Origin of the sequence: Oceanobacillus jeddahensis (genome assembly GCF_000750635.1) — a bacterium.
GTDB classification, from domain to species: domain Bacteria; phylum Bacillota; class Bacilli; order Bacillales; family Amphibacillaceae; genus Oceanobacillus; species Oceanobacillus jeddahense.
The window spans coordinates 1-57,671 of record NZ_CCDM010000004.1; the positions used below are offsets into that span (position 1 = coordinate 1).

General features: G+C 37.9%; 55 protein-coding genes and 1 other RNA gene (1 of these 56 running past the window's edge). 17 read left to right on the top strand and 39 right to left on the bottom strand.

Features of this window, described 5'->3' with window-relative positions:
* Window positions 1-1,117 precede the first annotated feature (1,117 nt).
* The 3 genes from ssrS to BN986_RS16685 all read right to left on the bottom strand — a co-directional run bounded on the left by ssrS (window position 1,118) and on the right by BN986_RS16685 (window position 3,036).
* Window positions 1,118-1,305: non-coding RNA, 6S RNA (ssrS, locus tag BN986_RS26320), on the bottom strand.
* A gap of 150 nt (window positions 1,306-1,455) precedes the next feature.
* Window positions 1,456-2,073 (bottom strand): 3'-5' exonuclease, encoded by a 618-nt coding sequence (locus BN986_RS16680; RefSeq protein ID WP_040982277.1) that lies wholly within the window; start codon window positions 2,071-2,073, stop codon window positions 1,456-1,458.
* A 6-nt stretch (window positions 2,074-2,079) separates the two neighbouring features.
* The gene (locus BN986_RS16685) at window positions 2,080-3,036 is read right to left on the bottom strand and encodes an MBL fold metallo-hydrolase (RefSeq protein ID WP_040982279.1); all 957 of its coding nucleotides are present in this window, start codon (window positions 3,034-3,036) and stop codon (window positions 2,080-2,082) included.
* 228 nt (window positions 3,037-3,264) lie between these two features.
* On the opposite strand from BN986_RS16685, the gene BN986_RS16690 reads away from it, so the two are divergent.
* A complete protein-coding gene (locus tag BN986_RS16690; protein ID WP_244445027.1) occupies window positions 3,265-3,489 on the top strand; it encodes a hypothetical protein in 225 nt (74 codons plus the stop codon).
* 292 nt (window positions 3,490-3,781) lie between these two features.
* Here BN986_RS16690 and BN986_RS16695 read toward each other — a convergent pair whose 3' ends face one another.
* The gene (locus BN986_RS16695; RefSeq protein WP_040982281.1) at window positions 3,782-5,029 is read right to left on the bottom strand and encodes a glutamate-5-semialdehyde dehydrogenase; all 1,248 of its coding nucleotides are present in this window, start codon (window positions 5,027-5,029) and stop codon (window positions 3,782-3,784) included.
* Window positions 5,026-6,144, bottom strand: a complete 1,119-nt coding sequence (proB, locus tag BN986_RS16700; protein WP_040982284.1) for a glutamate 5-kinase — start codon at window positions 6,142-6,144, stop codon at window positions 5,026-5,028. Before proB ends, BN986_RS16695 begins: the two co-directional genes overlap by 4 nt.
* A gap of 506 nt (window positions 6,145-6,650) precedes the next feature.
* Here proB and BN986_RS16705 point away from each other — a divergent pair.
* From BN986_RS16705 to cydS, 4 genes are all read left to right on the top strand, one after another.
* Window positions 6,651-7,415: an NRDE family protein gene (locus tag BN986_RS16705; RefSeq protein ID WP_040982286.1), complete on the top strand. Its 765-nt coding sequence runs from the start codon at window positions 6,651-6,653 to the stop codon at window positions 7,413-7,415.
* 61 nt (window positions 7,416-7,476) lie between these two features.
* The gene (locus BN986_RS16710; RefSeq protein WP_040982288.1) at window positions 7,477-8,820 is read left to right on the top strand and encodes a cytochrome ubiquinol oxidase subunit I; all 1,344 of its coding nucleotides are present in this window, start codon (window positions 7,477-7,479) and stop codon (window positions 8,818-8,820) included.
* A complete protein-coding gene (locus BN986_RS16715; protein WP_040982290.1) occupies window positions 8,817-9,830 on the top strand; it encodes a cytochrome d ubiquinol oxidase subunit II in 1,014 nt (337 codons plus the stop codon). The genes BN986_RS16710 and BN986_RS16715 overlap by 4 nt, the downstream gene beginning before the upstream one ends.
* A gap of 4 nt (window positions 9,831-9,834) precedes the next feature.
* Complete coding sequence (cydS, locus tag BN986_RS28115) at window positions 9,835-9,927, top strand: cytochrome bd oxidase small subunit CydS family protein (RefSeq protein WP_379555921.1); 93 nt, start codon at window positions 9,835-9,837, stop codon at window positions 9,925-9,927.
* Between the two features lie 136 nt (window positions 9,928-10,063).
* Here cydS and cydC read toward each other — a convergent pair whose 3' ends face one another.
* The gene (gene cydC / locus BN986_RS16720) at window positions 10,064-11,779 is read right to left on the bottom strand and encodes a thiol reductant ABC exporter subunit CydC (protein WP_040982291.1); all 1,716 of its coding nucleotides are present in this window, start codon (window positions 11,777-11,779) and stop codon (window positions 10,064-10,066) included.
* Window positions 11,776-13,500 (bottom strand): thiol reductant ABC exporter subunit CydD, encoded by a 1,725-nt coding sequence (gene cydD / locus BN986_RS16725; RefSeq protein ID WP_040982905.1) that lies wholly within the window; start codon window positions 13,498-13,500, stop codon window positions 11,776-11,778. Before cydD ends, cydC begins: the two co-directional genes overlap by 4 nt.
* Before the next feature lie 231 nt (window positions 13,501-13,731).
* On the opposite strand from cydD, the gene BN986_RS16730 reads away from it, so the two are divergent.
* The gene (locus BN986_RS16730) at window positions 13,732-14,001 is read left to right on the top strand and encodes a hypothetical protein (protein WP_040982294.1); all 270 of its coding nucleotides are present in this window, start codon (window positions 13,732-13,734) and stop codon (window positions 13,999-14,001) included.
* 47 nt (window positions 14,002-14,048) lie between these two features.
* Here BN986_RS16730 and BN986_RS16735 read toward each other — a convergent pair whose 3' ends face one another.
* Window positions 14,049-14,714, bottom strand: coding sequence for an endonuclease III domain-containing protein (locus BN986_RS16735; RefSeq protein ID WP_040982295.1), 666 nt, complete (start codon window positions 14,712-14,714; stop codon window positions 14,049-14,051).
* 271 nt (window positions 14,715-14,985) lie between these two features.
* On the opposite strand from BN986_RS16735, the gene BN986_RS16740 reads away from it, so the two are divergent.
* Window positions 14,986-16,023, top strand: a complete 1,038-nt coding sequence (locus tag BN986_RS16740) for a C45 family autoproteolytic acyltransferase/hydrolase (RefSeq protein ID WP_040982297.1) — start codon at window positions 14,986-14,988, stop codon at window positions 16,021-16,023.
* Between the two features lie 464 nt (window positions 16,024-16,487).
* Window positions 16,488-17,318, top strand: coding sequence for a pyridoxine/pyridoxal/pyridoxamine kinase (gene pdxK / locus BN986_RS16745; RefSeq protein ID WP_040982299.1), 831 nt, complete (start codon window positions 16,488-16,490; stop codon window positions 17,316-17,318).
* A gap of 171 nt (window positions 17,319-17,489) precedes the next feature.
* Here the strand turns inward: pdxK and BN986_RS16750 are convergent, their stop codons facing one another.
* From BN986_RS16750 to BN986_RS27910, 7 genes are all read right to left on the bottom strand, one after another.
* Window positions 17,490-18,887, bottom strand: coding sequence for an MDR family MFS transporter (locus tag BN986_RS16750; RefSeq protein WP_040982301.1), 1,398 nt, complete (start codon window positions 18,885-18,887; stop codon window positions 17,490-17,492).
* Window positions 18,888-19,057: 170 nt separating this feature from the next.
* The gene (locus tag BN986_RS16755) at window positions 19,058-19,603 is read right to left on the bottom strand and encodes an NADPH-dependent FMN reductase (protein WP_040982303.1); all 546 of its coding nucleotides are present in this window, start codon (window positions 19,601-19,603) and stop codon (window positions 19,058-19,060) included.
* Between the two features lie 258 nt (window positions 19,604-19,861).
* Window positions 19,862-20,257, bottom strand: a complete 396-nt coding sequence (locus BN986_RS26325; RefSeq protein WP_074435707.1) for a spore coat protein — start codon at window positions 20,255-20,257, stop codon at window positions 19,862-19,864.
* A 96-nt stretch (window positions 20,258-20,353) separates the two neighbouring features.
* Window positions 20,354-20,815, bottom strand: a complete 462-nt coding sequence (locus BN986_RS16760) for a GNAT family N-acetyltransferase (protein WP_244445028.1) — start codon at window positions 20,813-20,815, stop codon at window positions 20,354-20,356.
* 274 nt (window positions 20,816-21,089) lie between these two features.
* Window positions 21,090-21,758, bottom strand: coding sequence for an SIMPL domain-containing protein (locus BN986_RS16765; protein ID WP_040982306.1), 669 nt, complete (start codon window positions 21,756-21,758; stop codon window positions 21,090-21,092).
* A gap of 51 nt (window positions 21,759-21,809) precedes the next feature.
* A complete protein-coding gene (locus BN986_RS16770; RefSeq protein ID WP_040982309.1) occupies window positions 21,810-22,379 on the bottom strand; it encodes an SLOG family protein in 570 nt (189 codons plus the stop codon).
* Window positions 22,380-22,649: 270 nt separating this feature from the next.
* Window positions 22,650-22,979 (bottom strand): CotD family spore coat protein, encoded by a 330-nt coding sequence (locus tag BN986_RS27910; RefSeq protein WP_040982311.1) that lies wholly within the window; start codon window positions 22,977-22,979, stop codon window positions 22,650-22,652.
* A gap of 557 nt (window positions 22,980-23,536) precedes the next feature.
* On the opposite strand from BN986_RS27910, the gene BN986_RS16780 reads away from it, so the two are divergent.
* Window positions 23,537-23,737 carry a cold-shock protein gene (locus BN986_RS16780; protein ID WP_040982314.1) on the top strand — a complete coding sequence of 67 codons (201 nt, stop codon included), beginning with the start codon at window positions 23,537-23,539 and terminating at the stop codon, window positions 23,735-23,737.
* 104 nt (window positions 23,738-23,841) lie between these two features.
* On the opposite strand, the gene BN986_RS16785 is transcribed toward BN986_RS16780, so the two are convergent.
* Window positions 23,842-24,318, bottom strand: coding sequence for an SRPBCC family protein (locus BN986_RS16785; RefSeq protein WP_040982316.1), 477 nt, complete (start codon window positions 24,316-24,318; stop codon window positions 23,842-23,844).
* Between the two features lie 152 nt (window positions 24,319-24,470).
* The gene (locus BN986_RS16790) at window positions 24,471-25,394 is read right to left on the bottom strand and encodes a manganese-dependent inorganic pyrophosphatase (protein ID WP_040982318.1); all 924 of its coding nucleotides are present in this window, start codon (window positions 25,392-25,394) and stop codon (window positions 24,471-24,473) included.
* Window positions 25,395-26,300: 906 nt separating this feature from the next.
* On the opposite strand from BN986_RS16790, the gene BN986_RS16795 reads away from it, so the two are divergent.
* Genes BN986_RS16795 through BN986_RS27915 form a run of 3 tightly spaced genes read left to right on the top strand, consistent with a single transcriptional unit; the run spans window position 26,301 to window position 28,039 of the window.
* Window positions 26,301-26,768, top strand: a complete 468-nt coding sequence (locus BN986_RS16795) for a DinB family protein (RefSeq protein ID WP_052400847.1) — start codon at window positions 26,301-26,303, stop codon at window positions 26,766-26,768.
* The gene (locus BN986_RS16800; protein ID WP_040982322.1) at window positions 26,765-27,889 is read left to right on the top strand and encodes an NAD(P)/FAD-dependent oxidoreductase; all 1,125 of its coding nucleotides are present in this window, start codon (window positions 26,765-26,767) and stop codon (window positions 27,887-27,889) included. The genes BN986_RS16795 and BN986_RS16800 overlap by 4 nt, the downstream gene beginning before the upstream one ends.
* An 18-nt stretch (window positions 27,890-27,907) precedes the next feature.
* Window positions 27,908-28,039, top strand: coding sequence for a hypothetical protein (locus BN986_RS27915; RefSeq protein WP_262362482.1), 132 nt, complete (start codon window positions 27,908-27,910; stop codon window positions 28,037-28,039).
* Window positions 28,040-28,096: 57 nt separating this feature from the next.
* Here the strand turns inward: BN986_RS27915 and BN986_RS16805 are convergent, their stop codons facing one another.
* Window positions 28,097-28,741, bottom strand: coding sequence for a YczE/YyaS/YitT family protein (locus tag BN986_RS16805; RefSeq protein ID WP_040982324.1), 645 nt, complete (start codon window positions 28,739-28,741; stop codon window positions 28,097-28,099).
* A 264-nt stretch (window positions 28,742-29,005) separates the two neighbouring features.
* Between BN986_RS16805 and BN986_RS16810 the strand changes: the two genes are divergently transcribed.
* Complete coding sequence (locus BN986_RS16810) at window positions 29,006-29,335, top strand: hypothetical protein (RefSeq protein WP_040982326.1); 330 nt, start codon at window positions 29,006-29,008, stop codon at window positions 29,333-29,335.
* Window positions 29,336-29,568: 233 nt separating this feature from the next.
* Here the strand turns inward: BN986_RS16810 and BN986_RS16815 are convergent, their stop codons facing one another.
* The 11 genes from BN986_RS16815 to BN986_RS16865 all read right to left on the bottom strand — a co-directional run bounded on the left by BN986_RS16815 (window position 29,569) and on the right by BN986_RS16865 (window position 42,939).
* Window positions 29,569-30,315, bottom strand: a complete 747-nt coding sequence (locus BN986_RS16815; RefSeq protein ID WP_052400848.1) for a sulfite exporter TauE/SafE family protein — start codon at window positions 30,313-30,315, stop codon at window positions 29,569-29,571.
* Window positions 30,316-30,442: 127 nt separating this feature from the next.
* On the bottom strand, window positions 30,443-31,588 hold the full coding sequence (solA, locus tag BN986_RS16820; protein ID WP_040982328.1) for an N-methyl-L-tryptophan oxidase: 1,146 nt from the start codon (window positions 31,586-31,588) through the stop codon (window positions 30,443-30,445).
* A gap of 18 nt (window positions 31,589-31,606) precedes the next feature.
* Complete coding sequence (locus BN986_RS16825; protein ID WP_040982330.1) at window positions 31,607-32,080, bottom strand: acyl-CoA thioesterase; 474 nt, start codon at window positions 32,078-32,080, stop codon at window positions 31,607-31,609.
* Window positions 32,081-32,111: 31 nt separating this feature from the next.
* The gene (locus BN986_RS16830; RefSeq protein ID WP_040982332.1) at window positions 32,112-33,848 is read right to left on the bottom strand and encodes a class I adenylate-forming enzyme family protein; all 1,737 of its coding nucleotides are present in this window, start codon (window positions 33,846-33,848) and stop codon (window positions 32,112-32,114) included.
* An 885-nt stretch (window positions 33,849-34,733) separates the two neighbouring features.
* A complete protein-coding gene (locus BN986_RS16835) occupies window positions 34,734-35,585 on the bottom strand; it encodes a metallophosphoesterase (protein ID WP_040982334.1) in 852 nt (283 codons plus the stop codon).
* 115 nt (window positions 35,586-35,700) lie between these two features.
* Window positions 35,701-36,474, bottom strand: a complete 774-nt coding sequence (locus BN986_RS16840) for an esterase family protein (protein ID WP_244445029.1) — start codon at window positions 36,472-36,474, stop codon at window positions 35,701-35,703.
* Window positions 36,434-37,627, bottom strand: coding sequence for an ATP-grasp domain-containing protein (locus tag BN986_RS16845; RefSeq protein WP_040982338.1), 1,194 nt, complete (start codon window positions 37,625-37,627; stop codon window positions 36,434-36,436). Before BN986_RS16845 ends, BN986_RS16840 begins: the two co-directional genes overlap by 41 nt.
* A 300-nt stretch (window positions 37,628-37,927) precedes the next feature.
* Window positions 37,928-38,758: an alpha/beta hydrolase gene (locus BN986_RS16850; RefSeq protein WP_040982340.1), complete on the bottom strand. Its 831-nt coding sequence runs from the start codon at window positions 38,756-38,758 to the stop codon at window positions 37,928-37,930.
* Window positions 38,759-38,841: 83 nt separating this feature from the next.
* A complete protein-coding gene (locus BN986_RS16855; protein WP_052400849.1) occupies window positions 38,842-40,128 on the bottom strand; it encodes a globin-coupled sensor protein in 1,287 nt (428 codons plus the stop codon).
* 511 nt (window positions 40,129-40,639) lie between these two features.
* The gene (locus BN986_RS16860; RefSeq protein ID WP_052400920.1) at window positions 40,640-41,416 is read right to left on the bottom strand and encodes a mechanosensitive ion channel family protein; all 777 of its coding nucleotides are present in this window, start codon (window positions 41,414-41,416) and stop codon (window positions 40,640-40,642) included.
* 473 nt (window positions 41,417-41,889) lie between these two features.
* Window positions 41,890-42,939 carry a 2,3-butanediol dehydrogenase gene (locus tag BN986_RS16865; protein ID WP_040982344.1) on the bottom strand — a complete coding sequence of 350 codons (1,050 nt, stop codon included), beginning with the start codon at window positions 42,937-42,939 and terminating at the stop codon, window positions 41,890-41,892.
* 225 nt (window positions 42,940-43,164) lie between these two features.
* Between BN986_RS16865 and BN986_RS16870 the strand changes: the two genes are divergently transcribed.
* Together BN986_RS16870 and BN986_RS16875 are read left to right on the top strand one after the other, a co-directional pair.
* A complete protein-coding gene (locus BN986_RS16870; protein WP_040982346.1) occupies window positions 43,165-44,151 on the top strand; it encodes an aldo/keto reductase in 987 nt (328 codons plus the stop codon).
* A gap of 53 nt (window positions 44,152-44,204) precedes the next feature.
* Window positions 44,205-44,801: a TetR/AcrR family transcriptional regulator gene (locus tag BN986_RS16875; RefSeq protein WP_040982348.1), complete on the top strand. Its 597-nt coding sequence runs from the start codon at window positions 44,205-44,207 to the stop codon at window positions 44,799-44,801.
* Window positions 44,802-45,011: 210 nt separating this feature from the next.
* Here BN986_RS16875 and lpdA read toward each other — a convergent pair whose 3' ends face one another.
* The 10 genes from lpdA to BN986_RS16925 form a co-directional block, all read right to left on the bottom strand.
* Complete coding sequence (gene lpdA / locus BN986_RS16880) at window positions 45,012-46,385, bottom strand: dihydrolipoyl dehydrogenase (RefSeq protein ID WP_040982350.1); 1,374 nt, start codon at window positions 46,383-46,385, stop codon at window positions 45,012-45,014.
* Between the two features lie 12 nt (window positions 46,386-46,397).
* Entirely contained in the window at window positions 46,398-47,750 is a 1,353-nt protein-coding gene (locus tag BN986_RS16885) for a dihydrolipoamide acetyltransferase family protein (protein WP_040982352.1), read from the bottom strand.
* 15 nt (window positions 47,751-47,765) lie between these two features.
* Window positions 47,766-48,749: an alpha-ketoacid dehydrogenase subunit beta gene (locus BN986_RS16890; protein WP_040982354.1), complete on the bottom strand. Its 984-nt coding sequence runs from the start codon at window positions 48,747-48,749 to the stop codon at window positions 47,766-47,768.
* A 27-nt stretch (window positions 48,750-48,776) separates the two neighbouring features.
* On the bottom strand, window positions 48,777-49,757 hold the full coding sequence (locus BN986_RS16895; protein WP_040982356.1) for a thiamine pyrophosphate-dependent dehydrogenase E1 component subunit alpha: 981 nt from the start codon (window positions 49,755-49,757) through the stop codon (window positions 48,777-48,779).
* A gap of 104 nt (window positions 49,758-49,861) precedes the next feature.
* Window positions 49,862-51,151 carry an NAD(P)H-dependent oxidoreductase gene (locus BN986_RS16900; protein WP_040982358.1) on the bottom strand — a complete coding sequence of 430 codons (1,290 nt, stop codon included), beginning with the start codon at window positions 51,149-51,151 and terminating at the stop codon, window positions 49,862-49,864.
* 22 nt (window positions 51,152-51,173) lie between these two features.
* Window positions 51,174-51,539, bottom strand: a complete 366-nt coding sequence (locus BN986_RS16905; RefSeq protein ID WP_040982360.1) for a PTS glucitol/sorbitol transporter subunit IIA — start codon at window positions 51,537-51,539, stop codon at window positions 51,174-51,176.
* 134 nt (window positions 51,540-51,673) lie between these two features.
* Complete coding sequence (gene srlE / locus BN986_RS16910) at window positions 51,674-52,726, bottom strand: PTS glucitol/sorbitol transporter subunit IIB (protein ID WP_040982362.1); 1,053 nt, start codon at window positions 52,724-52,726, stop codon at window positions 51,674-51,676.
* Window positions 52,727-52,753: 27 nt separating this feature from the next.
* Entirely contained in the window at window positions 52,754-53,284 is a 531-nt protein-coding gene (srlA, locus tag BN986_RS16915) for a PTS glucitol/sorbitol transporter subunit IIC (RefSeq protein WP_040982363.1), read from the bottom strand.
* On the bottom strand, window positions 53,272-53,670 hold the full coding sequence (locus BN986_RS16920; RefSeq protein ID WP_040982365.1) for a transcriptional regulator GutM: 399 nt from the start codon (window positions 53,668-53,670) through the stop codon (window positions 53,272-53,274). Before BN986_RS16920 ends, srlA begins: the two co-directional genes overlap by 13 nt.
* Before the next feature lie 392 nt (window positions 53,671-54,062).
* Window positions 54,063-55,010, bottom strand: a complete 948-nt coding sequence (locus BN986_RS16925) for a sugar-binding transcriptional regulator (RefSeq protein WP_040982367.1) — start codon at window positions 55,008-55,010, stop codon at window positions 54,063-54,065.
* A 201-nt stretch (window positions 55,011-55,211) separates the two neighbouring features.
* Between BN986_RS16925 and BN986_RS16930 the strand changes: the two genes are divergently transcribed.
* Together BN986_RS16930 and BN986_RS16935 are read left to right on the top strand one after the other, a co-directional pair.
* The gene (locus tag BN986_RS16930) at window positions 55,212-56,867 is read left to right on the top strand and encodes a glycerol-3-phosphate dehydrogenase/oxidase (RefSeq protein ID WP_040982369.1); all 1,656 of its coding nucleotides are present in this window, start codon (window positions 55,212-55,214) and stop codon (window positions 56,865-56,867) included.
* 12 nt (window positions 56,868-56,879) lie between these two features.
* A protein-coding gene (locus BN986_RS16935) for an alcohol dehydrogenase catalytic domain-containing protein (RefSeq protein ID WP_040982371.1) crosses the window boundary here: on the top strand, window positions 56,880-57,671 show its 5' portion. Its footprint extends 252 nt past the window's final position; 792 of the gene's 1,044 nt are visible here — the first part of the coding sequence; its start codon is at window positions 56,880-56,882; the stop codon falls past the right edge of the window.

Genomic DNA, 57,671 nt, shown 5'->3' on the forward strand with positions numbered 1-57,671 from the left:
GTTTCGTAAAGAATAATGATAATTATAAATGTGGAAGTAAAGAGGGAGATATTTGCAGGTGATTTGACACGGAGCCTCTGCGGGCACGATTCATGAGCCAAGAAGCCAATATCTAATGATGTTGGCTCACACATATATGTTATCATGCCCGCCACTCCGTATAAAATCACCTGGACTACCCAATTAAATGATGGAAGGTACCATTTCGTTTTACAAAAAAAGATGCCGAGATGTAGATAATCATTCAAGGAAACCACATGGTAGAATGTAGAGCGCGGAAGCAAAAAAGATGAATCCGATGAGGGTGATTCACGACTCAGCAATGTGGCAGCTTCTACGGAAGTGAATCCACGAGAGGAGTGAGCGGACAGCCCCTCGTACCGGAATAATTTAATGTGATAATCCACGTATGTCAGAATGCTAATCGATGAGAAAACATTTTTTGCTTTCGTGCTGTGCACTTTACTGAACACCTTTGTGTGCAAAAGAAATAGCAATTATTTTCTTGATAAGCAAGGTGTCAATAAAGTGTATGGAAGAAAATGGATAGTCATTTTCTTTATTAAAGATGGAAAAAAACCAGTTTTCTACCCAATTTTGAGCGGGGACTTGACAGTTTTGTTCATATCAGGCTGAGCTCAAGCCCACGGAAAGCGTAGTGTTTTTCTGGGGTTGCGATTACTCACCCCACCATAACCCGTCGCAGCGGTCGTACTAACCTGACAACATTGGTAATCGCAGTCCCATCCCCAGTCCCAGGACGTCGCGAACTTAGTCTGCCGTTCTCCTCCCACTGAGTTAGCCTAAGTGATTCAGGGAGTTAGCTCACCTGATCTCCCGCCTAAATAAGTTTATTTTCATGCTTTATTTTGAGGCGGGAGTTTTACGGACGATTTTCCGTGATAAAAGCTTCTAAACGCTACCAAAAATACGCTTTAGGATGACGAAACTTTTCTTCCATCTTTTTCTTCATATTACCTCCTAAAAAACCATTACATTTTGTACCCTATTAACTCATCTCTGTAAAACTACCTTAAGCACCCGGTTTTATTTCTCCAAAACCAATAAAAAATCCCAATAACGATTATCGCTACCGGGATTGAATAGTAAATTATGTACACAGGCCACATTTGCCGTATCATGTAATAAAAAGTTTTAAACCACCACTTCGCAAAGTGGGTGTTCGCAGAAACCTTCCTGTCTTCCATTCCTTTATGACGGCTCGACATTTCAATTTCGATGTAAAACTCCCTATTCCAATATTAGAGGTTAAAACTTTAATTGATACGAACAATGTAGCTTGTAGTTTATATCATACCCTTTTTTTCTAAAATACGCAATGATAAGGATATCCTAATTTTTTCTTGTTAAGCAGTTAAGAAGTTCTATCTATCACTTTCGATGAAATAGAATCATCACAATATTTTCTTATTTGGAAGCTTCAGCCGCTTCCCATTATGATAAAAACAGCTTAGTAGGTCCCCTGCCTGATTGGGTTTTAGAACGTGTTTTGGGATAACCCCGGCGTGCACTTTCCTTTGAAGCGAGCCATCTTTCTAAAAAGTGTTCTGCTTCTTCATCCTGCTGTGCTTCCAACGCCCTCATTAAAATAAATGCAGAAGCCTTTGCATCTTCTAATGCATGGTGGTGAATTAATGGAATATCATGATAATTAGCTACGGTATGCAGACGATGATTTTCTAAATGCGGCCATACCCGCTGTGAAATCTTCACCGTGCATAACGAAGCAAAATCCGGATGTCCTAAATCATATTTTAATAAAGACTGACGCAGCACGCTCATATCAAAGCTGGCATTATGTGCCACAATTACATGTCCTTTTAGCTTTTCGTTTAAAGTTGGCCATAAATCTTCAAAAGTTGGTGCATCTTGTACATCCTCTTCTCTGATACCATGAATACGAATATTCATACTGCGAAAATCACTCATCGGATTTATCAGCGAGTAATATTCATCATAAATCTGTTTCTCATCAAATCGAACAACACCTATAGAACAAGCGCTATTTCTTTTTTCATTAGCTGTTTCAAAATCGATTGCTGCGAACTTCATCCGTTATCAGCTCCTAATAGCATATAAATCTTTTGCAGGAAGCCCGTAATAGTTCTTCCCTTTTTTAGTCTGAACGTTAATTTTCGAATGTTCTTCTAAATAAATTAATCGCGTTAAGGTTGCCATGAATTGACTGGCAAAGGCCATACTTTTCATTGGGCCATATGCTTTGGTTGTTAATTTAAAAGCGGTCATTTCTTCTTCTTTCATTAGTTCTAATATTTGCTCCAACCGTTTTTCATGACGATGTGAAATATCTGTTATTCGTTCATCCAAGTTTTCAATCATATCGCCATGACCAGGCAAAGCCATCCGAACTCGATAGTCTTTTAATAGATCCAACGCTTTCAAATAATCCTCCAGCGGATTATGTTCTTCTCCCATCCATAGCCCAATTACCGGAGAAAGGTGATTTAACACATGATCTCCAATAACCATGATCTCTGTTTCCGGCTGGTAGAAACAATAATGATCTGGTGCATGACCTGGCGTCCATATCGTCTGATACAAACGGTTACCAAGTTTTATTTCATCATTATCATCAAAAAAGCCATCCGGCTCAAATTTATAAATATGGGATTCATCCCTTATTTTTAAAGGAATAGGTGGTGCTCCATGTTTTTTTATTAAGCTTTTAAGCCGATTTTTACGTGCTTTTGCGTCCTTACCTTTACTCATCTGCTCATAGCCCCGCCTGGATACATATACAGGAATTTCATATATTTCTTGAAACCACCGTGCCAATCCTATATGATCCTCATGCGTATGTGTCAGCACAAGCTTTTCTATTTTATAGTTACTTAATACACGCTCCCACAAAGCTTTCGTCTCCGGGGCGTGAATACCTGTATCAATCACAGTATAGCCGTTATCACCTTTTATTAGATAACTGTTCATCTCACCCATCGCCCCTTTAAAGCGGACAACAAGACGATAAATGTCATCAGTTACATGCTCTAACATCTCATACCTCTCTTTTCGCAACCTTTTATAGAGGATGTTCAAAAAGTCCAATAAAAATAACACGTCGCCTTGAACTTCTTGGTCCTATTTATCGGACTTTTTGAACACGCACTTATATTGTTATTCTACCGTTATTTATTGCTTTTGCAAACTGAAAGATACTGACAATTGGTAACCATTTGATATCCGGCCTTTCAATCATTCCCATTTATTGTTAATCTAAGTAAAGTGGAAGGAGCGGATAACATTGCAAAAAGATACATTGAATATTTATTTGCAATTATCGTTTGTACGACGATTGTCACCATTGGCAGTATTATGGCTATACAAATTAATAATAATCATAAAGCGAACGAGCAGATTATTGATAAGTGTATGGAAAACTTTAATGAGGAAGGAAGTGTCACACTGGAAAAGGACGGGCTTTGGTCTCCAGTTGTTTGTAAAAAATAATGGTTACACGACATAAAAAGAAAGAGACGAAATCCGATCTCTTTCTTTTTATGTCGTATAACTGGATGGGACTGGGGTTGCGATTACTCGCCCAATCGAAGAGCTTTTGTTAGACCCCTGCTTCAACAATTGTGAAAACATGAAAATTCTAAGTAGGAGACAGGACAGCCATCAACTTCCCAATTCGTTCCGTGCTATAGGATGCAGTCACAAAGGCGCCTGAGACACGATGTCGCGAACTTAGTCTTTGTTCCTTTAACCCCCTATGTGAAAGGAAGTTTCACTTTATCTCTTATTCCCGAATCTGCCCTTCACCAGAAACAATAAACTTATTCGATGTTAATGCTTTTAGCCCCATCGGCCCTCTAGCATGCAGCTTTTGCGTACTAATACCGATTTCAGCTCCAAACCCGAATTCAAAACCATCTGTAAAACGAGTAGATGCATTATGATATACCGTTGTTGCGTCAACTTTTTGCTTGAAAATATCGGCATGATCGGCTGTTTCTGTAATAATTGCTTCCGAATGCTTTGTGCCATACGTATTAATATGGTCGATTGCTTCATATACATCTTCTACGATCTTCACACTAATATCTAAACCAAGATACTCCGTTTCCCAGTCGGCTTCTGTTGCCTCCTGTACAAAAGGTACTTTCTCGACAACACGCCTATCACCATGAATGGTGACACCTTTTTCAATCAAAGAAGCATTTAAATCATTTCCGTATTGGTCAAACCAATCAGCTTGAATAAGCAAAGATTCAATCGCATTACAAACGGATGGGCGCTGTAATTTAGCATTTAATGTAATATCTATCGCCATCTCCGGTTTCGCTGTTTCATCAATATAGACATGACAATTACCTGCTCCCGTTTCAATCACTGGCACACGGGACTCTCTGACAACTGTATCAATTAAATTCTTTCCTCCGCGCGGGATAAGTACGTCTAAATAAGCATTTAAGCGGAATAATTCATTTGCGGTTTCCCGGCTTGTATCTTCAATTAATTGAATCGAATCAGGAATAACAGCACTGTCAGCCAATGCTTCATGAATGACCTTGACAATCGCTAAATTAGAATGAATAGCTGATGAGCTGCCACGTAAGATAATGGCATTCCCTGTTTTAACAGCAAGTGTTGCTGCATCAACGGTGACATTGGGTCTTGCTTCGTAAATCATGCCGAGAACACCAATTGGAACACGTGTATTGACAATTTTTAGACCATTATCTTTCTCTATCGTTTCGAGTACTTCCCCAATCGGATCCGTCAAATCCACTATTTGTAAAATGGCATCGGCAATGTCAGCAATACGCTGCTTATTCAACTCTACACGATCAAGTAACGAAGCAGATAGGCCTTTTTCTTTCCCAGCTTGAATGTCCAGTTGATTAGCTGCCAGAATTGCTTCCTCATTTTTCTTTAATCCATTGGCGATTTTTACTAATGCCTCATTCTTTTCCTTTGTAGTGCATGTTCCGATTTGATAACTAGCTTTTTTTGCAAGCTTCCCTTTTTCGATTACTTCATTCATGATAATTCTCCTTTCATTGTCTCAAACGATACCCATTTGTCACGGTGGATAACTTCAATCGTCGGTAAAGTCTGAATATAGGTTGATTCACGTAATTTCATTACAGCCTTTAATTCTTCTGATGAGCATTTTACCTGCCCTCTTCCTAATAAAGCTGTCTCTCCATAAACCTCTACAACATCTCCACCGGCAAAATAACCTTCTACTGCTGTAATTCCGGGAGAAAGTAAGCTGCTGCCATGATACATTAATGCTTTTTCTGCCCCTTCATCAATGAATACACGACCATCTAAATGCGAATGCAGTGAAATCCATTGTTTATTTGCTGGTAAATGTGCTTTCCTTTCGCTGTCAATATAGGTGCCGTCTCCTTCACCTTTTAAAATAGCTGTCAGCTTTTCTTTCCCGTATCCTTGTCCAATAAATACCGGGATACCTACGGAAGAAGCCATTTTAGCAGCCATCAGCTTCGATTTCATACCACCTGTCCCTACTTTAGACCCTGTTGCATCCGTCTGTTCAATTAATTCTTCACTGAGTTTTATTAAATGATCATATCGTATGGCATCTGGATGTCGTTTTGGATTTTTATCATATATCCCATTAATATCTGTTAAAAGGATTAAATGATCTGCATGGATTAAACCGCTCACTAAAGCAGAAAGCATATCATTATCTCCAAACGTCAGCTCATCAATCGCAATCGTATCATTTTCATTAATAATTGGGATAACCCTCCGCTCCAACAATTCCTGCATGGTTGCATAAGCGTTTCGATACCTTCCCTGATCTGAAAAATCACTTCGCGTCAGAAGAATTTGGGCGGCAGTAATATCGTATTCTTTTAGTTTTTCCATATAGGTCTGAATAAGCAACCCCTGGCCTACTGCAGCAGCTGCTTGCTTTCCTTTCTGTGTAACAGGTCTTGAGGAATAGCCAAGCTGCTTAAATCCTGCAGCAATTGCACCTGAGGAAACTAAAATTACTTCCATATTATTTTGATGAAGCAGTGCCAGCGCATGTACATGATCCTCTAGCTGCTGTTTGTCGATTTCCCCATGTGTATTCGTTAACGAACTGCTTCCTATTTTAACGACAATACGTTTTGCTGCCATTGTCATTCCACCTCTCACTTTCTAAAACCATTTCAATCAGCAAATAAAAAACTCTTTCATCCCCTGTTAAAACGAAGGGACGAAAGAGTTTACTTCCGCGGTACCACCACAACTTAAATACGATCCTTTAAATACGTCCATTTGAACAATCGTATTTCACTTATCCCGTGATAACGTTGGGGAGACGCTTATGTTTTGCATAAGACTGATAAAGGCAGGTTCAGTAAATCAACAATGAGGAATCTCACAGCTTTGGATAGATGCAATGCTTGTTCATAATTGCTTCTATCCTCTAATTCCATCTCTGTCATTGTGATGGCTTACTTACTAGTCCTTCCATAACGTTCGATGTATTGATATTAATTATTATCAGAATTTTTCTCGTTGTCAATAGAGAAATACTTTTTATTTCACAGAATGCGATAACTTTGATTCTAAAATATCAGAAAAGTATACTGGAGACAAGCCTAGCATTCGAACTTCAATGAAAAAAGGAGGATAATTCCATGTGCTTAATTACCTTTGCTTTCCATGCACATCCAAAATATAAATTGATTCTACTCAGTAACCGAGATGAGTTTTACCATAGGCCAACACTTCCGGCAGCATTTTGGGAGGATAAGCCTGATATTCTGGCTGGAAGGGACTTGCTGCAGATGGGAACTTGGCTGGCAGTTTCCAAGCGAGGGAAATTTGCAGCAGTAACAAACTATCGGGATCCTTCTCTTCCCGAAGCTAAAACATTTTCTCGAGGGGAGCTTCCAGTAGATTTTTTGTTACAGAATTTTGACGGTGAAATGTTTTTAGAGCAGCTTTCAGAAAATCGTCATAACTACGCTGGATATAACATTCTTTTCGGTGACAAAGATACACTGTATCACTATAATAATGTGTATAATCAGGGTTCTCAAATAAAAGCAGGGATTCATGGATTAAGTAACGATACACTGAATACGCCCTGGCCTAAAGTCGAACATTCTAAAAAGGAATTAAGGAATTATATCCAGTCACACCCGGAAATGAAAACAGAAGATTTATTGTATAGCTTAAAAAACCGGACACAAGCTGATACCGAATTTCTCCCACAGACTGGAATTCGTGCGGATTTAGAAAAAGCATTATCTTCCATCTTTATCGAAACACCTGATTATGGCACCCGAGCATCTACTATTTTACTCATCGATCACCATAATAAGCTGACATTTATCGAAAAAACGTATGATAAGGAGGATATTTTTCAGCAATATGAATTTTTGATTGAATCGGATTAAATACACGTACACAGGGAATGTTAAAAAATAGAGCGAAAAAATACATAGAGGAGGTTGACCGATGACCTTATTTGAAGATCCGGCATTTGCCAGCAGGATGCTGACACTGTTGACATTATCATTTCATATTATTTATGCCACAATCGGTGTTGGTGTTCCTTTAATGATTATGATTGCACAATGGATTGGAATCAAAAATAATGATAATCATTATCTATTGATGGCGAGACGCTGGGCGAAAGGATTTGTTGTTACCGTCGCTGTCGGGGTAGTAACAGGTACAATTATTGGACTTCAGTTATCCCTGCTGTGGCCGAGCTTTATGGAACTAGCAGGAAATATTATTGCTTTGCCGTTATTTATGGAAGTATTTGCCTTTTTCTTTGAAGCGATTTTCTTAGGAATCTATTTATATACGTGGGATCGTTTTGATAATCCGAAAAAGCACTTGCTTTTATTGATTCCGGTAGCTGTAGGTGGCGGCATGTCAGCTTATTTTATCACTGTGGTGAATTCATTTATGAACAGCCCGGCAGGCTTTGACATTGTAGGCGGAGATTTGGTTAATGCGAATCCTCTGCTTGCTATGTTTACTGTATCCATGCCGACAAAGGTTGCCCATGTGCTGTCCACAGCATATATGACGATTGCCTTTATGTTCGCTGCGATTGCGGCATTCCGTCTACTTCAAAAGAAAAATCAGGAGTATCATAAAAAGTCCTTGCATATGGCCATGAAGATTGGCTTGATCTTCGCAATTGCAACAGCTTTAATTGGTGATTTATCTGGTAAATACTTAGCAGAATATCAGCCGGAAAAGCTGGCAGCGGCAGAATGGCATTTTGAAACAAGTACCGAAGCACCTCTGGTGATGTGGGGAGTATTAGATGAAAATAATGAAACCAATTATGCCCTCCATATTCCATATGCCTTGAGCATTCTGGCACATGGTTTTCCAAGTTCTGAAGTAACCGGCCTGGAGGAATTCCCGGAAGAAGAACAGCCTCCGCTCGTCATCCATTATTTCTTTGATACGATGGTCACCATCGGCATGTTTATGATTGCCTTATCCTTACTGTACTGGTTTGGAATGCGGAGAAAATGGTCCTTTGTTGAAAAAAATTGGTATCGCTGGCTGATTGTCGCTGGTGGACCACTCTCCTTCTTAGCCATTGAAGCTGGCTGGTGGATGGCTGAAGTCGGCCGGCAGCCATGGATTTTAAGAGGGCTGATGACGATAGAAGAAGCCGCTACAACAAGTGACTATGTCGGCTGGATGTTTGTGTTGTTTGCAGTTCTGTATCTTATTCTGGGCATTGGTACCGTTGTTGTATTAAGGTATATGTTCCGTAAAAACACTGTAGAAAAGGATTTAGAGCGCATGCAAGGTGGTGACGAATCATGATTTTAGAAATTATCGGTATTTCCGTTCTCTGGTTATTCTTATTTGGTTATATCATTGTTGGATCCATCGACTACGGTGCCGGCTTTTTCAATGCGTATAGTATCGTTACCGGAAAACAGCATATTCTTTCGAAAATCATTCAGCGTTATTTGTCACCTGTTTGGGAGGTTACCAATGTTTTCTTTGTCTTCTTCTTTGTCGGGATTGTCGGCTTTTTCCCGGAGACAGCATACTATTTCGGAACGATTTTGCTGATACCGGGAAGCTTAGCACTGATTTTATTAGCCATCCGCGGCTCTTATTATGCATTTGAATCCTATGGAAAGCAGGGGCATAAAGGTTATGCGATTATGTATGGGCTGTCCGGATTGCTTATTCCGGCTTCCCTGTCGATTGTTCTGACTATTTCGGAAGGCGGCTTTGTCTTTATAGAAGATGGAAATCCGGTCTTAGATTACAGTGCCCTGTTTTTCAGCCCGTTAACCTGGTCGATTGTTGTGTTAAGTATTGTGGCTGTGCTTTATATTTCAGCTGTCTTCTTAACCTGGTATGCAAATGAAACAGGTGATAAAGATGCAACCAATTTAATGAGAAAATACGCATTAGGCTGGTCCGTTCCTTTAATTATTGCTGCCTCAGGGATTATTGTAGAACTCTATTTCCATAATGAAGCTCATTTTGAAAATCTCTTGAGCCTCTGGTGGATGTTTGCCATTTCCTTTGTTCTATGGCTTTTTACCGTCATTCTGATCTGGAAGCGCCGAAATTACGGCACGGCTTTTTGGCTGCTTACCGGCCAATTTGCTTTTGCATTCTTCGGGTACGGGATAGCGCATTATCCATATCTTTTATACCCTCATATCAGTATTCATGAAGGGTTTACTAATCCGGCAATGGCCATCTCGCTTATTGTTGTCTTTATCTTAGGTATGGCACTGTTGGTTCCGTCGCTGTATTTATTATTAAAACTGTTCTTGTTTGATAAAAACTATATTAAGGGAAAGAAGTGATAACATGTTGAATCAATTTCTAATTTTTATCGCCCCTTTCATCGTTCTGATTGCAGCAATTGTTTTGGCATTTGTCGCTGCAGCTAAGGATAGGTAATGTAAAACTCCCTCATCCAGCCCGATTCAGAAATCGGTTGGATGAGGGAGTTTTTTATTAGTCACCATATCAGAGAGAAATTACAAGTCACCCTTTTTAGATACGAAAAAATTTAAATCACGCTCGTTTACTACTATTACACCAGCTGACTATTTTCAAGCTCCTTCATCGCTTTAAAGTAACCATCTGCTTTTCCCATCAGCTCCATATAAGTGCCTTGTTCAATTATTTCTCCATGATTCATAACAATAATCTGATCCATGTTTTCCAAACCTGTTAACCGGTGCCTAATGGTCACCACGGTCTGATATTTTGTTGCTTTTTCAATTTCATCCATGATTTCCTGCTCTGTAATTGCGTCTAAAGACGAGGTCGGCTCATCAAGCAGCCAAATAGAAGCATCCCGTAAAAACAGACGGGCAAGTGCCAGACGCTGTTTTTCTCCGCCAGACAAATTCGTTCCTTTTTCCAATACTTGATCTTCCAACGAAAAATGGCTTAATTGAACCTTTTCTAACGCTTCCCGACAAGCTTCTTCCCCCGCTTCTTTATTCGCAAATCGTAAGTTTTCATAAATGCTTCCATAGAAAAAATGATTATGCTGCAGGGATACATTCATTTGTCTCCATAGACTTTCCTGGGCAATCTTGCTTATCTCTTTATCATTTACTAAAATGTGACCAGATTGAATTGGCGCAAAGGTAAGCATTGCCTGCATTAATGTTGATTTCCCTGAACCACTTGGCCCGACAATAGCGATATTTTTGCCAGGTTTTATTTGAAAGGAAGCGAGACGTACAGCCGGCTTCTTTTCATTTGGATATTGAATGGAAACATCCTTAAAAACAACATGAAGCGGAACGTCTGGTTCCAATTCATGAGCAGCTGCCTCAACTCGTGGTTCTTCTTCCCAAACTTCCGTAAGACGTTTGGAAGAAGCTTTACTTTCCTCTAAATGCGCAGGCAGTACAGCCATGGACGGTGTATCTTCAAACACCGTAATCGCAATCATAAACAGCATTGCTAACAGTGTTCCGGCAAGATTTCCTTCTGAAACATATAAGCCTGCTTGTACTAATACGATTACCGCAATGAAAAAAGAAAAGAAGATAACAACAGCCTCCTGGATCGCAAGCTGCCGATTTTCTTTTGCTTTCATTTCTTCATATTGGTGCATATCATGATCTAACTGTTGTTTTTTTCCTTCAGCCTGCTGAAAAATTGTTAATTCCCGAAAACCATATAGATAATCGGTAAACGAGGAGGACAGTGCACCTCTTTTTTCACGCATCGATACGGCTGTTCTCTTTTGAAACAAATAGAAGATGGATGGAAAAACAATCAGCACCACAACCATTCCTGCAACTATTGTAAGTGCGACACCAACAGATAGATACATCGTAAAGAAAATCGTAGCTGTAAAAACAGTTGCCAACACTACCGGCGGATAAAATACACGTAAAAAGAAATGCTGTAAACTCTCTACATCGCCAACAATCCGGGCTAGGATATCCCCGCTCCGGTATTTTTGTAAAATCCTGCTTGCCAGCGGCTCGATCTGATCATAAACTTTCAGTCGGATATTTTTCAGAATAGTAAATGTCCCGCGATGAGAAAAATAGCGTTCTCCATATCTGCTGACAGCTGAAGTAATTCCTAAGAGTTTTACACTTGCTACTAAAATCATCAAGGTATAGATTGGCGGTGCAAAAGCGGCTTGTGAGATTAAATAACCGCTTGCCGCAAACAAAGAGACAGCTGTAATACCCGCTAAAAATCCAAAGAAGACAGAAATTAGAATATCCTTTTTTTCTTTCAGCATCATTTTTAATACCAGACTGATATCCTTCATTTAGCCCGCCCTCCTTGCTGTGTACGGATCATTTGTTGATACATTTTATTGTTTTGGTAAAGTTCCTCATGCGTTCCTTCTCCTGCTATCTCACCCTGATCTAACAGAAATATGTTATCGGCATTTCGGATGGTATGCAGACGGTGGGCTACAGTAATCATTGTTGCATGCGTTTTTAACGTATCTAACGATTTTTGCAGCATATACTCGGTTTGAATATCGAGACCAGTTGTCGGTTCATCAAAAAACAAAATCTGCGGCTTTTTTAACAGGGTACGCGCTATTGCAATCCGCTGTTTCTCTCCACCTGATAAACCTCTTCCTCCCTCTCCAATCACTGTATCTAATCCATCTGGTAATGCAGCAATCCAACTCCAGATTCCTGCATGTTCCGCAACTTCTTGTATATCTTTATCATGCTGTTCTTCCTGAGAACCAAGCAATATATTTTCCCGTACTGTTCCTGAAAACACATAGGGCTGCTGTGATAAATATCCAATACGTCCGAACCAATCTGCTTTTTGTACCTTTTCTTGTGAAACACCATCAATCAGGTAATTTCCTTCTTTAGCTGGCAGGAAACCAGCAAGCAAATGAAGCAAAGTTGACTTTCCGGCACCAGTTTTACCTATGATCGCTACCTGCTCATATGGTAAAATCCGCAAAGAAGCTGGTGCTAATTCAAAGTTTCCCTCTTCATAATGAAAGGAAGCCTGTTCTAGCCTCAATTCTGGTGCTTTATCAGCTTTTAATGATGCAGAACCCCAGGGAACAGGAGTTGTCTCTTCTTCAAGTACATCCTCCACCCGTGATGCTGCTCCCATACTTGCGCGTCCGGAATGAAAAGCTGAACCCAGCTGCTTCAATTGGCTGAATAGCTCCGGTGCAAGGAGTAAAACAAAAAAACCCGTAAAAAAACTGAGATTTTGAAAAATAATCATTCGAATTGCAATCTCCAAAGCAATCAAACCAATACTTAGCATTGCAATAAATTCCAGAGCTAAAGAATTGGTGAATGCCACCTTTAGCACACCCATCGTTGCATCACGAAAGCTGGTACTATCCTTTTCAATTTTATCTCTTTGCTCCGTAGATTGGCCAAATAATTTAACCGTCGGCAGACCTTGCAGCGTATCAAGGAACGTTCCGGAAAAGGCTGCTAATTCAGATAGCTGTTCCTTTGATTTATCCTTTGTCTTTATACCAATAATCATCATAAAGATGGGAATAAAGGGTGCTGAAACCAGAATAATCAACCCGCTTGTCCAGTTTTGAATAAAGATGACAATCCAAACAATTAGAACAACTCCAACAGATTGAATAACCTGAGGCAGGTATTGACTAAAATAACCGTCTACTTCATCTACTGTATCCATGAACAAGCTTGTCTTCTGACCGGACTGTCCTTTATCCGCCTCTACCATAGGCTGGCTGGTAAAATGACGGAGCAATTTTTCCCGCATCGAAACCTTTGCAGTCTGTGCCATTTTTATTCCGGACCCTTTTATCATATATTGAAAAATGGTTCGTAACAAAAGCATGCCAATCAATATAAAAACAGCAGGGATAATCGATGAGAACGCCGCATTATCCAGAAATAATTGCTGGATAATCATCACGACCAAATAGCTCTGCCCTACAATAGCCAGAGCCATTAAAAGAGACGCTATCCCCATCCAAATCATCCTGTTCCGGAAAGTTTTCGTAAATTTTTTTAACAATCGACCACCACCCTTAAAAACAACATCTTCCATGATAGGAGATCTTCCATTCCATTATACAACAGCACGCACTGCATCGCTCATCACACAGCATGCTGTCCCATTAGAATTGAATATTTTATGAACATCGACTAACAGTAGAGTTTTAAAAAAAAACACATATATTAACCTATATACAACTGTCTCATGTACATGAGACAAGAATAAAATGACTTACGGGAGTGTCCTACCATGTCTAATTTCTTCCTTAGTCCAACAACAAGTTTTAATACAAGTGAAAAAGGTATTGGAGATAAATTAGTTTATTACGGTGAAGTAGTTGCTACATTGGGAAGTGTCGTGGCTATTGTTGGCTCAACCATTTTATACTATCAAGATATAGAAGAAGAAACTGCGTTTGAAGAAAATTCGCCTGTTACAAGTCGACAAATTACAGAAATGCAGCAACAGCTTGATCTTTTACAGAAAAAAATAGATCAGTTAGAGAATCAAGGGCAGTAAATCATCCATTTTCTGTCCCCGATTCTCCTTTTCTAAAAAATGTTTTCTTAAATTAATGCATTCGTCTTTTCGCTTCCCATCCTGCAAACTGAAACTAATGGACAGTTTTCACATAGCGGGGTCTTCTTACAATATTGTTTTCCATGCTCTACAATTAATGCGTGAAATTCCTGATGCATTTCCAAATCATGCGGAAATGTTTTTTCCACTTCTGTTTTAAACGCATGATATGTTTTGGGAAGACAGTAGCCAATTCGATCAAATAATCGCATCGCGTAATTATCTGCAATAAAACCCGGCTTATCGAAAGCATACAGCATCATCGCATCTGCTGTTTCCTCCCCTATCCCATGAATCGCTAATAATTCTTTACGAAGGACAGCTTGATCGACTTTTTGAACTTCCTTTATGTGAAAGCTATATTTCTGAAACCAATGCAGCCAAGCTTTAATTTTCTTTGCTTTCATTCGATAAAAGCCGCTTGGTCGTATTTTTTCAGCAAGTACTGCTTCCTCCATTTGTATTAACTCCCCCGCTTTTATGTCTTCACCTAGATTTGTTAAAGCTAACTCGACATTTTTCCAATTTGTCCGCTGAACTAAAATAGCACTGATCAGCATTTGAAAATCAGAAGTGGATGGCCACCACTCTTGAGGACCATAATACTGATATAATTTCCGGTATAATTCCGTATAGCTTAGCTTTTCTGCCATCTAAATCTCCTCTGCTTCCCTAAGATATATATACAAAAAATGCTAACAGTTTTCGATGGGACGAGTAATCGCAGATCTCAATGTTGTCAGGTTAATCGACCGCTCCAGACCCAGCCCAAATTCAACCTCTTCTGAAAACCCACGTCAACTAAAGCATTCACCGTTTATCATCTGGGGACATTTTACATTTCCTTATCAAGCTGATTTCTTTTCTAATCAGCTTGAAAAAGGTACACTAGCAATACATTTACGAAAGAAATGGAGAACAACGATGAAACCAGTTCACACTGATATTATACAATTCCGTGGAAGTCATTATCAATTTGGACTTTTTCAAGCGGAAAAATTAAAAAATTCACCTATCATACAACATCGGAAAGCATTGCTCAGTAAACGATGGAGAAACTTCCTTGTTGATGAAAAGGAAGTCGAAGCTGTATTTAAAACATTTTCTCAAGCAATCTGGGAAGAAATACAAGGATTAAGTGATGGATTAGGTATCCCTTGGAATGATGCCATACGGGAATTTGGCGGTTATTATTATGAATACGGCCGCAGTGGCTGTTCCATTAATACAAAGCAGGATTTTTTAGTGCGGAATTATGATAATGCCCCTCATTCTTATGAAGGACGTTATGTGGTATACGCCCCGTCAGATACGGGCTATACCAGTGCTGGCCCATCCATGCAGATTACCGGCCGTACCGATGGAATAAACGAAAAAGGACTGACCATGGGCTATAATTTCGTTAACCGGAAAAAATCAAGCGATGGTTTTGTTTGTAATATGATTGGCAGACTGATTTTAGAAAACTGTGCCACTGTAGAAGAAGCTGTTCAGTTACTCCGCGATGTCCCACACCGAAATACCTTCAACTATGTGTTATTAGATACAACCGGAAAATCACTGGTTGTTGAAGTATCCCCCCGCTCTTTTTTTGTCCGGGAAGATCATAGCTGCACAAACCATTTTGATGCATTAACAGAAGAAAATCGGTACCGTTCTGATGAATCAATGGCACGTCTGGAGAGAATAATAACCAAGCAGAAGGATATTCATACCCCTTATGAAGCGTTCCGTATGTTAAATGATATTGAACAAGGAATATTTTCAGAAAAATATGGTGCATGGGCAGGTACGCTGCATACAGCACTTTACTTACCAAAAGAGCTTTCCGCTTGGATTGCACTTGGAGGTGACCGGCAGCCGTTTATTTTCTCTTTGAAAAAGTGGCTGCAGGGAGAAAAATTACATGCGACGAAGATAAAAGGGCGGATTAATGCAACAGATTCATTTATTAACATTTAAATGCGTGTTCAAAATGTCCGATAAATAGGACCAAGAAGTTCAAGGCGGCGCCGCTTTGAGGAACGGACTTTCACAGGATGTGATGACTTCTGTGTTGTCCACAGGACGTGGACGGTCTTAACAGAAGTTCCTCTATGTTATTAGATACGTGAGTAGCGCTTTTGATGGGGCGAGTAATCGCAGTTCCAGTCCCACCGGAAAAGCAAGCCAACGCACTTCCGCAGGATGCGGTGACTTCTACGTTGCCCACAGGACGTGGGCGATCTTAGTAGAAGCTCCTTTTTTCGCCGTGTCATTTTTATCGGACTTTTCGAACTTCCTCTTTAAATGAATCTTGCCTGCCCCATTTCAATGGCTTTACAATTGAGTTAGAAAGGATTATTCTAGCTACAAAGGAAAAGTAATTTTAAAGAGTCAGCATCATTTATTTTGTGATTAATACTGACTTTGAGGAGGAAAAACCAATGACTATGAAAAAAACATTAACTCTTGCTGGTTCTGACTCTAGTGGTGGAGCTGGAATTGCAGCAGATTTAAAAACCTTTCAGGAGCATAATGTATATGGCATGACTGCCTTAACTTCCATTGTAACAATGAATCCAGATGGCTGGGGTCATGATGTTACCCCAATCGATGTAGATGTCGTTGAAAAACAATTAAATACGATTCTCTCTGTCGGTGTAGATGCAATGAAATCCGGCATGCTTGGCTCCGTAGATATTATCAATTTAGGAGCTAGAAAAATTGATGAATACAGTATTGATAAATATGTTCTGGACCCTGTTATGGTATGTAAAGGGGAAGATGAAGTTCTTCAACCAGAAAACACAGATGCCATGCGTGAAGAATTACTGCCTCGCTCGTTAGTTGTAACACCTAACCTGTTTGAAGCAGCTCAATTAGCACAAATGGCTCCAATTAAAACCATTGAGCAAATGAAAGAAGCAGCTCAGAAAATTCATGCCTTAGGTGCAAAAAATGTTGTCGTAAAAGGCGGAAAACAGCTTGATCATGATAAAGCTGTGGACTTATTCTATGACGGAACTGACTTTGATTTATTAGAAAGTGAAAAAGTGGAAACAACCTATAACCACGGAGCAGGATGTACATTTGCGGCAGCAATTACAGCAAACTTAGCTCATGGTGAAAATGTGCATGATGCCGTAAAAGGAGCCAAAACCTTTGTGGCAGCTGCAATTGCAAACGGCTGGAAACTAAACGAATATGTAGGACCGGTTATGCACGGTGCTTATAATAAAACAGACAGCAGAAAAGTAGAAGTATTCAGCGTATAGTTTTCCTATACTTTCTAGCGTGAAAAAAGCCTTAGAACAAATTGAGTTCTAAGGCTTTTTACGATCTTTTATAATATAAAACGAAGCGTCATTCAATGGGAGTTTTACGGACGTTTCTCCGTGATAAAACTTCACTCCGTTAAGCTTCACTGACAGTTAAACCATAATAACTTAATTATCCCGGTCATGGATAAAAAATGTCAGAACGAGCGCAACAATAGAGATAATTCCCGTTACAAGGAATGACACATTCACACCGTGTACCATCCCATCTATCCCTTGTTCAGGAATAGATGCTGTAGACATAATTGTAATTGGCAAGGCTGTACCAATTGCCCCGGAAACCTGTCTCAATGTATTATTTACAGCTGTACCATGAGAAATGTATTTTTCAGGCAATACATTGAGTCCGGCTGTTGTTACAGGCATCATCGCCATGGCAACCCCTAACATTCTCAGGGCATGGATCGTTGCTATAAAGATAAAGCTTGTTTCTGTCGTTAATGTACTTAATGCAAATGTTGTACCAACAATCAGGATCAGACCGATCATTGCCAAATATCTGGCTCCATATCGGTCAAACAATCTTCCAGTGACAGGATTCATCAACCCTTGTACAACAGCTCCAGCGAGTAATGCCAGACCAGAATGGAAGGCGCTGAATCCCAGCATTTGCTGCATATAAAGCGGTAAAATCACAGCAGCTCCAATCATTGTCATAAAGGTAACCATGCCTAGCACGGTAGTGATCGTAAATACACGATACTTAAATACCCGGAATTCCAAGATAGGTGTTTTTAAATGCATTTGTCTTGTAATAAACCATGCCAACATAATTCCGCCGATTACTAAAGCACCGATAACCTGATAACTTAACCAACCTGCGTTTCCTGCCGTACTAAATCCATAAAGAATACCGCCAAAACCTAGAGTAGATAAAAGGATAGATAATTTATCCAATTCAGGGAAGGTCCGTTTCGTTACATTTCTAAGTAAGAAATAAGCGATAATTATGTTTAATATAGCAATAGGCAGAACCATAAAAAATAATGTTCTCCAAGGGAAATTCTCTACAATATAACCGGAGAGCGTTGGCCCGATTGCCGGCGCAAAGGAAATAACTAAACCAAACATTCCCATGGCGCTGCCCCGTTTTTCCTTTGGATAAATTAAAATTAAAATCGTCTGCATCAGCGGCATCATAATTCCTGCACCTGCAGCCTGCAGAATACGTCCTGTTAGAAGCGAGAAAAATTCTGGTGCAACCCCGCAGATCAAGGTACCTATCGTAAATAAAGACATCGCTGTTAAAAATAGACTACGTGTCGTAAACGTACCAATTAAAAAAGCTGTAATTGGGATCATAATACCATTTACCAGCATAAAAGCTGATTGTAACCATTGAACGGTATTTGCATCAATATCCAAATCCGCCATCATATGAGGCAAGGCTGTCCCCAATAATGTCTGATTTAGAATGGCTACAAAGGCACCAGATAATAAAACAACGAGAATGGGTACCCGGCTAAAATTTTTCGTGTCTATCGATGAGTCATGACTCTCAGCCATTTTACAACCCTTCTTTCATTATATTTATACTTTTTTATAAATCGTCACTTTTTCTTATACATAATTCTTTACCATTTTTAACTTACATCAAACTAATTTACATCTATTAAATACTTTTAAAGTGTGTAAAAACAGACAAAACCGGTGACTATAAAATCACCGGCATCGGATTATTTCTGTAATGTATTACACCAATCGACAAAATTATGAACAACAGAATCAAGAAAATCAATTGTTTGCTCATCGGTTAGGTTTCCTTGTTCGTCCATTTTATTTTGGACGGAACCAATTAACACTTCATTTCCCGGCAGTGTTAATACCCCAACTCCGCGAGAGTTTAAAATTTGCCGAAGCTGCAATTGCGCTTTTACAGTGCCCAGCGCTCCCATAGAAGCACCTACAATCATCCCAGGTTTATTTACCATTACTAAATCAACCCGAGAGAACCAATCAATTGCATTTTTTAACATACCCGAAATAGAACCATTATATTCAGGCGTCGCAAATAAAATAGCGTCACTATCTTTAATACGCTGTCGAATTTCTTTTACGATTTCCGGGGGATTTAATTCTTCATCCTGGTTAAAAAAAGGTAATTTTTGTATCGGTAAAATATCAATTTCAACATTTTCTTGATAACGGTCCTTCATATATTCAACAAGTTGTTTGTTGTAAGATTCTGCGCGGTTGCTTCCAATCATTGCTGCAATTTTCATTCATATACCTCCAATATATCTCTAATTAAATGTTATGTTTATCACAAATACTTGTAGATTTTTTAAACACAATAAATATTATTATCATATTATTTCACCTATCTCAAGAAATCTGCTTAAAAAAATACTCCTATTAAGAAGTATTCCAAGAGACAATCTGTTCATCCCATTGAAAAACTTTCTTAATAAGAGTTATTTTTTAGCATGCTTAATTAAATAGGAAAAGAATAGCTGCTCCTACGAATTATCTTTTAATAATTAAAAGAACCAGTTACGATTTCTGCCACCACAGCAGGAACGTTTTCTTTCACATGATCGGTTTTCAGAACGTTTGCCACAATGGTCAGAATGATGATTTCCACCGCAGCCATTGTTTGAACCGCCTACTCTTCGACAATTACTTGAATCATTTACATCGCTGCCACAATCGTAATTTTCAACAACCGTTTCGTTTACATTGGATTCTCTGACTGGATAATAATTTTCATTACGGATAGTGGTACGGTGTACATTTTTAATTTCTGTCGGGTGAATATTTTTAACTGTTCTTACACTATTGTGATGACGAACCTCATGCCTTGTTGGATGAACACGTACATCCTCATCCCGGTTCGAATTACGGCAACGGCTACATTGACAGTTATCTCGACTCATTCGGACTCCCTCCTTTCCAATACATAATACATCTTATGAAAAGAAGCGGATTTGTCCTACGCAAATAACTATAAATCTAATAAATGTACGTTTTTTCTACATTGCTGTACCGTTACGCTTCATTGTTATAAATTCCATCTCCTTATAATAAAATTGATGCTCTTTGATAAAACCATTTTTCTCATATAAGCGGATTGCCCGTTTATTAAAGGAAGCAACTGTAAGCCGGATCGGTTTTCCTTTATATTCCAGTTCAATAAAATGAAGAATTCTTTTTAAGAACTGATCTCCCTTTCCCTTTCCGGTCAGAGCAGGATTCATTCCTAAGCCTAAATCAACACAATCTTCTATATAAGCGGCGTTCCGATCACCGGCAGGGATTTTAGCTGAACGCCCCGTGCAAAAGAAACCAATTAATTTTTGTGATGAATCCACAATTGCATAGTAGCTGCCGCCAAGCAGTTCTACAATCGCACTGGTCGTTAATACATTGTTATAAAAGTCATAAGGTTTGTTGTACTTCCAGCAAAGCGCCTCAACTGCATACTTTTGTGTCATTCGAACAATATGTATATCCATTAAGCATCCCCACTTTTCCTTTAGCCTACCTTTATTATTCCACAATTTTCATTCGAGGTGAATAATTAACTAATATCTTTATTTAGAAAAATGATCATTTTGTACTTTTATTTTGATCATTTCCCTCTAAGAAAATGTCAACTTTTATATGTAGCTAAAGCTAGTCCCGTTATAAAAGAAATACAAATCAAGTTTTATTGCCAGACTTGATTTGTATTTCTTTTTTGAATAAGAGGTTAAGATATATCCTCCCCTACACTTGATATATGACTTCCAACCTGGCTTCGATCGATTGATTCCCCGGTTCAATTGGCGTAGATACCATTTTAAAAACCTGTGCTGGACCGACCCCTGGAGAAGTCGTCTGTTCGTTGATTTTTAATGGAATCGGATTTAAATTGACACCTAGCTGTTCTGTTAAGCTTTCTGCCTTCCTTTTCGCATCGGAAAGCGCAAAACTTAAAGCCTCCATATAAAAATTCTCTGGATTATCAACTGAAAATTCGATGGAAATCACTTCATTGACTCCATTTTCAGTAACACGATCAATCATTTCTCCAATCCCGTCCATATCTTCTGTAATAATAGTTATTTCATTCCGCACCTCATAGCCCTGTAATGTCTGATCACCGTCTTGATAACTATAAATTGGTCTTGCAGAAAAACTGGTTGTTTGAATTTGTTCTCTAGGAACACCAATTTGCTGCAGAATGTCCAGAACTCGATTCATTCGCTCTGCGTTTTCTTGCTGCGCTTCCTGCAAAGAACGATTGACAGTGGAAACTACCAATTGAATGCGGGCAATACTTGGTGAGACAATGACTGTACCTACACCAGTGATGGTAATAGTACCTTGCTGTTGATTATTTTGCCGTTCATACATTCTATACCCATAATTAGGCGGTCCGTAAGTATAATACATTGCGAACATCCCTCCCTCATACCATTCTATGTGATGGAAGGGTTGTACCATTCAATAATTCTCCGGGTTATCCCAGTAACTCGGGTCTTGCATTTGCAGTTCCTCTACAATATCCTCTAGATCTTGAGGGGTAATCGTAAAAATGGGATATTCTTTAGACGTTCGCTTTGTAGCATCATAAAAATATTTGACACTTCCTGGATATTCATCATCAACAAGGAGCAAAGCGGCATCACTCTTATCAATAAGCCATAAGTCCTTCGCCCGAAATTGGTAGGCACCCTGATATTCCCCTTTATATAGCGGCTTGAAAAAATCTGCTGTCATCATTAATTCTTCATATTTTTCCTTAAGAGGATCCGGCCAACGCTGATCCTGATTTTCAAATGGTGGGAAAACACCGATCTGCACCTCATACATCTCTTTTAAATCCATAATTACATCAGCAGCCCATAATTCAATCCCCATTTGTCCAGAAATAATGACCCATTCTAATCCTTCTTCGATAAATGTACGCAATCTTTTTTCTAAGGCTGCTTTAATAAAAACAATCCTTGGATCATTTTCTTTAAAAATACCTAATTCCGTTGGTTTATAGCCTGTTACATGTAAAATTTTCACGGTAATATCCTTTCTGGGTTTAGACTATTTCTTATTTTAACGCAGGAGTACTTGTTTTGAAAGCTTATCTCCATATAAGATAACACTCGTATCTTATCTTTCTTTACTGTTCAAAATCTGTATTACTTTCTTAATATGTAGACAAAAGGAGCTGTCACTGCCCTTTTGTCAGAGCCGCCACACCTCATACCAGCCAGGAACAAGCTTTGCCATCTTCATTTATCACGGAAAAGCTCCCGTAAAACCCCCGCTGAATGAAGTTTCGTTTTATTACCACATCCCTGGCCTTCTGCGTGGATGAATACCAGGATGCCTTCTCATCTCCCCCATATTACCGGGCGGCATTTGTCCAGGTAAAGGCATTGGCATGGGAGGGGACGGCGGCCGTGGTCCTATTTGCGGTCTCCCCATAAACGCTTCTTTTCCATACGGATGTTGATTTTTTATCATGTGATGATTCACATACGTTGTGTGTACAGGATGAATATGATTAACAACCGATTCAGATGATGTATGGACATATTGGTGCTTGGTCGGGTGAACGATGGTCTTTTCATTTGGATTTGGATGCTGCTGATTAAATCGTTGTTTACCTTGCATTATTTCTTCCCCCTTTTTCTACTCTCTTTCTAACATATGTGATAAACGTACAAGTCGAATAAGACAGATACCCAAATTCTTTTTGATTTTATAAAACGAATCTTCAATGGGAGTTAGCTCCCACCTAAATAAATTTATTCCCCCTCTTTTTTTTAGAACTCTTTATCATTCTGCGTGCAAACCTTTAGTTGATATTAGAGCTACACTTAATCGTCCCACTGAAAATCATTACACTTACACTTCTACCCTAAAAATGTTTATATTTTTTCTTCCATTCACTACACTTTCTTATAGCATAACAATACCCAAAAAACCTGTTCTTTTAGCAATTTAAGGATAATATCCATTGAAAAAAATATTATAAATAATCACAGTTAGAAACTTTTTTCCTAAAAAGGTTGGCTTTTATTATCGTAGATGCTATAATAAAGTTACTTATTTAGATTCGGTAGAAATACAGGATGGGATACAATAAACGAATTGATCTTTCGTCTTGAAATTTAACTTTGAACTAAATAGTAATAAACAGTGCAACAATTGCACGTGGAGGTAAAAGAATGAACACAGGTTCTGTAAAATGGTTTAACGCTGAAAAAGGCTTCGGTTTCATCGAAGTAGAAGGTGGAGACGACGTATTCGTACATTTCTCTGCAATCCAAGGCGAAGGTTTCAAAACTTTAGAAGAAGGTCAAACAGTTACTTTCGATATCGAAGAAGGTAACCGCGGACCACAAGCTGCTAACGTTGTTAAAAACTAATAAGCGGATAGAAAAAAGCTGATCATCATTGATCAGCTTTTTTATTTGTAAAATTACCGCTCTAAAACTCATTTCAAAAAGGATTGAAATTAATTTTTACTTTTCTATTCCGTAAATGCAGCGAGATTCTCCAATGTGGATCTTAAACCGATGTCGTGATCTTCCTTTTGTATTCCTGCTGGGACATTCTCGCAAACAATGGTAACCTTTGTGCCTTTTGAAACAGGATCTAAAAACCATTTTTGTATCATCTCTCCTGAAAAAGACGGGTCTTTAGAATCGAAGTTTACGGATTGTACAATGCGCTGACCTGGAACTAACTCCAAAAACCTGCCCTGGGTTATATCCGTGTTTTCTGAAGTTTTTCCAGAGTGTGCGTTATCCATTTCGTACGTAAGAGTCATTCTATAATTTCCACCCTCCCAAGGATCAAATAGCTCAATATGCCCCGACATTCCTTTTGGAGGCAGCCACGAAATCAAAGCTTCCGGGTTTACAAACGCCTGATAAATAATTTGCGGGGATGCCATAATCAATCTTGATGCAGAGTCTGTTCTTCTTTGAATGGATTCATTCTCCATGATAAAACCCTCCTTCTTTTTTTAATTTATCAGATATGAATGTAATAAACTTCTTCCCAATTGCTCCATTTTGTTAATACCTGAAACAAAATCCCCTTACCAATCAGGCAAGGGGATCTCTTTCTTCATATATACCTCTGAGCATTTCTTCCTTAAAACTGCTCTGTTAAAGCTGTAACAATTTGTTTTTTACGGGAGACTACACCTTCTAATAAAGCACGGTCGTTTTCATCTAATGAAACATTAAATGCTGTTTTCACTTTATCTTTGGAAGCCCCCACAGCTAATACTTCCGAATCATTATTTAAAATATCTGTTGCAACGAATAAGAATAAATCCAATCCTTTTTCATTCACTGTTGCTGTAATTTCACTTACTAATTCATCATGAAGCTGATAAATTTCACTGACATCCACTGCATTTACTTGAGCGATTTCTACCTTCGCATCGCCCATCGCAAATTCCTTGGCATCCATTGTAATTAATTCTTTTACGCTTTTATCGCTAATATCTGCACCAGCTTTTAGCATTTCTAAACCATATTCTTCTAAGCTCACCCCTGCTTTTTCAGCTAATTCATGCGCAGCTTTCACATCTTCTTCTGTACAGGTTGGTGATTTTAATAATAAAGAATCCGAAATAATTGCAGATAATAATAATCCAGCAATACTTTTATCTAATTCCACATTATTTTCTTTGTACATTTTATTTAAAATAGTGGCTGTACAACCAACAGGCTCTGCACGGAAATAAAGTGGCTCTTTGGTTTGAAAATTAGATACGCGGTGGTGATCAATTACTTCACGAATCACTGCATTTTCAATGTTATCAGCACTTTGCTGAAATTCATTATGGTCTACTAAAATAACATCAGTGCCATTTTCCACTTCTTGAATAAGTGCTGGGGCTTCTACATTAAATTGGTTTAAAGCAAATTGTGTTTCTCCATTTACTTCACCTAAACGGGCAGGGCTTACTTCCTCCCCCAGTTTTGTTTTTAAATCAGCATAAGCTAAAGCGGAACATATAGTATCCGTATCTGGACTTTTATGTCCAAAAATAAGTGTTTTTGACATCTTTGATTTCCTCCCTCGACAAACTTTCCATATATAGATTATCATATTTAACGTCCAAAGCTCTAGCCCTAATCTTGTTTCTATAAAAAAATGTTCGAAAAACCTGGATTTGCTCGTTCTTTACTTATATAACTCAACTTTCGCACCTTAAAAAGAAACTTCCTTTCCATAGAAATAGGAGTTGATCGTTCTTTTGATGACTTCCTTGCCAAAAGGTAAAGAAAGTAAAGTGTAAGATTACCGCTGCGTCGGACCGTTTTGCTTTCCTAGGGGCACGCTCTTCAGCTAACTTTTGCCAAGAAGAGCGCTTGGCAAAAGTGGATCTTCAGATGGTGCTGATCCCTCAGGAGTCAAAACGGTCCGCCTCCGCTAGTTAGGTATTCTAATCGTCGAATAGCTGAACAAATAAAAGGTAGATCAGATAGAAAAGATTTTTTGTAGTGCATGGTAAAGATGTTTCGTAATCACTCTTTTCTGTGCGTAAAAGCTATTCCTGATGTTATCTATCCACGCTGTCATGATTAGAACTGCTAAGCCAACCATTTGTAATAACAGAATAATCGTATCATCAAGCTATGGAGATACTATTTCGTCCAACCCAACAGGATGTTATTTCTTTCATTCGCTGTAGAATCAAAATTTAGCGGAGTGGTTGGACGCAGCGGAGCTATACACTATCATTCGTTCATAAAAAGCTGATTTAACTAAAAAGCAAGCACAATAAAGAAGAATTTGATAATCCTGAAACAGCAAGATATATATACTTATTCTTAGGTGCGATAGTTGAGTTATATAAGAAAATACTGACTTTGATGTTCTATCTAGAAATTTTTTCTTCTCACCTCGAAATACTGTAAAAATAATCATTATTAGATTATAATAAATCTTATTGGAGGGATTTATGAAATGACAAGAAAACAATTTAATTTAACACGTACTGCTTTACTCACTTACGCTTCAGATTTAGATGATCCTATTATTGATGTACAAGCAGACTATTTTAATAACACCATTCGCTGGCATTTAGGCCACGTACTTGTAACAATGGAAAAATTCTTATTCCGCTACCCAAGTAAATCAGAAAATATACCAGCAAATTTTGCTGACCTATTCGGTTCAGGGACAAATCCTAAGGATTGGAAGGAAGAACCGCCCAGTCTGGGAGCTTTATTAGAAGCTTTAGAGATACAGCAACAGCGTATTAATGAATTTAATGACTTATTCTGGAAGTCCAATGTACAGTTTAAAGTTCCGTTTGGCAGCGTTGAAACATACGGTGATTTACTCATTATGCTTTCTTTCCATGAAGCAGAGCATCTAGGTAAAATCAAAGCAATGCATCAAGTTGTTGCAAAGGTCAAAGACTCCGAATGAGGAAACCCTATATTATTATTGGCGGCGGCATTTTAGGTGCCAGCACCGCTTTTTATCTTACGCAGCAAGGCGCAGAGGTCATTTTGATTGACCGGGATGATGAAGGCCAGGCAACGGATGCTGCTGCAGGAATTATTTGCCCCTGGATTTCCCAGCGCCGCAATAAAAAATGGTACCACCTTGCTAAAAACGGCGCTCGCGTGTATCCATCATTAGTAGCTGATTTAGAAAAACTCGGTGAAAAGGATACAGGCTATAAGCAGGTCGGCGCACTCAGTCTACATACGGATTCTAACAAGTTAGATGGTATGGAAGAAAGAGCATATAAAAGACGTGAAAATGCTCCCGAAATTGGAGATATCTCCAGATTAACTGCGGAAGAAACACAGCAGCGTTTCCCTATATTAAACAAGGACTATCAAGCTGTCTATATAAGTGGTGCCGCACGAGTAGATGGAAGAAAGTTATTGAACTCCTTAAAAAATGCAGTTAGGAAAAACGGTGCTGTACTTTTATCTGGAAACGCAAAGTTACATGTAACCGAAGATAAAGTAACAGGTGTTGTATGTAATGGGGAAATCATAGAGGCCGGCAAAGTTATTTTAACAAGCGGTGCTTGGATGAAAGAAACAACAGAACCTCTCGACATCCAGTTGGATGTTTCATTTCAGCGTGCACAAATTATGCATTTAGAAATTCTAGGGTTAGAAACTGCCGATTGGCCAGTTGTCATGCCACCGGGAAATAAATACTTACTTTCTCAGGATGATCATCGCTTTGTCATTGGCTCTACTCATGAGGATCAAGTTGATTTTGATTATCGGGTTACCGCAGCTGGCATACATGAAATTTTAGACCAGGGATTTGCTATTGCACCAGATTTAGCAGAAGCAACTATTTTAGAAACCCGTGTCGGTTTCCGTCCTTATACACCTGGTTTCCTGCCTGTTATTGGCGAATTACCTGAGCATTCCAACGTTCTTTTAGCAAACGGATTGGGTTCATCCGGTCTAACTATGGGCCCTTACCTGGGGCAACAGCTTGCTAAATTAGCTTTCGATGAAAAACCAGATATTAATTTAGATCATTATGATGTGAAATCCGCAATGAAGCTTCATTAATGAAAAGAGGTGGCTCATGTGAAGGGATCATATGTCGTTATCATCATTATTATTCTGATTCTCCTGACAGGCTTCTTTACCTGGTTATGGTTACAGGGATATCTTGAAAATCAAGAAAGTATTGCAGTAAAAATCATGGATTTGATATAAATTACAGAAAAAGGACCAAATTACTCAATGATTTGAGATTCGGTCCTTTTTCCAATCTTAAGAGGCATGCTTCTTATTCCTCTTTTTATGTTGATTATATTCGACTTTCAACACAAAATCCCCCAGTTTTAAATAAGTGGCCTGGAATATCGGACTTTGGATGAAAGTAAATACGAAAGTGAAAATAAATACCGGACCGCCGATAATCAATCCTATCACGAGCACACTGCATTCTGTTATAATTCGTACTCTGCCGATGGGCGCTCCCAATTTATCTGAAAGAGCAAGCATAAAACCATCACGCGGCCCTGAACCGACACCTGCAGCATTATACATTCCACCCCCAAAGCCCATGATACCAATACCAATTAGTATAAACATAATATCCAACCATGTATCGGTTGCTGTCGGAAGAATTCCAGTCCAATGATAAAAATCAACAAAAGACCCAACAAGAATCGCATTAAAAAAAGTTCCTACTTTAATATATCTACGGTCTAAAATAAGACAAACTACAATTAAGATCATGGATATAATAATATTCCACGAGCCTATTGTAAACCCTACCTTCTCAAACATCGCCACATTTAAAACATCCCAGGGATGGATGCCCAAATGCTGCATATTAATCGTCAATGCGATCCCGCTGCTGAAAACCATTATTCCGAGCAAAAAAAATAACCATCGAAATGATTTATTCAAAACAAAAACCCTTCCTTCCAGATGAAGTTCCACAACGTTAGCAATTAAAATAAGTATACGCTTTTTTGAATAAAATAAAAAGAGGATGTCTCAAAATCCTCAAACGCAAAGCATTGAGACCATACCCTGATTAAACATTTTAAACTCGCTTTAAATAGACAGCTGCTTATATTTCGTTTTTTAAAGCAAAAAGAAACGGAATCTGTTATACTGTTTTTGGCAAGTGAATGATCAGCCAATTTATGCAGGAGGAATGGAATCCTTATGGAAGAAAGTATCTCTATTCTAAAATGGAAAGCATTTGTTGAAAATAAACAGAGAAAGAAACTGTTAGTAAAATTAATTTGGAATGATATAGATAAATTAACTTTGCTTCTCCCTCCAAATATAAAAGTGAACGCTTTTATTAAAGATGAAAAAGAAGGCTATCTCTTTTATGATATGGAAGGAAACCTTATCTCTTCCCCTATTCCATCCATTATTCCAAGCAGTGCTTTAAAAGACGGTCAAATTTTATTAAAAGCTCTGAATGATGGACAAGTTACCGTCTATGGAGAGAAATTAAACAAAAAAGAAATTCAAAGTCTGTATTAAAAAAACTCTAGGGATAGGCTATCTATCTCCCAGAGTTTTTTATTGGAAAAGGACTGAAAAACTGCAGAGCCGCTAAACAGAGTAAATCCGCGTTTTTCTGACTATTTCTTCATTTCCCATCCTATTTCGACCACAATGTTGTGAAAACCGGTCCGAAAATATGGTGACCTATTCTAAAACCGATACTTGGCAGAACAGAAATACGTTTCATTTATTGGATGCTATGTACATTTTTAATTAAAAATCAAATTCAATCCTCCAAGTGTTGCAAGGATTAAAATCATCCATGTAAATATCCGTTGTGGAATAAAGTTCAGTATTTTCGCTCCTGCAAAAGCGCCGGCTAAAATAATTGGAATCATCATCATATTAACGGAAAATGTATGCAACGTAATCATATCGAGATGAATGTAAAAAGGAAATTTAATCATATTTACTGTTAAAAAGAACCATGCCCCAGTTCCAATGAATTCTTTTTTCGGCAAGCCTTTCACCAACAGATAAATGGTCATAATCGCCCCTGCAGTATTCCCGATCATTGTAGTAAAGCCTCCAAGCACCCCCATAAAAATAACAAACAGCAGCGATTCCGGAAGCATCTCATTAAAACGGCTTCCGAGCTTTTGACGTGCGAAATTCAGTACGATCATCAGTAATACAATGATCCCGATGACAGGTTTTAACTGTGCATCATGGATCGTTTGCAGCACGAAGAAACCGATAACAATTCCAATTAATACCCAGGGCATTAAACGGATTAAATACTTCCATTCTACATTTCTGCGATAATATGTAACTGCAAATAAATCACCGATTAAAAGCATTGGCAACAAAAAACCAACGGATTCTCTTGCCGGAAAAACAAACATAATTAATGTCACTACTAAAATAACTAAGTTTGGCAGACCAGATTTGGAAAAGCCTATTAATAACGCGCACAGGCCAATCAGCACCCAATCCATTAATTCGAGCCCAAGCATATCTCTTCTCCTTTAACTTCTGCTACATTCCATCATCATTAATAAACTGGAAATGAAAATGCATATCTAATTTGCCCAAACAATATAGATTTGGTATACCTAACAAAAATGTATAGATACACCCCTTCTATCTGTCTACTATTTCATCAAACCGGCTTAACCGAAAGCTTTCCAGACTGACGGCTGATTCTCTTTCCGTTAATAATCTCGCCAAGCTTTCTCCAATGCCGCTGGCGAATTTAAAGCCATGACCGGAAAATCCACAAGCAACTATAATATTTGCATGCCCGGGCAGATAATCAATAATAAAATCTGCATCTGGTGTATTGGTGTACGTACATACCCTTCCTTCTTTAAGTTCAATATCCTTCGAAAAATACTTATGAGCAAAGGCCAGCGTTTCCTGCTCATCTTCCGGGTACGTTCCAAATGGCTCCAGCTTTCCCGGATCAACTAAAGGACGTCCCTGATCATGCCTGCCGATTTTTATACCTGTTCCATCCATACTTGGAAAACCATAATATGTACTATCATCATCGATATGTCCCCAGCCCGGAAATGATTCTTCCGTATAATTCATTTCTTTTGTGGTCTTGAACCAAGAGAACGTCTTACGGACCGGGGTAAGAGGCAGCGTGATACCAAGCAATTTTGTCACTTGATTGGTCCCCTTTCCGGCAGAAATAAGCAGTTTCTTCCCTTTAATTTCCCCATCTGTTAATTTGACAGCAATTTGATTAGAGTTTGTTTCAATCGCTTGAACGGTGTTATTCACATATATATCTGCACCATTTTTTACTGCTAATGACCGATAAGTTCGTACCGCGTTTTCACTGAACAACACACCAGAGTTTTTCTCAAAATAGCCAATGGAATCATCATCTAATTGAAAACCCGGCCAGCGTTTGTTGATTTCTTCCGCTGTCATCACTTCCAGTGGAAGCTGGTGCGTCTCCGCTGATTTTTTAACAGTCTCTAAAAATACAGTTCCTTTCACACCAAAGTTAAGTACGCCCGTCCTTAAAAAGATGCGTTCCTCTGTTTTCTCATCCAATGCTTCCCATAATTTTTGAGAATGTAATGCCAATGGAACATAATTCCCGCCTTCTCCATAAGCATGACGTATCAGTCTCGTTCCTCCATGATGGGAACCCGCTTCATGCGGAGGATCATAAGAATCAATAAGGGCCACTTTTTGACCTGATTCGGTTAAATAGTAGCCTGCTGACATCCCCATTGAACCTGCTCCAATAATAATAACGTCATATTCCATTTTTATCCCTCCTTTTTTCTAGTCAGCAATCCGCTGTATTTTCTCATAAAGCTCCGGGTGTGTTTTACGAAGTTTTACAGGTTTCCATGCTTGATTAACCCACATATGTGTCGTTGCGCCAGTAGTCAGCAATTCGCCATAAGGTTCCTCAACAGTAGCACTTTCTAACCCATTGGTTGTCCCATCTTCTTCCGTTATTCTTCTCGCTTCATATTGAAAAACTAATCGAATCGGCGAATACTGCTCAATACGCGTAAATAATACTACTAAATCATCAAACCTTGCTGAACTTTTATATGCTGCATTGACGTCCAATACCGGTAACAGTAATCCCTGCTCTTCAATAGCATGATAAGACATATCAAAATGCCTCATCCACTCTGTCCGGGCTACTTCAAACCAAGTAATATAGTTCCCGTGATGAACAACTCCCATTTGATCTGTGTCTTTGTATTGCACGCGCATTTGATGCTGATGCCACGCTTGTGTCATTTTTCTTCCTCCCATTATTTTATTTTCATCTTTATGAACGGTTTAACTTTTCCTCTGCCATTTCTTGCAAACGGAATTTTTGAATCTTTCCTGTGCTTGTTAGCGGCCAATCTGAAGCTGATATAACCCAAACATATCTTGGGATTTTAAAACGTGCCAGCTTATCTGTGCACCACTGAACGATTTCCTTTCTTGAAACAGCTTCTCCATCATACACTTCAATAAAAGCTGCACCAATTTCTGTGGTCATCGAATCTGGAACACCGATCACACCAACTTGGGCTACTACAGGATGTTCAGAAATAACCGTTTCCACTTCTCTCGGAGCAACCAGTTCACCAGAAACCTTATACATTTCTTTACTGCGGCCTAAAAGCTGAACATAGCCATTCTCATCTATTCTGCCAACATCGCCAGTTCGCAGCCATCCATCCTTATCTATTGCAGCTGCTGTTTCTTCGGGTTTATTATAGTATCCATTTGTCACAGATGGTCCGCGAACAGCTAATTCTCCAATTGTACCCGCTTCTAAACTTTGCCCATTTTCTGGATCAACCGTCTGGTATTCTGTTGCATAACCTTGAAATTCAGCAAGTCCACTCGTACCAGCTAATTTAGGACGCCCTACCCTCGTTGAAATAACTTCTACATCATCACCAATTTCTGTGGTTACCCCTGAGGAACTAACCTCTGTCTGCCCATACCCTGTGATAATCTCCGTCAAGCCAAGTATATCCCTTGCTTTTTTCCATACCGGAATCGGAGCAGGCGCAGCCCCGCACCACATGGCAAATAAAGAAGATAAATCAAATTCAGATACACGCGGATGATTTAATAATGGTACCAGAGTCGAAGGTACACACAGGTAATCATTCACCCGATACTTTTCCATTAACTCTAATGATTTTAACGGGGAGGCTCCGAGCGCAGAAACAAAAGAACCGCCCACAAAAGACATGGCCAGTATTGCTTCTACAATGGCAAAGCAGTGGTAAAATGGTAATGGAGCATACGTGACTCTCCCTGTTTCAATAGCACGGCTATAACAAGTGCTATATGCACAACGAAGCAGCATATCATGCGTGAGCATAACTCCTTTAGGACTCCCCGTTGAGCCGGAAGTATACATAATAATCGCTATTTCATCCGGATACAAAGAAGCATCGAAACGCTTTTTCCATTCTTCCTTGGAAACCTCCGTACCTGTTTGTAAGTATTCCTCCCATTTGATAAAGGAGTCCGGCATTTCCGTATCTCCTTCTGTCTCGATACAGATTACTTTTTCCAGCGAAGCATTGTCTTGAAATTCTTTTGTTTGCCATAACTCTGCAACCGTTTGAGCATGTTTTTTATCCTTCACCGTCTCATGGATAAATAAGTGATTGGTATCGGATTGCTGTAATACATATGTTAATTCCGCTTTCGAAAGCATGGAATTCAGCGGGATAAATACCGCTCCAACCATAGATGAAGCTATCATGAGAGACGGATATACTGCATCATTATCCATCAAAACAGCAAGATGATCGCGTCTTTTCACATCATTATGTATAAGTGCCTTTGCTATTTCTACAGCATGATCCCATACAGCTTGATACGCATAAGTTCCTCCGTTAATATACATAAAATCCTGATCAGCGTATACTTTTACACTTTTTTGAAAATGCGCGGCAATGGTATCACGATTCCAAACCGGATAAGCTTCTAATAAATCTTTTCTTCTCTCATTTACCGTTTTTGTTGTCTTTAATCCTTGTTGATTGCTCATGAAAAAGAAAATCCTCCTTAAACTATTCTCACTCTATGTATATACTATTTTTTCATTATATCACTATGTATTCCGTAAATTAAATGACAGGTTCTAATAATAAACTTAACTTTCGCACCTAAGAATAAGCATATATATCTTGCTATTTCAGGATGAACATGTTCTCCAGTACAATGCTTACTTTTTAGTTACATATCCAGCTATTTTGGAATTGGTAATTGTGCATGGCTCCGCTCCGGGCAACCAATCCGCTCAGTTAGGATTCTATAGCGATTGAAAGAAATAACATTTTGATAAGTTTGAAGAAATAGCAGCTTTCCCCTAAACATACAATCCTGACAGCACAGATATGAAATAAAGGGGATAGCTTTCATGCACAGAGAGGAATGATTGTTGAACATTTTTACCATGCACCACAAAAAATCTCTTCTGTCTGATCTACCTTTTATTTATTCAGCCATTCCACGTAATAGAACACCCTACTAGCGGAGGCGGACCGTTTTGACTCCTGAGGGATCAGCACCATCTGAAGATGCCCTTTTGCCAAGTGATCTTCTTGGCAAAAGTTAGCTGAAGAGCGTGCCCCTAGGCAGACTAAAGTCGCAACGTCCTGGGGTTGGGGCTGCGATTACTCGCCCCACCGAAGAGCTTTTGCGATTAACTCGCCCCATCAAAAACCGTTGTACGTCGGAAAGCAAAACGGTCCGCCGCAGCGGTCGCCTTACACTTTACCTTCTCACCTTCTATTCTTTGTCAAGAGATTATCGATCGAAGGAACAATCAACTCCTGTTTCTATGGAAATGGAGTTTCTTTTCAACGTGTAAAAGTTAAGTAATAAAAATAAGCAATCCCATATTTAAAAAACAGGCATTGCTTACTTTATCCTATTGTTCCGATTGAATTGTAATCAAACTGATCTGACTCTGGTTAAGAAATCTTATTGGCAGCGCAGAGGTTCCTAACCCGCTGTCAATATACAAATAACGCTCATCCCCTAATGGATACACGCCCTTTTGCAATTCTGGAAATAATCCCTCATCCGGCGCAACAAGCGCACCTATAAATGGAAGACGCACCTGACCGCCATGCGTATGGCCGCTTAATACAATATCTGCATGAATATCCGGATATTTCTGAACAACTGAAGGCGCATGAGAAAGTAAAATCGTATATTGATCTGTATCTAATCCAGAAAAAGCAGCAGTCATATCTTCATAGTCTGTGGATACATCGTTTACCCCTGCCATATTAAACTGCTGGCCATCTTTTTCAAATTGCGTATTTTCATTGCTTAGTATGATTACTCCCCTATCCTCTAATCCAGCCAAAAAGGCTTCTTTCTTAGGATTTTCATGCTCATGATTACCAGTGACAAAATACGTATCCGGGTTTACCCGTACTAATTCTTCTGCCAGTTGGAGTGCTATCTCCAAATTTTCTGTTTTTCGGTCAATTAAATCCCCTGTCAATACAATAACGTCAGCATCTAATTCTTTCACCTTTTCAAGCACCTGATCATTATTTTCCCCAAACAAACGGCTATGTACATCGGTTATTTGCAGTATGGTCAGTTCAGTGCCAGCTTCCAGTTTCACACTTGAAAACTGCTCTCTATTAACCTTAAATGTGCTTGTATCAAAATATATTTTAATAGCCAATGATAGTACTGCCAGCAGGAGGATACTTAACATAATTCCTCTTTTTAAATTACTTTGGGTCTTCTTTTTTCGTTTCATCTCTCTTAACCTCTTTATCTCTCTGATTTTCAGCAGAAGCTTATTACCGCTCCTCCCATTGAAATTTCCTCAGCAAAAAACACCAGTACTTCTATTGTACTAGTGTTTTAGCATTTTAGGAAAATAATTTTTCCAGATAATGAGGCATTTGCTTGCGCCACCAAATCCAATCATGGGAAACATCTTCTCCCCACTCATCAAACCAGGCAGGAATTTGTTTTTCTTCAAACGCTTTTTTTAATGTATAGAATGATGGCAGACCGTCCTGCTCCCAATCCCCTAATCCAGTACAAACAATAATATTGGCAGAGCGGTAATGATCAATAAACCAGCCATCATTTTGATTCCAGATAAAATCACTCGGTGAATTTTCATAAACTAGCGGGTCATTTCCATAATCTCCAAAAAAGAAGCGTACATCATATATACCACTGAGCGCCACCGTCGTTTGAAAAACATCCGGGTGCCTTAATAAAAAGTTCAGCGCATGATAGGCTCCCATGCTGCACCCTGTTGTCATCATTGAATGGAACCAGTTTGTTTTATGTTGAATAAATGGAATTGCTTCTGAAATCACATAACGGTCATATGCCTCATGAGCTAATGCACGGTCATGAGGGGGTTTAGAATCGTGCAGCCAGCTTTCACTATCCACACTGGCTAATGCGAAAAATTGCACTTTTCCCGCTTCAATAAATTCCCGGCATGCTTCAATCATTCCAAAATCGTAGTATTCATAATGTGAGCCGCCGGATGATGGAAATACAATAATCGGCATCCCGCTGTGCCCATATCTGTTTAAAGGCATCTCCCTGCCTAACTCTCCGCTCCAATGGCTTAACTGCTCCTTATGCATCGTCAAATCCCCTGTCTCTATTTTTTCGTTCATGTACAAAACGAGTAATTTCATTAACCTCTTCTTCCGTATCAGCATTAATTGCATAAAATTGATTTCCCTGCAGATGGGCAAATGCTTCTGGCATCCGCTCAGCAAACTTTACCCTGTCACCAAATTTATCACGGATAGCTTTCGTATCATTTTGGTATTGATAGGCGTCCCGCTGAGTAACTCCAATACAATATTGATTCGGAACATCCGGCTCCTTCCATTCGCCTCCTGTTACCAAAGAAGCATACTGCGCAAATAAATCAATCGAGTAAGCATAGTTATACATATCAATGGTGTAGCCGCCAGCCAGACGATTATTATATTCCAAAGCCACATAATCTCCATTTTCTAATTGAAAAAATTCAATATGAAAAAAACGTTCCTCCATACCAAAGGTTTTCACAATTGCTTTTCCATACTCTTCCAGCTTCGGATCGATTTCCTTCTGGATAACATAAAATAAATCCAGCTGCCCTTGAACAAGCTCTAACGTCGGCACATTATATGTAAAGCTTGTCTGGAAAACAATTTCCCCATTCTGATCTGTTAATCCATCAAACGTACAAAGTTTTCCTCCTTCAACATAAGGCTCCAGGAAATAGGCTGTTGTTTCCTGCCATTTCCCTTCAAAATAACGTACATCTTCTGCTGAACTCAATTTAAAGGTCGCAGCTGATCCAACGCCGCTATCTGGCTTGGCAATAACCGGCAACCCTAATGTTTCAACAGCTTTCGCCAAGTCTTTTTTATTTTTTACAACCCTTCCCTCTACTACAGGGACACCAGCTTTTTTAAACAATTTTTTCATTTCTGACTTAAACTTCACTTTTTTCAAATCAGCTGGTTTATTTCCGTACACATTGAATTGTTCTCGAAGCTGCGCGTCCAGCTCTAACCAGTGTTCATTATTGGACTCAATCCGATCAATCGGACCATGCTTAAAAAATAAAAATGCTACAGCCCGTTTTACTTCATCGACATTCTCTAAACTATGAACACGGTAATATTCGCTCAGGGATTTTTGTAATTCCGAGCCCAGTTGATCATAAGGCTCTTCGCCAATTCCGAAAACAGAAACTCCTGCATCTTTCAAACGATGCGCAAAAGTCTGAAAATTTTTGGGATAATATGGGGAAATTAGAATATAATTCATATAATAACTCCTTTCCTGACATAGGTAAAAATCAGTAGTTTAACTGTTAAAATACCATCTTTTTAATTTAAAATCAATCTAATTTTTTGAAAATTGTCAAATATGATTAGAATATGTCGGATAAAGTGAATTTCACTATACAACAATCGATTGTTTATTTAAAATAGTATCACTCGATAAAAGTAGTATCCGCCGTCCATTTCTTATCGCTATGGCTAGCCCAAATGTATCTGGTAAGACAAATGAATTCTGTTTCTCAATCGCTTAAAACAGTAATCAGCGGAACTCCTCTTCATCTCTTTAAGACCAATTAGCGCCTAAAAATCGAAAACATTCAGGTAGATGCTTTGACCAGGCCTCTTCGTTATGCTCCTCATCTGAGAAAATATTTAAATTAATATGATCAACGGGAATCCCTTTTTTTATCAGCTGCTTATAATACTTCAACGAACAGTCAATATACGCCTGCTTCATATTTCCATACATTAACTGCCGATCCGTATCATCGCCTTCCTCTGTCCCGACTTGGATATATACACGCTGTTCCGGGTCTAATGTTTCTCTCTCCATATAATGGTCAAACGATTTGTTGGTAATCCAATTCGCCAGTGAGAAAATACCCAAAGCCCCAATTTGATCTTTATATTCGATCCCCATAAAAGCAGAAATATTTCCGCCAAGCGAGCTGCCGATCATTGCCGTATGGTATTTATCCGATTTGGTTCGGTAATGTTCATCGATAAAAGGCTTTACCACTGTCATAATAAACTCAGCAAATTCAGCACCTCTTCCTCCTAGCTCAATGTCTTCCGGAAGCGGACTTTCTGTTATTTTCCAAGGCGTATATTCATTAATACGATCTTGCTCCCCATTATCTATGCCAACAACAATCATCTTTGGCAAATCCGGATTCCGCTTTATTGCCGGAATAACCTTCCATGAATAACCGCTAAAAGCTTCACTACTATAAAATACATTTTGCCCATCATGCATATAAACAACGGGGTAATAGCGATTCTTCTCTTTTCCATAATCCTTTGGTAATAATACTCGCACACGACGTTTTTCATTTTTATAAGCCATTGGCAGTTCGTGTGTTTCTAACTTCAAATAAAAATAAGATTGTCTCATTATATATGCCTCATTCCATTAATGTTCTATCAATATACTGATTATTTGAGCTCTGAATGATTATATGAATAGGTACTCTTTTATCACATTTCATTAAACTTATGTGAATAACTTTCAATCTTACCCATCGAAGCTTCCACTTCGCTGATACTTTGCTGGTTTGCTTCTAAAGATTGTTGAATCTGGCTGCTATTTTGTGAAATAAGTGCCATTGACTCAGAAACCTTGCTTAAAATTTCTGCTGTTTTCGCTGTTTGTTCCCGGACAGTTGTTACTTCCTCCTGTGTCTCTCTGATTGCTTCATGACTATTCGCAACCTGTTCATTCGTCTCCAAAATTAAGTCACTAACTTCTGCAACTGCTCCCTGAGACTGCTCCGCAAGTTTACGCACTTCATCGGCTACCACTGCAAATCCTTTCCCTTGTTCTCCAACCCTTGCCGCTTCAATAGACGCATTTAAAGCTAATAAATTAGTCTGCCCCGCAATTGATTCTACAATCGAAATGACGGATTTAATTTTTTCTGCGCTGTTTGTTAACTGCTCTAACCTTTCCACGACAAGTGTCATCTGTTTATCTAAATGAGACATTCCCGTACTGGTTGTTTTAGTTTGCTCCATCCCCTGCTGTGCAGATTCACTTGTAGAAACAGCAATTTCTTCTCCTTGTTTGGAAATTTGGTTAATCCGGTTTGCCTGGTCTACCATCTTAATTACAGATTGGTTCGTTTCCGAGGACAAGCAGCTTAAATTCTCCGCCGTTTCTTTCATAGAAGTGATAAGCTGTTGATTCTCCTCATCCATCATTGCTCGTTTTTCTTCAATATCCGCTTCATAAGCCTCTAAAACTATTTGTTGTTCAAAATTTAATAATTTATTTGTCACCTGTACCGCATTCAAAAAGTTTTCTTTATCCTGATATGTATCTGATAACAATTTAGATATTTGAAAGAACAGCTCTTGAAAGGAAGCAATATACCATTTAGGCTGCAATCCAATATGTACATGCACTTTAGCAATTCTCCGGCGCTTATCAATAAAAGCTTGATTAACCTCTCCAGAAAACATTTCAATAACATGCGTTGTCAATGTTTGTTTTAAACGATTAACGGAGCTGTTGTCTTCGATGATTCCCATTAATTCCGGAGAGAGTGCCAGATTATCATAAAAAGCATCAATGATAATGCGTATATTATCTTTAATAATAGGCTGCAATAGCTTCGCAACAGCCAAATCGTGTTTTGTTATTTTTGACATTTGCAACTGTAAAGCTAAATCTGTTTGTTCCATTTTCTCTAAAACTACTTTTACTTCTTTGCTGCTCTCCTGTAAACTTTCTTCTCTTATATCTTTCCGGAAAATACTTCTCAATCCAATCACTCCTAAAGCTTATTTTGCGAATGACCATTATCTCATATGTGACTAATACACTAAAAGAATATTTATCTAACAAAAACCTAAATACTTTCTAAATTCTTAATCTCCTCCATAAAGAAAAAAAGACACTGTGTACATATGCATTGTATGTTATATTTATTCATTCGTTTTTTGAAACTTTTGCTTATTTATCCTACTGCTATTATACAGGATATGCATGCACAGATGGATAATTAAATTGAAAATCGTGCAATATAAAAATAAAATTAAACCAAAAGTCCTTTATAAATTAAATATTTTTTCCTTATTAATGATAATCCGTACCAGGATAAAACATATCATTAACTAACTACAGGTTTATTCCCTTTTCAACGGTTTTACTTATCGTATTCTACGCTGTATTTTACCACTATAAAAAGGGCATCGAAATTATATCGATAACCCTTTTACAAAGATCTTCCTATTCATCATGGCGAACTACCATTTCATTTACACTTATCTGTTATTACTCCTGCGACTTCTCAGCATATGTTTTGTCAGGATTTTCTTGTTTCTCATCTAATGCTTCTTTAATCGCTTTTCGTAAATCACGTTCTACTGCCCATTGTTCCATTGCCTCTGTTTTGGCAATAATACGTAAAGTGATTTCTGCTGTACCAAATGTCTGTACCCCAAGTACATCTGGTCCTTCTACAATTTTAGGATTTTGTTCCTTGATATCATCACACACGGTTTGAATAATACTGACTGCATCATCAATATTATCCGTATACGGAATCGCAATATCTACTAGAGCTTGCATATTACCACGGGTATGGTTACTTAAAGAGCCGACTTCTCTATTGGGTACATAGTTTAACGTACCATCAAAACTGCGGAGCTGCATGGTACGCAGGCCAACCTCTTCTACGATCCCATCATATCCTGCAACCGTTACGTAGTCACCAACATCGACTTGCTTCTCTAAAAGTAAGAAAAAACCAGTAACAATATCACTGACTAATCCTTGGGCACCAAAACCAATAGCAAGTCCAACTACACCTGCTCCAGCAATTAGTCCAGCTGCATTAATATCAAAAATACCTAGAACAATCACTAAAGTAATAAAAAATAAAATATACGAATAGGCGCTAACTGCCAACGATTGTAATGTTTTTGTTCTCCCGGCTGACATTTTTCTTCTTACTTGGGCTTTGGAAAAAGCGTTTTTAATAAGCCTTCGTCCAACTGCACGAGCAATCCAAAATGCTATTAGCACTGCAAGTAATTTTAAAATAACCATTCCTGCATCTAATAGAAATTGTTCCCAATTGATACTTTCTATCCAATCCAATCTGATCTCTCCTTTATGTATACTTGATGATTGATGATTATATCAAAAGGGATATGTAATGTAAAATATGAAAAGACTCGATACAAGTAGTTCAAAATTGAATTAGCAGTCATTTAAGTAAATTCCGCCCCAGTGAAAGACTGCTGAAAATCTTATTTGAAATATCAATTTACATTCTATTAAATTATTAAAGATTTTATCGCTTTATTGTAATAAAATGTTAATGCGTTAAATAATTAACCTGTTGAAATTTTCTACCTGGGGGAATCATCTTGAAAAATATTGCTATCATATATTAAGAAAAAATACTTGAAAAATGTAATTGTATTTTAGAAAACAAAGGTCGACGCCAATTCTTTCGGTGTTGACCTTTGTTTAAATTATACGCTATGAATATCTATACTTCCACAACAGTAAAAGTTCTATTGCTCCCCACTTAATTTCACTAATATCTTGGCTTGTGATTTATCGTTAGATAGTGCTTCAAAGCCTTGTTCAACAATGTTACTTAATTCTATTTTATCTGTCACAACAGCTTGTGGTTTTAACCGTCCGCTGCTCATTAAATCAATGGTTTCCTTAAATGTCTTAAATTCATAAGCAAATACTGAATTGATTGTTACCCCTGTTTTAGTAATATCCATTGGCGTGAATGCAATAGGTTTACCTATAATGGATACTATCGTTACGCGACCTCTTAACTTGGCCATTTGTAGAGCTTGATTAAAAGCAGGTTCTGCACCAGCCACTTCAAACACAGCATCTGCACCACCAGGAATCAGTTCTCTGACCTTCTCTACAGGTTCTATTTCTCCTGAATTAATAATATGGGTTGCTCCGATTTCAGATGCTATTTTCAACCTTTCCTCGGACAAATCAGCGACAATGATATTAGACGCACCTGCTGCTTTAGCAGCAATTAAAATCAATAACCCAATAGGACCAGCGCCGATTATAACTGCTGTTTCTCCTATTGTTAAACTCGCTTCTTTTACAGACTGTAGCCCCACAGCCATAGGTTCCACTAAGGCTCCTTCTTCTAATGACAGGTTTTCTGGTAAATGAAATACGTTATGCTCTTTGACAACTACAAAATCAGCAAAACCGCCATCTGTATGAAGGCCAATTGCAGCATATCCATCATATACATCAACGTAGTCTGGTTTTCTGCGATAAGTTACGCTTGGATTAACTGTAACTCTTTCCCCTGCTTCTACATTCGTGACATCACTTCCTACTGCTTCAACAACACCTGCAAACTCATGTCCCATTGTTAAAGGTGCCGTATTTTGTGTTAGCGGGTCAGGTTTATTTGTTGGTATTTGAATAGGGCCATGTGCATATTCATGTAAATCACTGCCGCAAATACCTGTCCATGCTACTTTTATTTTCACATCTTTTGAATCTAATTTTTTTAACTCTCTTTCCTCAACACGTATATCTTTTTTATTGTACCAAACCGCTGCTTTCATTATTTCCTTGCCTCCTTATTTTTTACAGAACAGAGCTTAACATATTTAAAAATGAATTTATATACTTTTCGAAATAAGGAACAAATCATGTATTATCTGTTTTTTACTGTTCAAATTATGTATATATTGTTGATTAATAAACAATCCCTGCTTGTTTTACATATTGTAAGGAGGTTTTTCAGTAGTTAGGATAAAGTTAATAGGTTTTAAAAATGGAGGGTTATTATGGACTTAAATACAGGATTAAAAAACGATATTGGATTTGGGTCAGCACCTTTAGGGAATATGTTTAAAGATATTTCAGACAAAGAATCTGAAGCAACATTACAATCAGTCTGGGATAACGGCATTCGATACTTCGACACTGCTCCTCAATACGGAGCAGGGTTATCAGAATTACGTTTAGGAAAATTCTTGTCACAATATGACCGAAATGATTTTGTGTTAAGCAGTAAAGTAGGTAGATATATATCTAATGAAACGGAAGTAAAAGAAGGATTATTCTCCCATGCCCGAAAGAATAAAGTCATCACAGATTACAGTGAAAGCGGCACTTTATTATCATTAGAACAAAGTCTGAAAAGATTAAATACCGATCATTTAGATATCGTGTTTGTGCACGATATTTCACCTGACTACTATGGCGATAACTGGATTACACATTTTGATGAAGCACGTAAAGGAGCATTTAAAGTATTATCGCGTTTAAAAGATGAAGGTGTTATTAAGCATTGGGGAATCGGTGTTAACCGCACTGAACCTATTGAGCTCCTTATGAAATTAGAAGAGTATAAACCGGATATATGTCTGTCCGCAACACAGTATACGTTACTTCAACATGAAAATGCACTTCACCATATGATGGATCAAGCCATGCAGCATAATATACAGTTTATTATAGGCGGTGCATACAGCTCAGGTGCCCTATTGAATGGGGATTATTACAATTATGAAAAGATAACGGATGAAAAACGCGAATATATTAAACAATTAGAAGCTATTGCTGTAAATCATCATGTAACTCTAAAGGCTGCAGCGCTTCAATTTTCAAAAGCACATCCCGCAACCAAAGCTATTATTCCGGGTTCTACAAAACCAGATAGAATTAAAGAAGATATTTTAGCAACGCAGGAAAGTATACCCGAAGCATTCTGGAAAGAACTCACTGAAAAAGGTTTTATCTCTTCTTATGCACCTTTACCTAAATCATAGATTTTAATTGAATAATGTCATTAAATTTTGCATAATTAATTCAGGTGATGACAATGGATAGAAGAATTCGTAAAAGCAAAAAAGCTTTAAGAGATGCACTCATAGATCTTTTAGACAAAAAAGAATTTAAACAAATTTCAATAACAGATATTGTTAAAAATGCTGACGTAAACCGCGGTACATTTTATAAGTATTATACTTATAAAGAAGATTTAATAAAAGAAGTTCAGGACATGATTATTCAGGATTTAAAAGAAGCTTATAAACTACCATATCAAGGGTTAATCTATTATAAACAGGCTGAAATAACAAAGCGTAATGAGACTTCTTTATTTGATCATATATATAAGTACCGTAAATTCTATCATCTTGTCTTAAATTCTACTGACTTATATGCTTTTCAACAAATTTTTGTAGAGACAATAAGTAATATCCATATGAATGATTTATTATATTATATGGAGCATCCTAAAATTGAAAAAAAATTATTCTCCATTTACCAATGCTATGGTATTTTTGGACTTTTAGTTGAATGGGATAAAGATAACTTTTCTGCATCGCCGGAGTATATAACTAAACAGCATAATGAAATACTACTCTTTGATCATCCAAGTTTAAAATTTAAAATCAATTATAATGATAATGAATAAAATTAATATACAGTTTTAAGTGTTTATTACGATTATGAAGTAATTATTATTCAATATGTAAATGCACATTACAATTTTAGTTGTGATGTGCATTTTTTAATGTGCAAAACACAAACTTTTGGAATAATAAATTAAAAACGCATGAAATCAGAGTTTTCAAATCAATTTCATGCGTTTATTTATTTTACAAGTTTTTTCTAACTTTTCTTTTTAGTAATGAATCCCTTTATCCAGCCATTTTGCAGCGGCTTCAAACATTCCCTCCGCTAAGGTTGGATGCGGAAAAATCATATCCTCCAGTTCCTCAACTGTCCCTTCTAAGTACATGAAAGACGTTGCCTGACTGATCATTTCCGTCACATGAGCACCAGCCATTACCACACCGAGTATTTCACCATACTTTTCTTCGGAGATAATTTTCATAAATCCGCTGTTTTCAGCAGAAGCAATTCCTTTTCCATTAGCGGCCAAATCTACTTTTTGAGCTTTCACATGATATCCCTCTGCTTTCGCCTGCTCTTCTGTCCTCCCAACACTTGCAATCTCAGGAAATGTATAAATACAACGCGGCATAATGAAATCTTTTTGATGTGTTTCACCTAAGATATGACCAACTGCACGAATCCCTTCTTCACTCGCCGCATGTGCAAGCTGGTATCCGCCGATTAAGTCCCCGATGGCGTAAATCCCTTTTACATTGGTCTGCATTGATTTATCCACGTTGACAAATTTGCCTTGATAGTTAATAGAAAGGTCATCCAATCCGGTTAAATTAGGTTCGCGTCCTACAGAAACAAGGACACTATCTGTTTCCAGACTCGTTTCTTTTCCGTTCTTTTCTAATTTGACAACCGTTTTCTTATCCTTTTGAAATTCCAGCACCTTTGCACTGGTATGCATGCCGATTCCTTTTCGTTTCAGCTCATTTGCAAGGAAGTCAGCTGCTTCCTTGTCTTCTGCGGGGATGATACGGTCTGCCATTTCCACAATTTCTACTTTCGTTCCTAAGCTTTGAAAAATACAGGCGATTTCCAATCCAATGACACCACCGCCGATAATTACTAAATGCCCTGGTACTTCTTCTATATCGAAAATCGTATCACTTGTATAATAAGGTATTTCATGAAGTCCTGGGAGGTTAGGGACAAAAGGCTTGGACCCGTTTGCCAGAATAATAGATTTTGCTTCCAGCTTTTCTATTTTCTCCCCGGTATCAACCGTAATTATTTTTTGATCATCCACTTTTCCATAACCATGATATAACTTTATTTTATTCGCTTTTAATAGACTGTTAATCCCATTTTGAAGCTGCTGAATAACCTGATTTTTTCTATTGATCATTGTTTTTAATTCCAATGAATACGATTCGATCTGGATTCCAAACTTCTTCGCATCTTTTATTTGATTGATCACTTCTGCATTTTTTAATAATGTTTTAGAAGGGATACAGCCGCGATTCAAACAAGTTCCACCTAGGTCCCTTCCTTCTATCAGCGCAACAGACAAGCCCAGCTTTGCAGCACGGATTGCCGATACATATCCTCCGGGACCGCCGCCAACTATCGCTACATCAAATTTTGTCATTTACTCCGCCCCTTAAACTAATAAACTATATGGATTTTCAAGATTCGCCTTCAAGTCCGTCAAAAATGCTGCTGCTGGTGCACCATCAATTGCACGGTGATCAAAGGACAGACTAAGCACCATTATTGGACGAGCTGTCAGTTCTCCATCTAGAACAACTGGCTTTTCAACAATTCTGCCGACACCTAAAATCGCTGTTTCCGGTCCATTAATAATCGGAGTAAAGGCATCAATTGCATACATTCCCAAGTTACTGATAGTAAAGGTACTTCCACGCATTTCATCCGGTTTTAGTTTATTTTCTCTTGCCTTCCTGCCCAGTTCTTTACTAGTCTGAGTTAACGCAGCCAGACCTTTTTGATTTACATGTTTAATAGAAGGCACAATCAACCCATTTTCTACAGCGACTGCCAGTCCGATATTAACTTCTTTATTCATCACAATCTCATCGCCAATTAAAGAGGCGTTTAACTTTGGATGCTGTAAAAGTGCATTGGCAGTTGCTTTTAGAATCACTTCAGTAAAGGATAATCGGTATCCCGTGTCTTTTTCAATCACAGGGAGCAATGATTTACGTAGGTCAATCACATTCGTCATATCCACATCACTTGTCAATGTTACATGAGGGATGGATTGAACGCTTTGGACCATTTTATCAGCAACTGCTTTACGAAGCCCTTTAAGCTTTATACGTTCTGCTGGAGCAGATTCCGTTTCTTCTGCAATTTCATCTGCTGCTTCCAGATAAGAAAGCACATCCTGTTTTTCAATCTTTCCGCGCGCTCCTGTACCTGTAAGCTGATTTAAATCAATTCCATGATCAGCTGCCATTTTCTCTGCCAGCGGCGTCACAGCTATCGCACCTTCTGCAATTGCTTCTTCAACATCCTGTTGATGTACTCTTCCATTCGGACCAGAGCCGGAAATAGCAGATAAGGATATATCATTCTCCCGGGAAACCCGTCTGGCAGCAGGAGTCGCTCTGACTTTTCCGCCCTTATTGTTTTCTTGGCCAGAGTCGGCATTATCGGTTTGCTCCTGTGCCTCTTCAGATACTTCTTCCTGGACACTTTCGTCTGATCCGGATTCTTCGGAAGGTGCCGGCGGAGTATCAGGAACTTCTTCTCCTGACTCTCCTATAAAACCAATGCATGCATTGACTTCAACCTCATCATCCACGTCAAAATATCGCTTTAATAATACGCCTTCTTCATACGACTCTACTTCAATATTGATTTTATCCGTCATGATTTCGAATAGAGGTTCTCCCATTTCCACAGAATCTCCCTCTTCCTTAAACCATTGAAGCAGGGTACCCTTTTCCATCGTGCTGCTTAGCTTAGGCATAAATATTTCTTTCGCCACCTGAAGCCCTCCTTTCTATGCTTTATTTAATGTTTCTTTCGCCGCTTGGATAATATCTGAAACCTGAGGCACATGCATTTTCTCCAATTCAGGGTTATATGGAATCGGTGAAGAAGCACCGCCCAGCCGTTTAATTGGCGCATCTAAATAATCAAATGCTTCACTTTCAGCAATCATACTTGCAATCTCTGCACCGTAACCGCCTCTTTTTACTGCTTCATGGACTACAACCAAACGAGATGTTTTCGAAACAGATTGAATAATTGTTTCTGTATCCAGCGGTACTAATGTACGTGGATCAACTACTTCTACACTGATGCCTTCCTTCTCCAGTTCCTCTGCTGCTTCTAAAGCGCGGTGTACCATAATGGCTGTAGCAACAATTGTTACATCTGTTCCTTCCCGTTTAATATCTGCCTTTCCTAGCGGGATGCTGTATTGCTCTTCCGGTACGTCCCCTTTTGTTTTATAAAGTAATTTATGCTCATAAAAAATCACTGGATTATCATCATCTATCGCAGCTTTTAGTAAACCTTTTACATCATACGCTGTAGAAGGCTGAACGACTTTTAAACCAGGAACATGAGCCACCCAGGCCTCTAAACTTTGCGAATGCTGTGCAGCTGCTCCCGTACCTGATCCGCTAGGCGTACGTAAAACCATAGGAACTTTTCCTTTTCCGCCATACATATAACGGATCTTCGCAGCCTGATTCGCCATTTGATCCATGGCTATGGTAATAAAATCAGAAAATTGCAGCTCCAAAATTGGCCGCATGCCCGTCAGTGCCGAACCAATTGCTGCTCCGGCGATACCAGATTCACTAATCGGCGTGTTGCGTATACGCTCCGGACCAAATTCTTCAATCATTCCTCGGGTAACTCCGAAAGCACCTCCATATACCCCAATGTCCTCACCAAGAATAAAGACGTCTTCATTTTGGCGCATTTCTTGGCTCATCGCTTCACGAACTGCTTCTAAATACGTTAATTCTCTCATTTTCTTTCCTCCTCCTGAACATCCTCTTTAAGCAAATACATCTGTTAATAAATCATCTTTTGTCGGCATCGGACCCTCTTCAGCAAAAGCTACTGCATCTTCAATTTCCTTTAAAGCTTCTTTTCGCAGTGATTCTGCCTGCTCTTCTGTGATAATAGATTCATGGATTAATAGTTCCTTTAACCGTTTAATCGGATCTTTCTCTTTCCAATCATTTTCTTCATCACGGGTACGATACTTTTTAGCATCACTTTTCGAATGCCCTTTCCAGCGATATGTTTTTGCTTCAATCAAGGTTGGACCTTCGCCATTTTTAGCACGTTCCATCGCTTCATTCGTCACATTCATCATTTCAATAATGTCATTTCCATCTGCAACGACTCCCGGGATACCGTAGGATTTTGCTCTAGTTGCAATATCTTCAATATTTACCATTTCTTTTACTGCTCCAGACATTCCGTACTGGTTATTTTCGCAAACAAAGATAACTGGCAGATTCCAAACAGATGCAAGGTTAACCGCCTCATGAAAGCTTCCTTCATTAGTTGCCCCATCTCCAAAAAAACAAACGGTTACATAATTTAATTTCTTCATATGGGCTGTTAAAGCGGAACCAACTGCTAATGGAATACCTCCACCAACAATGCCGTTTGCGCCCAGATTCCCCATATCTACATCCGCAATATGCATGGAGCCGCCTTTTCCTTTACAATAACCTGTTGTTCTGCCGAATAATTCTGACATCATTTTATCCGGTGTAGCTCCTTTAGCGATACAATGACCATGCCCGCGGTGCGTACTTGTAATTTTATCTTCTTTGTCCAATAAAGCGCATACGCCTGCAGCACTTGCTTCTTGTCCAACAGCTAAGTGTGTTGTTCCATGGATTTTCCCTTTTGCAAAAAACTGATCTACTTTCTCCTCAAAAAAGCGGATGGTCCACATTTGTTTGTAGAGATCTACTAATTTTTCATTAGTAATTTTATTAGGGACATTTAATTTTGACATAAACCTCATTCCTTTCTTTTGTTCTAACATATTACAAATGTAAATAAAAAGATAAATGAATATGCTTTGCTAACCACAAAACACATCATGATTTTGGTATGAAATTAAAATTCTCTATCCTGCATCGAACGAAGCTTCCAAATAGTTGATTCTTCTGTTTGTTCTACTGCATCATACGTAATAATCTCTCCTTTTTTAACGTCTTTTTGTAAAACGACATTTTTATCTACTAAACCAAGTGGTAACGCATTTTGTTCTTTTGCCTCTTCTGCTTTTAATATATGGCCATAAACAGTAAACCCACCAATATAGTCTAGATGTTCACCCTTTTGAAGATCTTTTTTTGCTACAGTAACCGTCTCTGCTTTTAAACCACAGTAAGGAGCAATCGTAGCTTCATGGTCCAGATAAGCTTTTGCAATCGAAAGTGGCGTTTCTAAGCTAGTTAAATGGTAAGGTCGAAATAGAACGTAATTCGGACCATTTCCCATTTTTAGATACTTCATTTCTGCGTTCACTTCCTCTTTATCTGAAGAAATGATAGCAAACACTCCAGGAGCAATCCCATTAATAAATTCTACAATTCTTTTTCCATTAACCTTCCCTCCATTACTTTTTTCAAGAAAAATTTCTGGCAGTTCCTCTACAGAGGCTTTAAAGCCATGCATGCCTGGCTTATCAGGCAAAAACCCTGTAGCATTTGCAACAGCATTCATCTCCACCATTGTTTTCGTACCATCTTGAAAAGAGGCTAGCATTTTTGGAGAAGATCCTTTTTCTTTTGCTTCGGCTTCAGCTGTATGTGGGTTAGCTTCCACATTTAATGGATTATTTTTCCCCTTTCCTAAAGCTACGATTTCAAAGCCCATTGCATCTGCAAAATCATATAATTCCATAATTGCTCCAGGCTCATCTCCTGCAGACCCAGTATATACAACACCACTGGAAGCAGCCAATTTCTTAAGTAAAGGTCCTACTGTTACATCCGCTTCCGCATTTAACATAATGATATGTTTATTATTTAAAATAGAGTCCCAAGCAATTTCCGCCCCAACATTGGGAATACCAGTTGCATCGACTACTACATCCACTTCAGGTAACGAGGTTACTAGTTTTATATTTTGAGTAGCGACTACTTTTTCCGCATTAACAGCTCTGGAAGCAGCTTCTTTATCTGCCGTTTCTTCAATATTCGATGCTTCTATTCCAGCATGTTTATAAGCATTTGTTACATTCTCAACCACTAAATCAGAAGTAATTACAACCCGCATCCCTTTCATGCTTTCAATTTGCGAGATCATTCCTCTCCCCATCTGTCCAGCACCTACTAACCCTACTTTAATGTAAGATCCTTCATTTTGTAATTTTTCCAGTTTTCTGTTTAAATTTAGCATTTAATGCACTCCTCTTTTATTGTTATATTCTATTAAATGAAATAGTTGATCCTAATTCTATTCTAGGAATAGCCTTTTTTTCCAGATAGACTGTTCCTGGCATATCAAATTCTGTCTCCCCTTCAAAATTAAAGGTTGCATGCCCTAGTTGTGATAGTGTTTCATTGGCTTTTTCTCCAACATGAATAATTCGAAAAACTTCTCCATTAATAATCATTTCATCCCCAGAAATAATTTCTTCTTTAAATACTCCATCATGGATAATCGCAATCGTTTTCAGATCTTCTGGTACAGTATTATTGAATAAAATTAATAAGCCTTCCTCCTTCATTAACTCTACATCTTCACCAATATCTATTACATTTAAATCTACTTGTAATTGACTCATATAAATCACCTTTCATTTCTTAATATTTTCACTAGTTTATTAAGTCTTCATTTTATAATTCAAATATACATTAAATTCAGTGTTTTTACAAATGTTTATTTTAATAACAAATGTAAATTACAAATGTTATTTATTTAACTATAAAGCCCAAAGCTTGCCAAATACGCAATTACAACTGCAGCTGGTCCTGTAATTAATCTTGAGAATAATACTGCCGGAACTCCAACTTCAACAGTTTCAGGCTCTGCTTCTCCTAAAGTTAATCCAACTGGCACAAAGTCTGCTCCCGCTTGGGGATTAATAGCAAACAATGCCGGTAATGCCATCTGTGGAGGTATATTACCATTTGCAATTTCCACACCTATTAACACTCCTACAACTTGTGCAATTACAGCTCCGGGAGCAAGTAATGGAGATATAACGGGGATTGCAACAATTAATGAAAGGATTAGCATTCCGATTAAATTTGTTGCTAAAGGTGCTATCAAGTCAGCAATAAAATCACCAATTCCTGTAAAGGTTATAATCCCCATTAATGCGCTTACAAATGCCATAAATGGTAATATATTTTTTATAACCGTTTCAATTGTATCTCTACCTGCTTGGAAGAAGACACTTACAACGTTCCCCACCTTGTTTCCTAAAACTTCAATAAATCGAAGTATTGGATTCTTCTTCTTACCATTTCTATTATCAGAATTAGCTACTTTAGATTTTGCTTCTTCCTTTACTTGTTGTGCTACTTTTTTATCCATCAGATCTTGTGCATCTTTATTATCTTCTTTTGATTCTGTTTCTTTCTGTTCTGAAGGTTCAGCATCTTCAAATTGAGATGGTTTCTCAACTCCAGATACAAAATTATCTTCATTAATAAATTTCATTAAAGGTCCAGATGGTGAGTTACTATAAGTGTTAATTGTTTTTACACCCATTCGTGGATAAACGCCGCTCCTGGCAGTCCCTCCACAATTTATAACTGCAGCTGCAATTTCTTCTTTTGGTACAGATTTTTCAAACCCATCAATTGCAATTCCTCCAGTGCGATCAGCTAAAGCTTGTGCAACTTCATGAATACCTCCGCCTGTAACAGATATAATATATTTTTTCTCATCATTTGGAAGAATTACTAATGGCCCTCCCCAGCCTGATGGTCCTTTATGAACTTTTACTGCTTTATACTCGGTCATATTTCTCCCTCCCATAATTGAATTATTTTATGCAACACTATTTTCTTTATTTTTCAACATACGAGCTGTAATCATCTCTGTCACAATTCCCCTAATCAACATAACTACAACCCCGACTAGTAAGAATCTTAAAGCTAATGGTCCTAAAGACAAACCTAAATTTGTTATACCAGTTGCTACCCCCATATATACAAATAGTTCCGCTGGATTAGCATGTGGGAATAACCCTGTTACCGGATGTACAAAAGAGACTGCAGAATCATAAAAAGCTGGTTTCTGTTTTTCCGGCAAAAATCGACCAAATGTATAGCACATCGGATTAGTTAGGAAAAATACTGCTATAAAAGGAAATACAGTGTATCTTAAAATAAAGTACTTTGTACATTTTTGTGCAAATCGATTAACTTTTTCTTCCCCAATAAATTTAATTACTGCATTAACTGCTGTAATTAATACAACAAGCATCGGTATAATACCAGTAACAAGTCCCGTGAAGGTTTCTCCGCCCTCTTCAAACATGCCAATAAATCCTTCGGCAATAGTAATTAAGAAATCCATACTGCTTTCTCCTCCTTCTTCTTATATTCTTTTTCAATCATTTGAACAGCGCCTTGAACTGCAAATTTTTCCTTCTCATTAAAATAATTTGAATTGTTAATTTCAAATAGACTTTTTCCAATGACTTCATTTCGATCTTTAAAACGGGCAAAAACAGTAATCCCTTTCATTATTTTTGCATCAACAATTTGTAATCTTTCATCACACACTAATAATACTAAAGCTCCCGTTCCAAATCTTTTCTTATAATACCCTGTTCCTAAAAATCCTGATTGTCTTTTCGCAAAACTATTAATATTTGCCCGGTAATGTTTCACCTGTAATTGTGTCATTAAAAATTGGAGGCCCCAGACGCATGCAAATATTAAAATAAATATCCCCCACATAGTTTTAACCCTCCTTAATTTACAAATGTAACTATATATAACTTTTGTAAATTAATGATAAAACGCTTACATAGTTTTGTCAATATTTAATTTGCATTTTTTAATTTACCAAAATACTATTTCGATCAGCTTTCAATTTATTATAATTATTGATTCACTTTTAGGAGGAGAATTTAACATTTTAATTTTCTATCAAACTCTTTGAGCAATATGTCATTGAGTAAAACATATGTTAAATATTATATAATGAGGCCTAGAGAAATGAATGTATTAGAAGGATTTAAGCACATAATAAAAGGACATCTAATAAACTAATCAAATAAATAGTTATACAGGATGCCCGTTTTTTAAATTTACTAATTATATAGATATAAATAAAATGTTTACAAATACTATTCAACACTTTTCAATAATTTTTCAGCAGTTTTATCATCAATTACTAGGGTTGTTATAAAATGATTTTCTAAAGCAACATGTAAAGGCAATATTTTATGCTCTCCTCTGGCAATTGTAATCACTTCCGGTATTTTTTTTATATCTTGTAAATCAATTCCTATTGTCCTATTATTCAGTGGATGTTCTACAAGTTCTCCATTCTTATCAAAAAAATTAGAATTAATATCTCCAATAGCTTCAGCATCCATAAGGCTTTGTTGATCTTCTTCCAATAAATATCCCATTTCTGTCATCGTATTTTGTATCCCTGGATTTCCAATACCTACAATTGCAATATCTACCTGTTTTCCCCGGGTAAGCACCTCTTTCACATCTTTAGAACGTATAATATGGTTTCTTAATTCTTCACTTTCCACAACTGCTGGTGCATACAGATAAGAAGAAGTGCCGTTTAACTTTTGAGATAGTTCAAAAAGCAATGAATTAGTATGATACCCAATATAGTCCTGACCAATCCCTCCAATAAGGGGAATAAGATGAATCGGTTTATTTGCTTGATATTGAAATGCTTCAACTACTGCATATACAGATGTCCCCCAAGAAATACCTATAGTATTAATATGATCAAGTTTTTTTTCAATATATCTTGCTGTGGCAAGTCCTAATTTACGCATTATTAATTCAGGTCCACTATTTGCCGATTCAATAACAATAGCTTCTTTTAAATTATATTTTTTCTCTAATTTTCTTTCAAATTGAACAGTATGTACAGTGCTATCTTTTAAGTATACCTCTACAACTTGATTTTCTTTCGCCTGCTTTAAAAGCTTAGAAACAATTGGTCTTGATTTATTAATTTTTTTTGCGATTTCGGTTTGTGTCCACCCTTCTAGGTAGTAGAGCTTTACAACTTTTGTTATTAGTCTTCTTTCTTCCATACTCATAATTTCATCTCCTTTACAAAGGTAATATAATTATATCATATTTCCATTATTATCATTTGGTTTTCTCTAATGTAAATGTGAATAGTTTAGTATACACAGCTTAATCACCACTTAAATATTGACTAATTATCATACAACTTATATACTCAAAGTAAATTTACAAAGTTTCCTCAACGGAACATTTGAAGAGGTGAGATAATAATGGTTGATCACGATTCTTTTTCTTCATTTTCGCGCAGTAAAACCTTACATCAATTAGAAAAACAACATTTCGATCTGTTAATTGTCGGAGGGGGGATTACTGGAAGTGGCATTGCCTTAGATGCTATAACACGAGGGCTGAAAGTAGCTTTAATAGAGCGTTATGACTTTGCATCAGGGACGAGCAGCCGGTCAGGGAAGTTAATCCATGGGGGGTTAAAATACTTGCAAAACTTTGATTTTCCTGTGGTAAAAGAAACTGGGTCTGAACGTGATATTGTATATAATAACGCGCTTCACCTTGTTTACCCGATCACTATGAACTTCCCATTAATAAAGAAAGAATCCTATAATTTATTAACCTTAAAAGCTGGACTTACTCTTTATGATAAGCTTGCTGGTGTGAAAAAAGATGAACGTCATAAAATATACGGGAAAAAGAAAACGCTTCAAAATGAACCTCTTTTTAACAAAAGAACCGTGCAAGGAAGTGGTTGTTATATTGAATATCGGACAGATGACAGCCGTTTGACATTAGAAGTAGCAAAAACCGCTCATGAAAAAGGTGCTGTTATTCTAAATTATGCGGAAATGACCGAATTCTTAAAAAATGAACATAATAAAGTAAAAGGAATTGTTGGAAGAGACCATTATTCTAATCAAACTTTTACTATTTATGCCAAGCATATTGTAAATGCCACTGGCCCATGGGTCGATAAAGTTCGTAAGAAGGATGAGACAATTACAGGAAAGCATATGGTTCTGGCAAAAGGGATTCATATTGTGTTTCCTTACAATAAATTACCCGTTAAATCTTCTGTTTACTTTCAACATAAAGGCAGAATGATAGCTGTTATACCCGTGGAAAACCGAACTTATGTTGGTTCAACAGAATCATTATACAATAAAGATATGGATGATATACATGTACAGCTTGACGAAGTTCAATATCTATTAAGCTGCTTAAAAGATATGTTCCCAAAAGTAACTTTACAGATAAAGGATATTTCATCCAGCTGGGCTGGAATTCGTCCGCTTATTGGTGAAAGTGGGAAGAAACCTTCAGAATTATCACGTCATGATGAAATTTTTGAATCTACTTCTGGTGTTGTCACCATCGCAGGTGGAAAACTGACTGGTTATCGTAAAATGGCAGATCGAATCCTTACTTATATCGATAAAAAACGTAATTTAAATCTCCCTCCAACTAAAACAGCAAGTTTAAAACTATCGGGATCTCAATTTAACAGCATTGAAGAGCTTTATGAATATTCCAATCGTATTCAAGGACAATATAGCCATTTAGGTTTGTCACAGCAAGACATAGATCACTATGTATTACGTTATGGATCAAATACAGAAAAATTATTGCAGACGATAGATAGCTATAACACCCAACAAGAGAAAAAAGAGCATCGAAACGTCCTGGGCGAGCTTCGTTACACAATCGAAAATGAAATGGTTGCTACATTAACTGATTTCTATGATCGTCGAACGAGTTATTTATTATTTGATTTAGAACTTGTTAAGAAAACATTAGATGTTGTTACGGAAGAAATGGCTACTCTTCTTCAATGGAATAAATCAGTTAAAGAAAAGGAAAAACGACAAATACAGTACCAAATTAAGAAAGCGCTTGATTTCAAAAAAGAGTAGGAGGTATGAAATATGATGCGTGCTATCGCGCTTACGGATAAAGAACAACTTGAATATCAAGAAAGGTCCATTCCAAAAATCGATGAGCACGAAATATTATTAAAAATTCATGCTACTGGAATTTGCGGGTCGGATTTAAGAATTTATCAAAATGGTGACAATCGAGTAACGTTCCCTAGAGTTATTGGACATGAAATAGCTGGTGAAATCATTCAGACAGGAAAATATGTTTCATCATTTCATCCTGGAGATCGAGTAACGCTTTGGGCACATCTGCCTTGTGGCAAATGCTATTACTGTCAAAAAAATGATAGTCATTTTTGTATAAAAGGGGAATCTATCGGGTATCAAATCGATGGCGGTTTTGCTCAATATATGGTATTGCCACGAAATTTTATAGAATATGGTTCTATTCAACGTATTGCTGACAATACTCCATATGAATTAGCAAGCCTTTCAGAGCCTTTTGCCTGTGTGCTTAGCGGATTACATGAAGTAAAAATAAATGCTGGCGATACGGTTATTGTCTATGGAGCGGGAGCTATCGGCTGTATGTACATTGCTGCTGCGAAAAAAATAGGGGCCGGTAAAGTTATTGCTGTACAACGCTCCAAAGCAAGACAAGAACTCGCTAAGCAGATTGGCGCTGATATTGTGATTGATCCGAATAAATTTAACACATCGCAAATCATACTTGAGGAAACAGGTGAATTAGGTGCAGATGTTGCTATTGTAACTGCCCCTTCAGCTTATGTTCAAAATGAAGCTTTGGAAATTGTAAGAAAAAAAGGACGCGTATTGTAC

Coding starts and splice junctions, on each gene's coding strand:
- BN986_RS26325 (WP_074435707.1), bottom strand. CDS start 20,257: ATGAGTCGAGATAACTGTCAATGTAGCCGTTGCCGTAATTCGAACCGG.
- BN986_RS16930 (WP_040982369.1), top strand. CDS start 55,212: ATGGTTGATCACGATTCTTTTTCTTCATTTTCGCGCAGTAAAACCTTA.
- BN986_RS16735 (WP_040982295.1), bottom strand. CDS start 14,714: ATGGCAGAAAAGCTAAGCTATACGGAATTATACCGGAAATTATATCAG.
- BN986_RS16840 (WP_244445029.1), bottom strand. CDS start 36,474: ATGAACGAAAAAATAGAGACAGGGGATTTGACGATGCATAAGGAGCAG.
- BN986_RS16925 (WP_040982367.1), bottom strand. CDS start 55,010: ATGAGTATGGAAGAAAGAAGACTAATAACAAAAGTTGTAAAGCTCTAC.
- BN986_RS16845 (WP_040982338.1), bottom strand. CDS start 37,627: ATGAATTATATTCTAATTTCCCCATATTATCCCAAAAATTTTCAGACT.
- BN986_RS16795 (WP_052400847.1), top strand. CDS start 26,301: ATGACAAGAAAACAATTTAATTTAACACGTACTGCTTTACTCACTTAC.
- BN986_RS16715 (WP_040982290.1), top strand. CDS start 8,817: ATGATTTTAGAAATTATCGGTATTTCCGTTCTCTGGTTATTCTTATTT.
- BN986_RS16920 (WP_040982365.1), bottom strand. CDS start 53,670: ATGTGGGGGATATTTATTTTAATATTTGCATGCGTCTGGGGCCTCCAA.
- cydC (WP_040982291.1), bottom strand. CDS start 11,779: ATGAAGGATATCAGTCTGGTATTAAAAATGATGCTGAAAGAAAAAAAG.
- BN986_RS16875 (WP_040982348.1), top strand. CDS start 44,205: ATGGATAGAAGAATTCGTAAAAGCAAAAAAGCTTTAAGAGATGCACTC.
- BN986_RS16740 (WP_040982297.1), top strand. CDS start 14,986: ATGAAACCAGTTCACACTGATATTATACAATTCCGTGGAAGTCATTAT.
- BN986_RS16895 (WP_040982356.1), bottom strand. CDS start 49,757: ATGTCAAAATTAAATGTCCCTAATAAAATTACTAATGAAAAATTAGTA.
- BN986_RS16790 (WP_040982318.1), bottom strand. CDS start 25,394: ATGTCAAAAACACTTATTTTTGGACATAAAAGTCCAGATACGGATACT.
- BN986_RS16780 (WP_040982314.1), top strand. CDS start 23,537: ATGAACACAGGTTCTGTAAAATGGTTTAACGCTGAAAAAGGCTTCGGT.
- BN986_RS16730 (WP_040982294.1), top strand. CDS start 13,732: ATGTCTAATTTCTTCCTTAGTCCAACAACAAGTTTTAATACAAGTGAA.
- BN986_RS16755 (WP_040982303.1), bottom strand. CDS start 19,603: ATGAAAATTGCAGCAATGATTGGAAGCAACCGCGCAGAATCTTACAAC.
- BN986_RS16695 (WP_040982281.1), bottom strand. CDS start 5,029: ATGAATGAAGTAATCGAAAAAGGGAAGCTTGCAAAAAAAGCTAGTTAT.
- BN986_RS16890 (WP_040982354.1), bottom strand. CDS start 48,749: ATGAGAGAATTAACGTATTTAGAAGCAGTTCGTGAAGCGATGAGCCAA.
- BN986_RS16800 (WP_040982322.1), top strand. CDS start 26,765: ATGAGGAAACCCTATATTATTATTGGCGGCGGCATTTTAGGTGCCAGC.
- BN986_RS16685 (WP_040982279.1), bottom strand. CDS start 3,036: ATGTTAGAGCATGTAACTGATGACATTTATCGTCTTGTTGTCCGCTTT.
- BN986_RS27910 (WP_040982311.1), bottom strand. CDS start 22,979: ATGCAAGGTAAACAACGATTTAATCAGCAGCATCCAAATCCAAATGAA.
- proB (WP_040982284.1), bottom strand. CDS start 6,144: ATGGCAGCAAAACGTATTGTCGTTAAAATAGGAAGCAGTTCGTTAACG.
- BN986_RS16900 (WP_040982358.1), bottom strand. CDS start 51,151: ATGCTAAATTTAAACAGAAAACTGGAAAAATTACAAAATGAAGGATCT.
- BN986_RS16850 (WP_040982340.1), bottom strand. CDS start 38,758: ATGAGACAATCTTATTTTTATTTGAAGTTAGAAACACACGAACTGCCA.
- BN986_RS16760 (WP_244445028.1), bottom strand. CDS start 20,815: ATGACACAAAAGTATGCAGTTGAGGCGCTTTGCTGGAAGTACAACAAA.
- BN986_RS16865 (WP_040982344.1), bottom strand. CDS start 42,939: ATGAAAGCAGCGGTTTGGTACAATAAAAAAGATATACGTGTTGAGGAA.
- BN986_RS16765 (WP_040982306.1), bottom strand. CDS start 21,758: ATGTATTATACTTACGGACCGCCTAATTATGGGTATAGAATGTATGAA.
- BN986_RS16860 (WP_052400920.1), bottom strand. CDS start 41,416: ATGGTTATTTTAAAATTACTTGCAGTGCTAATAGCATTTTGGATTGCT.
- BN986_RS16750 (WP_040982301.1), bottom strand. CDS start 18,887: ATGGCTGAGAGTCATGACTCATCGATAGACACGAAAAATTTTAGCCGG.
- BN986_RS16680 (WP_040982277.1), bottom strand. CDS start 2,073: ATGAAGTTCGCAGCAATCGATTTTGAAACAGCTAATGAAAAAAGAAAT.
- BN986_RS16835 (WP_040982334.1), bottom strand. CDS start 35,585: ATGAAACGAAAAAAGAAGACCCAAAGTAATTTAAAAAGAGGAATTATG.
- BN986_RS16810 (WP_040982326.1), top strand. CDS start 29,006: ATGGAAGAAAGTATCTCTATTCTAAAATGGAAAGCATTTGTTGAAAAT.
- srlE (WP_040982362.1), bottom strand. CDS start 52,726: ATGACCGAGTATAAAGCAGTAAAAGTTCATAAAGGACCATCAGGCTGG.
- solA (WP_040982328.1), bottom strand. CDS start 31,588: ATGGAATATGACGTTATTATTATTGGAGCAGGTTCAATGGGGATGTCA.
- BN986_RS16705 (WP_040982286.1), top strand. CDS start 6,651: ATGTGCTTAATTACCTTTGCTTTCCATGCACATCCAAAATATAAATTG.
- BN986_RS16815 (WP_052400848.1), bottom strand. CDS start 30,315: ATGCTTGGGCTCGAATTAATGGATTGGGTGCTGATTGGCCTGTGCGCG.
- pdxK (WP_040982299.1), top strand. CDS start 16,488: ATGACTATGAAAAAAACATTAACTCTTGCTGGTTCTGACTCTAGTGGT.
- BN986_RS16825 (WP_040982330.1), bottom strand. CDS start 32,080: ATGACACAAGCGTGGCATCAGCATCAAATGCGCGTGCAATACAAAGAC.
- BN986_RS16785 (WP_040982316.1), bottom strand. CDS start 24,318: ATGGAGAATGAATCCATTCAAAGAAGAACAGACTCTGCATCAAGATTG.
- lpdA (WP_040982350.1), bottom strand. CDS start 46,385: ATGACAAAATTTGATGTAGCGATAGTTGGCGGCGGTCCCGGAGGATAT.
- BN986_RS16905 (WP_040982360.1), bottom strand. CDS start 51,539: ATGAGTCAATTACAAGTAGATTTAAATGTAATAGATATTGGTGAAGAT.
- BN986_RS16870 (WP_040982346.1), top strand. CDS start 43,165: ATGGACTTAAATACAGGATTAAAAAACGATATTGGATTTGGGTCAGCA.
- cydS (WP_379555921.1), top strand. CDS start 9,835: ATGTTGAATCAATTTCTAATTTTTATCGCCCCTTTCATCGTTCTGATT.
- srlA (WP_040982363.1), bottom strand. CDS start 53,284: ATGGATTTCTTAATTACTATTGCCGAAGGATTTATTGGCATGTTTGAA.
- BN986_RS16830 (WP_040982332.1), bottom strand. CDS start 33,848: ATGAGCAATCAACAAGGATTAAAGACAACAAAAACGGTAAATGAGAGA.
- BN986_RS16710 (WP_040982288.1), top strand. CDS start 7,477: ATGACCTTATTTGAAGATCCGGCATTTGCCAGCAGGATGCTGACACTG.